This window comes from Spirochaeta dissipatitropha (assembly GCF_054657935.1).
Genome location: NZ_BAAHXT010000007.1, coordinates 173,014 through 216,331, shown reverse-complemented (window position 1 = coordinate 216,331; position 43,318 = coordinate 173,014). Strand labels below are relative to the sequence as shown.

Here is a 43,318-nt window from a genome sequence, read left to right as displayed (position 1 = left end):
TGAACCGGAAGCCCTTGATGAACCGGAAGCCCTTGATGAACCGGAAGCCCTTGATGAACCGGATGCCGATTATGCTTCTTCCTTTGATCCGAACGAGCTTGATATTGAAGTAGTAGAAGAACCCTATATTAACCCTCCAATTGAAGAAGCTGATGAAGATTATCTGAAGGAATCAGAGGAAGAAACAACCGGTGATAATCAAATGGTGTCAAAAGCTGCCTTTTCCGGAATCGAAAAAGAATTGCACAGCATCCGCGAGGAACTTGCTGCGCTGAAATTCGAACTCTCTCATTTGAGATCGCCACAACCGCAGATAGCGCTGCAGCAGGATCCGGATGAGTCGGAAAAAGAAAACGCCTCTGAAACCTCGATCGAGGACCCGATCGAAGAACAGCAACAGCAACAGATACAGATACAGATACAGGAAGATATAGATTACCCTGCAGAAGAAGAATCAGAGGATAGCCTTGAACAGGAAGAATCAGAATTTGTTTCGGAGCCTGTGCTTGATACCGAATCCATTGATACCGAATCCATTGATACCGAATCCATTGATACTGAAGAGAGTGAAGAAATTGCCAGAGGATTCTTTGAGGACGATGATGATGATACGATTGCTCTGACAGGAGATGAACTGGAAAACATCCTCAATACTGCAGAGTTTACAGAGCAAGCAGGTACCTCGGTTGATCCGGATTATGATCTGGAAGGCACAGAGATCATAGAAGATACCCCGGATGATGATGAGATAATTGAAATACCTACTGAGTCTGAACAGTTTAATACCGAAACTGAAGTCATAAATGATCAATCAGATAGTGAAACTATTCAGGAAGATGATGAAGAAGAAATCAGTGATTACGAAGATACTCTACCCGATGTTGAGGATGAAGATATTGTCGAAGGCATAGTACTTGAAGAGTTCACAGAAAGCCCTGAAGATAGTGAAGATAGTGAAGAAGCTCTGAATAATGCAGACGCAGAAATCGACGCATTATCTGATGAATCAGTAGACGACGATCTTTCAATGGCTAGTGCAGAAATGGATTTTTCTGATGAAGATGACTCGATACAGAGTATGGCAAGCCTGGATATCGACGATGAACTTGAAGATATCGACAACTATAAAGCAGAATATGAAGATGAGAGCATTACTGAAGAACTGGACGAACTTGAAATAGACAGTGACTTCGATATTGCCGAGCCTGAACAGGAAGGACCAGAGGTAGAAGCTCCTGTACAGGATACAGTATCAGATAGTCTTGAAGCAGAGATACCTGTTGAGGAGCTTGCTGATTCCGGTACGGCCCTCCCCGAATCCTCAATCACTGCAGAGGAGCAGGAAGAACATGAGATCTCTGAGCATTCTGATGATCTACCAAGTGGCCTCCGGGAAGAAATCAGATCAATTCTCAGTTATATGGATCAGTTGCTGGAAAGCCTGCCTGAGGAAAAAATTCAGGAGTTTGCACGAAGTGAACATTTTATCGTTTATAAAAAGCTCTTTGATGAATTAGGGCTTTGATTCCGTCAATACGGGCGAGCTTCTTATGGGATTAATGCAAAGAGTTCTCCAGGACAACGATCTTCTACCCCATCGCTCTATAGACAGCCCTTCGCTGATGCAGAGAGCAATGGGAGCAGCAGATCTCCATAGATCTGTCAGTGAACTTCTCCAGGAGAGTAGCACAGAGCTTGAGCCAGAACAGATTGTTCTGGCTATCAGCGAAGAAATAAATGCAGTTCCATCCGGTTTCTTTTCTGCAAATTATATCCTGAATATTTTATGTAGATGTCTTGAATGGAGAGTTGGTATTTTCCTGCTTGAAGATCCCTTTTCAAGTTCTTACAGTCCCGCTGCAGGTCAAAATATTGACCCTACTTCGCTCAGAAGACTGCATTTGACCGGTGATTTTCTTGAAGATACAGTCGGCAGGGATCTACTTCAAGGCAAAACCGTCAGAATTAGAGCTGATGAGCATGAGCCAAACAACCTGTGTGCTATGTTGAGTACAGGCCTCAGAGATGACACCAGCTGCCTTCTGATATTTCCCATCCAACGAAAAACTCAGACTAAATCAGTTTCTGATACTATTACCTCTCGATTATCTGGTTTAATAATGTTTGCACTTCCGTCAGCTGCAGAAACAGAACACCTGTTCGATACAAGGATTCTTATCTGCAATCTACTCCTGCCGATACTAAGCGATAAACTAATTCTTTCCAGGCCAATCAGTAGCAATGGCTTCAAGAAACCAGTACTCACCTTTCTTAGCAAAACTAAAATGAATAGCCGCAATGCTGTGAAATTCTCACTCAATGCAGTACTCGACTCTGCTGAATCAGTGATACCGTGTACGAACAGAAGCCTGCTCTTTCATCAATTTTCATACATAATCTCGGAAGCAGTAATTCAGTTTGCACTTTGTGCTATTGATTCAGAGACCGAAACAATTCAGATAAGCATACAACAAAAAGGGATTTCGCCCGATTGTGTGTCTGCAGGACTAAGAATCAAGCTTATGGAAATTCTGCCTGATGAGCTTGGATCGATCATAAATGACACAATTTCAGCGGATCATGGCTGACAGAAATTCGTTCAAAATCGACACAGTCAGTTTACACTCAGCATATAATCCCGAGATACAGGCTGAACGCTTTATTACTAACGAAATACATAACAGACCAGCATGTATACTTATAGTTGGAGAAGGCTATGGGTATATCAGCAGATCCGCTGAAAAACATTTTCCGGGGAGCAGAATCATATCAATACTGGCGTCTCCCAGGCTTCCAACGCTGGAGTCAGGTGAATACTGCCAACCTGATAATGATCTGGAACTATCGGTATATCTGACTCAGAAATTGAATTATAGAGATCTTGCTTCATTCTCAATTCTCTTCTGGCCACCAGGATGCAGGCTCCTGCAAACTATCTGTCCTGATTACATGCAGATTATCCATCAGGTAATAGAGAATGTTCAGATGGAATTGATTACTCTTGGATCTTATGGAAGAAAGTTCATTGGAAACAGCATAAGAAACCTCACAGCTATCAAGGAGCACCAGTTCGAGCTACCGGACAAACAGGCATTGGTAATTGCCCCGGGAAGCAGTCTGGATGAGCATATTGAGGAAATCCGCAGGTATTCCGATAACCTCTTTATACTAAGCTGTTCTTCATCTCTGCATCCAGTTTTATCAAGAGGAATTATTCCCGACGCTATAATTACAAGTGATGCTGGATTTCATGCCGGCGGATTGTTCCATTCATTAACAAGACGCGGCCATTCAAGCATCCCCGTATTTTCGACCATACAGGCTAATCTTCCTTCAAATCTGAATAATCCAGTATTTTTCTTCGGCACTGCTGGTAGTTTAGAAAATGATCTTTTTTCATCCTGTTCAGATTTCATTTCAGACATTTCTTCTACCGGTACTGTTACCGCCGCTGCTGTGCATTTATTACGGGCTTTGGGGTTCAGATCCATACTCTTTGCCGGTCTGGATTTATCTACATATCATGGCAAAACACATGCTGCGAATCACAGTTCGACCTTATATCTGTTGAAAACCTGTTCGAGAATACAACCAATTAGCAGCAGCATTTTCCATCGCTCAATTCAATCGTCCAGAGCTATGGCATATTACAAAGGCTGGTTTTGCGCGCAGTCAGAAAAAAACAATGATATATATGTTTTATCAGGATCCGCAACCTGTTTTCCCCGTAAGACAGTGAAGGAATACAGCAGTATAAGACCAGCAGGAGTCAGGAGGATGCCGGTTATACGTAGTAAACAGTTAATAGACCGGAATACCAGAGAGCAGATTCATAATTTTCTTCTTACTCTCGATTCAGAGGTAGAAGAATTTCTGGATCAGTGGATAAGTACTGATACTCTTCCAGTTTATATGCATAGGGCGACAGATGCCTTGATTTATACTGCACTACCGGCGCTGACTCAAGAATCGAACCAATCAGCAGATACGGCACGTCAGATGTGGAATGCTTCGCTTGATAGGTTCAAGGATCTGATTAATGCGTGACTTCCCGAATGAAATGCTTTCCAAAAACCTGTTGGCCCTTTCAGGTTTCAATGCTGCTTCAGCAACTTTTATTGGCGAAGCCTCAATCACTGATGAATGCTATGTGGAAAAGGCAAAATCAGGATTATCCGTTCCATATATCAGAATCGGAGGGAAGTTCCGCCCGCTACATTCACAATTTGATCCCGAAAAGGAAGGTACTCGCCTTGCTGCTACCGCAGAGACAGGTGGATTTATAATAGTACTGGGTTTCGGAGGTGGATATCATATCAGGGAACTACTAAAAAACCCAAAGGTAGAATCTGTAATCGTAATTGATTTCAACTTCACCTATTTCAGGACTGTGCTCTCTGAAATGGATGTTACAGATATTTTCCTGGACTCTCGTGTGCGACTATTTATCAATCCCTCAGATTCAGAACTTAAGACTTTCCTGCTTGAACGGTATATTCCAGCAATTATGGGTGATATCCGAAGCATTCCTCTGAGATCGCGAACTTCTATGCTTAATTTAGAATTCGAATCTGTCATGAACACAATACAGCAAACCATTGAGGCTGTATCTGATGACTATGCAGTACAAACCAGATTCGGTCGTAGATGGATGACAAACACTATGGCAAATCTTGCAATAGCAGGAGATGCAACAGGCACTCTGAGTCCACAGAAGAACTGTATGATAATTGCCGCGGGACCAAGTCTGGATATGTACCGTGAGGAGATTCGTGCGGCAGCCGAAAAGTCCTACTGCATTGCCACTGACACCGCAGTGCCATGGCTGGTAGCACACAATATCCGGCCGGATATAATTCTATCTATTGATTGCCAACTCGTGACCTACCACCATTTTTTTCAGGCTATCTTTGCAGACATTCCGGTAATGTTTGATCTGGCATCACCGCCTACACTCACTCGTCAGGTAAGGAACCCCCTTTTCTTCTCATCCGGGCATCCTTTTTCCCAATATGTAAACAGCCATTTCAAGTATTTCCCGAGCATAGATACATCTGGTGGAAATGTAACACATGCAGCTGTTTCACTTGCGGCCTCTATTGGTGCATACAAGATTACAATCTATGGAGCAGATTACGGATATCCAGATGGAAAAACATATGCCAAAGGAACTTATCTGTATAACTATTTTCAGTCACATGAAAATCGGTTAAATAATGCTGAATCACTGCTGAGCAAATTTATCTTCGATAGTCATAAGATAGAAAAACGAAAATGTGAAAAAGGAATATTTTACTCTACACCTACTTTAAGAAGTTATCAGCAGCGCCTGTATGGATTAATTGAGAGTATTCCAGCCGAAGTATGCGCTGTATCACCTTATTCTGCCCTGACAGGAAATACAGAAAGAGTTTCATCTATACATGAACTGCCGTTACTCAGGTGGCATAAGGGAAAACATAATTCATGGAGAAATTTTCTTGAGGCTTACTCAGCAGCGCTGCTGCGTCTGAATGTTCCCAAAAGAAATATAACACAATTTTTTACTGAACAAGATCAGGAGGATTTATACGTCTGGATGACTATTTTCCCTTCGGTATCCTATTTCCGTAATGTCGGAATGGCTGATGTAGAAAATCTACTAAAACACTCAATCGACTGGACACTCAAAGAAATTCGTAAAACACTGCAGGCACATCCGTAAATATTCTTTTTTTATTGGAAATACCCGCTGGAGCATATATACTTGGCCTATGAAGAATGCTTCGACCTTTATATTTTATACAATGACTGTATTGGCAGTGCTTGCATCTATTTCAGTAAGCGTTTACCTGTTGTATCAGGAACGGTCACTTCGCAGCAATCAGGGACAGGAAGTACTGCAGGAGTTTGTTCATACCTGGAATGGCCTTGCAAGGGAGATACAGTTGCCGGATGATGAAACCGGGTACCAGAACCTGTTTCCTCGCTGGATTCGGGATTTCATATCTTCATATCCTGCAATACATTCACTTGCCGTTGATGATGATGCAGGAAACGGTATGTTTATCTGGACTGTACATACAGACCGGGTGAATGAAATTACTTACGAGAATCTGGAATCAAGCATTCAATCACTGGATGATAGCCCATCGTGGAGAATTCAAATGACATATCGAGTCATAACTTCCGATGTCCTGCTGCAGATTTTCCGCTATATTGCATATATATGTATCATCTATACTTTGTATCTGCTTATTTCATTTCTTATCCAGTTATTCACAGCTGCGGGGACATCAGACTTATACGGTGAAACAGATCAGTACACGGAAACATTTACGGAAAACGAGCAAGTGCGGGAGACATCTACAGAACCTGCAGAAAACCTGAACGGAAGCCTGACGACAATCGACCGCTATTTGAGTGAATCAGCCATGCAGGAAACCGAACTGAGTCTGATGCTGCTGTTTTTATTTGATCAGGATGAAATGCCATCGGCTCAAAACTGGCTGATAAAGAGGTACACTGACTCCGATAGGGTTATCAGCATTGAGTCAGGAAACTATGCTATTCTTCTTCCGGGTATCAATGTCCATGCAGCAGTTCAGGAGGCAAGAACCGTACTGGAGTACTGGCCAGAACGTGGGTTTGCCGGCATAAGCGCGCGCAATGGACGCCTTCTGGATGGAAAGACACTGCTTAAGGAAGCCAGGGCGGCTCTGGACAGGGCGCGTCAAAATGATGAAACAGTTGTCGGATTTGAACCTGATCCACAGAAATACAGGAATTACATAGCATCACTTACAGAAAACAAGCCAAAATAGTCATAAAAGCACAGACCTTACTCAGCCTGTAGTATCCGCTGGTCCTGCCAGTAATCCAGCCCCTGGTGAAGATAAAAAGATATAGTAGTATCGATTGCCAGAATCTCCTCGGAATCCTCGAATCTGAAGTATTTCTCCCGGGAATTCGAGCTCACAAACCCGAACAGACCTGAAAGTAAAACGGAATCCTCGCGGCTGTAGACATCAAGTCTTATGGGCTGACCAAATCCGAGGCGGTCAGAGTCCGAGGATGATAGAGATACCTTCCGGCGTTTTCTCAATTCCTGCAGAACGTCAAGAAAAGCTTCCACCCTGTCATTACGAGCAGGTAGCCGGATTGAATCATCCTCGATAGAAATTAACCAGTCTCCATTATTCATGCTAAGTATTAAAGATGGCTGGTTATAATGTGTTAAATGTATTTCTTCTGCATTCAGTAGAAGTCCGTCATCAATAAGAGCAGAAAGTTTGGTGTTGTCGGAATCAACCGATCTGTTACCAAATATCACAATCAGCACCAACAGGAGAACACAAAAAGCATATGAGATATTTCTGACACCGAAATAATCTATATATCGGTTCACAAGAAATCTCCGGTAAATTTTTTCCGCCGGTACAGGAGAAACAGAAAACCGGCAACTGCGATACTAATAGGAATTAAAACGGTATGCAGCATAGTGACAAATCTGGCCCTCGCCTGAAAAAGTTTCTCATCCTGAATCAGATTTAATCGGAATGTTCGCTGACTTCTACTGCGTATCTCCATGAGATCAGAGTCATTTGTTATCCAGTCAGCGATCATGGAAATGAACTGTGTATTATGCCAGCTTTCAGCAAACTGTATGAGATCACTGGTGAAATCAGAGTCTGCGATTACCAGTAATCGTCCACCTTTATCGACAGGATTCTCCATAATATGCTGGTTTGATCCGAAAAAGGACAGAAAAGAGCCGGATATTTCACCTGCAACTATATAGTTGCCATCTCTTTCAACAGCTGTGTTGATTGAGGAATCCGCCTCATCGGGGTTTATATAAAAAGGATATCCGACAATCCAGGAATTACGACTGGCATGCATTAATACTTCAGTATTCCTGAATGGTCCGGGTACAAGTCTCAGTAAACCCGGCCAGAACAGGTCAAGGCCGATAAAATCAGCCGTGAGGATATGGTCAGGATTCACATTTGCAGAAGAGATGTCAATCCAATGAGGATAATCCTGATATAACTGATACTGGATACCGCCACTACTGTGCTCTACTGGAATCCTAAGATTCCTTTGGTCAAGAACCAGATTCTGTTCAAGCATAGCGCCATGATGTGAAAGCCATTCCAGAGCTATTGAGTCCCCCAAGGGAACAGGATGCATTCCTGCATCCAGGTCAATTTCAACTGGTGAAACTGCAGCGATAATTTTCCCTCCGTTCACAAGATATTCGTCAAGGTAACGAATTGAATCAGTGTCAAGATCAGCGGCCCCGATCAGGAAAACAGAAGATGTATCTGGTGGTATCTGCTGACCTCTTTCGAGTTCAAATAGATTATAATCCCGGATCAAGTGTTCATGAAAGAGCCTATGCGTTCCTTCAAGACTCAAGCCGTCTGTGCCAAAGAGCACAGCAATCCGGGGAACATTATTCAAAACCAGCCGTCGTAAGGCACTGCTTATCTGATACTCGATTATGTCTGCATTAAATACAGTAGGAAAGGTAAAAATCTCGTCACCGTAGGATAGAACCAGTCCTGAATACACTGTAGCAATACTCGACTGATTATCCTCAACGATCTGGATCTGTTGAGGCTGAACACCACTATTCTGAGCTTCACGTGCGACTTCAGATGAGGAAGGATCAATAATATGAAGTTCAATTCTGCCCTTTGAAAACTGAACATACTCCTGAAGTAAATCAATAATATCCTGTGGAACCGGGCTCAAGTTCTTCAGCTTCGGAGAAATATAGAAATCAATTCTGAGATAATCAGATATATCAGAGGCGATTCGACGAGAAACCGTACTGATCGAATTATGTTTACCTGAACTGGCATCAATCCGGAGTGGATAACGACCAACAATTACCGAGATAAACACAAAAATAAGGAAAATCAGAATGAATGAAATGAGTGAATACCGTTGACTCTTATACATGATTCACCGCCATTTTCTTAAAAATAAAATCTGCACATTCAGATACAGAAAAGCCGTAGTTGAAGTGAGAAAAAAAGCAACATCCCGACTGTCGATAACTCCTTTATTGAAGTCTGCAAATCGATGACTCAGTGAAACACTGCGTATTAATGAACGAAAAAAATCCGGCATATTACTAAATATCAATGCATGATCGATGAAATTCAGGCTAAGCAGAACAGCTGCTGAAATGAGGAAAGAGCTGACCTGGTTTTTGCTCAGGGAACTGACCAAACAAGCAAATGCTGTATACATGGCTGTAAAAAGGATAACCCCAAAATACGCAGTGCGGATCTGACCATGATCAAAATTACCAAAAGTAACGAGGCTGACAGGTACACTTACACTTATCAGTACAGCCAGTAGTATTACAGAATACGCTGCCAGGAATTTGCCGATGACAAGCTCAGACTCGTAAGCCGGAAAGGAAAAGAGGATTTCAGCGGTACCTAGTCTGAATTCTTCAGCCCAACAACGCATAGTGGCAGCAGGAATCAACACAGCAAACAGCACGGGAAATATATCGAAATAGATCCGCAATGAAGCTGTATCCCTCGCAAAAAAGTTCTGAAGAAAAAAAAGCCAAGCAGCTGAAAAAACCAGAAACGAGATCAGAACCAGATATGCAACAGGAGAATAGAGGCTGCTGGTGAAATCTTTCCTGAATACAAGCAAGATATTCCTGAGAGAAACTATCAGTCTCATTGCATATCCTCCTCAGCCATCAAGGCAGTAAATATTTCTTCCAGACCATACTGCACAGGAGTCAGCTCAGATAAAACATAGCCTTTTCCGGCTGCAAATCTGAATAGCGCAGCTCCAGCCTCGTCCTGATTATCAATCGAAAGAGATATTCTGATTCTATGTCTCTGTGCTGAAGTACTTCTGATCAGCTCTGCCCGGATACAGCTCTTGTCTGTTTCAAGTGAACGGAGGATGGTATTACTGTCAGCACCGCTTAGCGATACTTCATAAACCGTATCGGCTTTAAGTCTGGAAGCTATCTCATCACTCGTTCCTTCAGCAATAATCTTACCTAAGTGAAGAATGATTATTCGGGTACATACAGCCTCGACTTCCTGCATGATATGAGAAGAAAACAACACCGTTTTGTTTTTTCCTGATTCGATTATCAGCCGGCGTATTTCCTGCACTTGCAGAGGATCGAGACCACTCGTAGGTTCATCAAGTATGAGGATTGGAGGATCATGAATAATTGCTTGTGCGATCCCGACTCTCTGTCGGTAGCCCTTGGACAAGGTATCAATTCTCTGCCTGCTGACGCGTTGTATACCGCATTTCGATAAAGTCCGTGCCAGAGCATCATCAATCTCACCGCTCTTCATACCTCGCATACCTGCTGCAAAGCGAAGAAATTCGCTTACCTGTAGGTCTCCGTACAGCGGAGCGTTTTCCGGCAGATATCCTATAATTTTTTTTGCAGAATTTGCATGACTTGTAATGGGAAAACCACCAACATGGACCTCCCCTGAACAGGGGTAATGATATCCAGTCAGCATTTTCATTATGGTAGTCTTCCCGGCTCCATTCGGCCCGAGGATACCAAGCACCTCACCTGGCTTCGCTTCAAACGAAACCTTATTGACCGCTGCGATCTCCCCGAAATTCTTTGAGATTTCCGATACTGAAATCATATTCCGCTCCTCTAATCAAGGTACGGCATATCCAGTTGCATCCCGTCCCTGGCTGAAAAAGTATTTGGAAATACTTCCTGGGCTTCTTTTTCAATAGCCAGAATATCTTTTTTGGTATATCTGGCGCTAAAATGAACCAGTCCCATTCTGCCGATATCTCCTGCGGCTCGTGCGAGCTCGGCAGCCTGTACCCCGGTCATATGCTTTTTCTCAGCTGCTGCGGCCGCTTCTTCATTCAGATACATACCTTCACAGATTACAAGGTCAGAATTACGCATCTCTTCTGACAATCGCGGTACCGGCAAACTGTCTGTGATAAAAGTGAACTTTCTTCCTCGTCTGGTTTCACCCATAACATCACTGCTTTTTATAATCCGGCCATCCTCAAGTTCTACTTCCTGGCCGCTCTGAAGTCTTCCCCAAAGATGCCCAACAGGTACGCCTAGTTCAACAGCACGCTCAGGATGAAAAACTCCTGCTCTGGGATCCTCAATAAATGAATATCCATAGCATGTGCGTGAATGCTGCACAGGAAATGATCTGACTGAAAAACCGTCACCGCTGTAAACAACTTCAGGCAGCTCAGGTTTCATGATTTCCCTGATAACTATCTCATAGTTGATATACATATCCAGAGCTTTTCTGCTGCTCTCAATGTATTCACGTATTTTTGGCGGGCCATAAATATATAAAGGAGTATCACGATCCACCTGCGAGCTCAGCATCAGAATACCCGGCAAGCCGGTGACATGATCTGCATGAGTGTGAGAAATAAATATTGCACTGATCTTCTTCCAGCGTAATCCCAGACGTCGAAGTGCAACCTGGGTTCCTTCCCCGCAGTCAAATAAAAAAAGCTCACCCTCCCTGCGAAGCAGCACGGATGTGAGATGACGTCCAGGCAGCGGCATCGAACCACCGCTGCCTAGAACATAAGCTTCCATATTCATAAATTTACATCCTTGAATCTGCAGGGAAAATCAACTCAGTCAATGAACCCAAAGATCATCAAAACCTAGTTCAAATGGAACATCCTCGGAATAATCAAGTATATCATAACCAAAACCGTGAAGCTGAAGAAACTCGCGTTCATAAGCATCAAGGTCAGCACTTGTTTCCAGTGACTCAGGTGACAGGTTATGCCACAGTTCCATGACTTCTTTCTGAACATCTTCACGAAGTTCATAATCATCGAGTCTGATGCGCATTTCATTATCAAGCTCAGGTTCACCAGCTATTTTATCTGCAAACAATCTATACATCTGCTGTATGCAATTCTCATCAAGACCTCTTTTCTGAAGAACCGTTGTAAGAACTCCAATGTACAGCGGGACAACTGGAATAACAGCACTCGATCTGGTGATCAAGGCCTTATTAACTGATACAAATGCACGTCCCTTCACATCTTCCATGATTTTGTTCAATTCATGTGCGCTAGCCTCTAGATGTTTTTTTGCCTGACCGATGGTACCGTCACGATATACAGCCCGGGTAATCTCCGGTCCAATGTATGATAACGCAAGGGTCACACAGCCCTCTGCGAGGACAGATTTACTTCGCAGCACATTTATCCAATCCTGCCAGTCTTCTCCGCCCATAACCTTGACTGTTTCAAAAGCCTCTTCCTCTGTAGCCGGCTCAATACTGACTTTCGAGAGACTTCGTGTCTTCAAATCGATAGAAGTTGCTGTATACGTTTCATTAAGTGGTTTAAGCACTGACTTATAAAGATCACCTGTCTCCGGATTAGGTCGAACCGGACTTGCGATACTGTACAGAACAAGATCAACCTGACCTAAATCAGCTGCAATCCGCGCTGCTGTCGCAGTTTTCACCTCATTACTGAATGCATCACCATAGATTGATTCTGCATACAGGCCGTCTGATTTTGCTGCCTTTTCGAAGGCCTTTGTATTGTACAAACCGACACTGGCAGGCCGCTTCCCGCTTGACTCCTTCTCGAAGGATACATTCAAGGTGTCCGCCTTCCATCCATAGGCCAGAGAAATGCGCCCGGCCAAACCATATCCAGCGGATCCTCCGATAATCAGGACCCTGCGGAACCCATTTGTCTGCGCACCCTGACTTTTCACATATTCTATCTGCTGCCTCACCAGCTCCTCACAACCTTTCGGATGCGCGTTCAGGCAGACGTTATTTCTTATCATTGGTGTAATCACCATAGAAGTCCCTCCATATCTGTAAAAAAGAAAAAATAGTCGTCCTACATTAAAACAGTGCACCAAAAAAAACAAGGTGATTTTAAAGTGCTCGAAGCTAGCAGAACCGATTATATCAGGGCTTGCGATTTTCCTGATCCATGAATATAGTGCAATATCAAGGAGTAATTCAATGCAGATGCAGGTCCGTCGATGGAAAGATCTCGGCAAAGATGAAAAACAACGCTATCTATACCGTTCTGAGTTCGATATCAGTGAAATTCAATCCTCAATACGAGAAATTCTTGAAAAAGTTCATGCTGATGGCGATGCAGCACTTCGTGCCTATACTCATAAACTGGATAAAGTTGATTTGTCCTCAGTGTCCCTTATGATCTCCGAAGAAGAATACATTGAAGCAGAAAAAAAACTCCCCCGGAATATAAAAGAAGCTCTTGATCTCGCAATACATAACGTTAAAGTATTTCACGAATCACAGGTTCCATCTGCAGGGACTATGATGCAGATACAGCCGGGGGTTCTCATAGGAGAGCGGCATAACCCAATTGATGCCGTAGGACTCTATGTTCCTCACGGCAGGGGCAGTTTCCCTTCAATGGTTTACATGCAGAGCATTCCGGCAATGCTGGCTGGTGTCCCTCGAATAGTGATGGTGACACCTCCTGAGGCAGATGGAACAGTAGATCCGGCAGTATTATATGCGGCAAGGAAAACCGGGGTACATGAGGTGTATCGAGTCGGAGGGCCGCACGCAATTGCTGCTCTTGCATACGGCACTGAGACAATCCAGAAGGTTCACAAAATCCAGGGGCCAGGGAGTATGTATGTAAGTGCCGCAAAGCGCTTGCTCCATGGAACAGTTGATATAGGAATGCCTGCAGGCCCATCAGAGTCAATGATACTCGCTGACAGGACTGCAGATCCCTACACAGTTGCTCTTGACTTGATTATCGAAGCGGAGCATGGCTCTGATTCATCGGCAATCCTGATTTCGACAAGTGAGCCTGTTGCTGAAGCAGTAGCAGAAATTATTCCTGAATTGATCGAAGAGATCGAGGAACCTCGAAAAAGTTTCCTTCTTGATGTATTTGAGAACTATGGAGGAATTTTCCTGGCGAGTGATCTGAAAGAAGGAGCCGAGATAATCAATAGCTTTGCACCGGAACACCTGCAGATCAGAACCTCAGATCCCTGGGCAGTAAGTGCTCTGATCCGCAATGCCTCGGAAATCCTGATTGGTGAGCATATTCCTTTTTCTATAGCAAACTATATCACTGGTCCGAATGCAATACTTCCCACGGGAGGAAACGCCCGAACCTACTCACCATTGTCCGTACGGGATTTTCTCAAGTATTCATCGATAATTTATCTGGAAAAAAGCGGGTATGATGCACTCAGCAAACCTGTCGTAGCGCTTGCAGAATACGAGGGATTTCAAACCCATGCCAAAGCTATTGCCGACCGTGAAAGAAGTCTATAACAGTCTGTCCCGGGAGTCATCTGATTTCCGGGGCTTAAGCCTGGATGAAGGTTTTCTCTGGATTGAATCACTTACCAATTTCGAATCAAGAAAAATAGACAGCCGTGAATACCGCCTGGATAGAATGCGGCACATTCTTTCTGTTCTGGGCAACCCGGAAAATGATCTTCAGTTCATTCATATCGCGGGATCCAAGGGAAAAGGCTCTACAGCTGCAATGACCGCTTATATCCTTGATGCAGCTGGGTACAAAACCGCCTTATATACATCCCCTCATGTAGTCGATTACAGGGAACGCTTCAGGATTATCAACAATCCCTGCCCGGAGACAATACTTGAGGCTGCTGTGAACAGACTCTACCGAGAGACTGTGATTGAATCCGGCTCATTGTTTAACAGTAACCCGACTACCTTCGAGCTGCTGACAGCTGTTTTTCTCCTTATGTCGCGCGATACCGGCTGTGACTATGCTGTTCTGGAAACAGGGCTAGGTGGCAGACTGGATGCCACCAATGTAATACAGAGTCCGCAGGCTGCGATCTGTACAAGTATAGAACTCGAGCATACTGAAATACTGGGAAATACACTTGAACTGATTGCATCCGAGAAAGCGGGAATAGTGAAAAAATCCTGCCCGGTTTTTACGGGCAACCTACCACCACAGGCGGATGAAGTATTTGCAGCAAAAGCTATCGAAACTGGAAGCACACTGTATAGAATCAGAGATGAAGTCCGGATAACAGAGTCAACAGAAATAAACACAGCCGATCTGTGTTTTAAGGATGGATTTACGATTCATGTCCGGCTGCAGCTGCTCGGCTCTGTACAGTTCGAGAATGCAGCTCTGGCATGTCTGACTCTCCGAACTCTTTTTCCGGACATGAAGAGCACAATATACGAGAAAGGACTCGGATCTGCCCGTATACCAGGGAGAATGCAGCTTCTGGATTCATCACCACCAATAATTATTGACGGAGGACATACTCCAAGTTCGATAGAACGTAACCTCAGTGCAGTCAAGGCGGTTATGCCAGAAGGAGGTGCAGTAATTTTCGGAGCTGTTGAAGGTAAAAATATTGAAGCAATGGCTGAGCTGCTCTGCAGGCTCTTCAAAACTGCAATTATCTGCAGACCAGGCACCTTCCGACCAAGCGACCCTGAAAAGACAGCGGAAATATTTTCCCGCTTCCTGCCCCCTGAAAATATTGATATAATAGAAGATGGCTTCGAAGCTTTACAGAAAGCTCGAAAGATCGCATCCGGAATAAATCAAGGTGTTTGTGTAATCGGGTCGTTCTTTCTGGCCGGGAAAATTCTCAAAGCCTACAAGGAAAACAGTCACCATGTCTCTTAACTGGCAGGAAATTGACCTCATTCTCAAAGAATTACAACTACCCGGCTGCTTTATACAGAAGATAAAACAGCCTGATTTCAGGACCTTGGTACTGGATTTATATCGTCCTGGTGAAGCTTTTCCTCTGATTTTTTCACTGGCAGACAGAGCCATTCGCCTGCACCGCACGAGACATGTGCCGCCTAACGAAAAAGGCTCTCAAAGATTTGCGCAATTACTTCGATCACATATCCAGGGGGGCCGCATTACTGCTGCAGAGCAGATAAACTCTGACCGCCTTGTACGAATCTCCATATTACATGGGGAGCAGGATTATTCACTATTTTTCAGACTCTGGGGTGGCAATGCCAATATATTCCTGACCGACGAGCAGAACATTATTCTTGATGCTTTTATGCGCAGACCGCAGCATGAAGAAGCAAGCGGCAGTCAATTCAGTATTCCTGTCAAATTCAAGACGCCTGATCCTCATGCATTCCCGCTGAGGAATTTTCCGGAAAGCAGCGATTATAACGATGGAATTGATAAGCACTATCACGAACAATACATTAAAATTCGAACTGAACAGTTACAACGCGAACGACTCAAACAGCTTCAGCTGCAGCTGGCAAAGATGCAGAAACAGAGAAAAGATCTTGAGAAAGCAGTCCATGAAAAAGACCGGGCTGAAGACTACAGAACCTGGGGGAATCTACTACTCACACATGCACATGGTCTGACTATTTCCGGTGCAGACCATGTGCAGCTGAATGACTTCGATCAGAACATCATAAGCATAAAGATTCAGCCGGATATATCGGCAGCACAGAATGCCGACAGGTACTTTCAGAAGGCAAAGAAGGCTGAAGCTTCTGCCCTGCGGACACGGGAACTGCTGCAGCAGGTTGAGGACCAGATCAGCCATATTGAAAGTGAAATCCGCTCCGTTAATGAACATCCGGAAATTCTGCTTGAAGAAATCCGATCCGTGAAAAACGGCACGAAAAGTAAAATTCCTCTAAACACACCAGGGCTGCACTTCAGATCCGGAGATTGCAGTATAATTGTTGGAAGAACAGCCAAAGAGAATGACAGCCTGCTTCGTAGATATGTAAAAGGAAATGACTGGTGGCTTCATACACGCGACTACCCGGGAGCCTACGTTTTTATTAAGCCTCCTCCAGGCAAATCAGTTCCCCTCGATGTACTGCTGGATGCAGGAAACCTTGCGATCTGGTATTCTAAAGCAAAGAGCGGACGCAAGGCAGATCTATTTTATACACAGGCGAAGTATCTTAAACGTGTTGGAGGATCAAAAATCGGGCTGGTTATTCCTACCCAGGAAAAGAACCTGAATGTTGAGATAGATGATAACCGTATAAAAAGACTACTTGATCATAACAGACAATCGTAAACAGGAGTGGATAACCACATGAAATACTTTCAGAATATTAATCACAAATCCAGGGAATTTCTTGCGGTGCGTACAGGCATGCCTGCAGGAGCAAAAGGTGTTCAGACCTTATATCAGGACGGACTCCCCGAAGGTACAATCGTTAAAGGTGGAGAAATCCTTCAATGGAAAACAAACGGCTGGAAAACAATAGAAAATGAACTCTATCTTTATGGTGATAATTTTAAAGGCACAGAACTCTCGGAAATTGATAACATGTCTTCACGCAGTGTATTCACCTTTCTTCAAAGACTGCAGGCGGCATTATCTACAGTAGAAGAACACGGTGTGATACTTCCACCGATTTCGATGAGATCTGTACTGTTTCTGGAAGATGGAGGAGTTTTATTTATTCCCAGAAGACTGGCTGAAATAATGCATACCTACATGGATCCGGAACAAGCAAGCAGGGAGGTAGATATACTTTCACATCCCGCTGCAGATGAGAACTATATGCGTTACAGTTTCGCGATCTGCAGCCTGCTGTACAGGTTTTTATGCGGACGAGAACCTTTCCCGGTTCATGAATCTGTAGAGCGTACCAACGCACTCAGTTATACTCCATTAATTCCCATCAAGCTTTTCCAGCCCCAGATCTCCAGCAGTATTGACAGTAGTATTATACAGGCACTGAAAAAACCTCGGGAATTTTCAGTGAGACGAGAGCAACTTTCAGAACTAATGCAGGAAATCGGCAGGCAGATTACTGATTCCCAACTCCATTTCCCACCTGACACAAATGAAAAAATCGAGCGGCTGCAAAAACGAAACCTGGGGATTCAACGCAGCAGATCGTTTCTCTATGTACACAAAGCAAAATTTACAGTTGTCTCGGTTGCCCTCGCAATCATACTTCTGCTTTCCACCCTGGGAGACGGGGCTTCTGACGAACAACATGACTATTCACAATTGGAAGCTGTTGAGGTTGTTGAACTTTTTTATGATAGCTTCAACACACTTGATCACATGGCTATGGAAGAGATCACTGCCAGGAATGTTGGCCGGGCTGATATACGTGCGGTAATGTTTCTCTACATAACATCCAGAGTACAAACCGCATACTCACACTCGGAGAACATAATAAACCCGGCGCAGTACCAGCAGGGACTGATTCCTGATGCTTCACAGACTATCTATGGAATCTCAGACCTGAAAATCGAGATTATTGAGTCAAATCCTGACTCACATTTATATAGCGTCAGCTACATTCTGTGGGCTCCTCACACTGGATCTGATTTGGATGAAGATTTTGAAGCAAGCCTACTGTCGCCACCTGAAATTGAGAGGCTTGCCCGCAAGGACACCGTACGGCTCGAATTCAGCCAGGACCGATGGCTGATTACAGAAATTCTCAGAATCTCTGAGGAGGAGTTACCAATTCTCAAAATAGAACCTGCGGTGAGGCAATAATGCCAGAAGAATGCAAGCAGTCAGAATCCGATAAAATAAAGGCCGGTGCCTATACCCATGGTTATACCTCCGGCAATCAATAATCGGCTTCCCCATACATAGCGTTCTTCCTGGCTGATTACATCCGCAGCGTAAGCTTCACCGAACAGCATGAGTCCTACAGCTGCCAGTTCTACAATGGCTCCGGCAGTAAAAAAACCAACTCCGGTGTTCTGTAATGCTCTGTTGGGAGCAAAAAAACGCTGTCTGGGCTCAACTTCAATATTCGTTCTTTGTGCAGCCGGTAATGCCGCAATTGAAGCCATACCTGGATTATACTCCAGGCGATTAAGACGGCCTAACGGGACCGCTGCGGGATTGCTTTGAGCAAGGGGGTGATAATCCAGAAGCGAGTATGTTCCTATGGCTGTAGACATTGCAGCAATCGAGAACCCGTTTCCCTCTGCATGTACAGGCAGCCCCTCATGCGTGGTTTGATTTAGTATAGTCAGGTTTTCACCTGACACACTCAAAGTGTATGTATATGCATTCTCAAGCAGAATCGAATCACTGACCTCCTGAGGATCTGCATCTTCCAGAAGAGAAGCTTCAATAGATGCTGTACCGCTGAATACAGATATATCAGCCACCACATCTATACCGCCTCCTATATTCCTTGGTCCGTAAGAAAGCTGAACAAGAGCATCAGACAATACCAGTAGACTGCTTCCGATCAGGATCTCGAGCTTTTCTACCTCTTCTGATCGAAGCAGGAGACTTCCAAACGACAGGTGTATTAGCTGGCTGCCTGTTGCAGTCTTCTCCTGAAGCTCCATGGTGCTGTTATTATTAATTCGCAGTAAACCGGATGAATCATGATTCATCTGAATCTCTGCACTGGAATCACCATCAGTCTGAATAATATCCCCGATGTAAAGAGGATATCCCCTCAAATTCTGTGTCTGAGGCTGAAGGCGGTACTGAGCACCGTCACGGTAAACAATAATAATCCCGGCTCCGTCTGCGGAACGAATAAAAGCCGGTGGAACCGCAGCTGAGATGCCCGCGATCACCACAAAAAATAAAAAATATATAAGGGCAGTTCTTCTTGTTCTCATAATTCCTCAAACACTAGCATAACCTCTTTCCTGCGTGCTTGCAATTGCAGACAAGCAAAGTTTTTACAGATATATTAGTGGACATGGATGCATCTACAGGTATTTTGCCAATAGGAAACAGTCTGCTGTCAATTCAGACGCAGCTCCAGAATCTCTCGTCTGAATTACCTGATTTTACAGCACATTTTTCCCAGACAGAAGAATTTTTCATTCAGCTTGAAGATGAGATTCAGATCCCTCGCTTACCTATCCACCACGATGTACGGGAAATGCGCCCAGCTCCGGAAATGGACGATGCGCTATCGGACGCTATCGGAACAGCCATTTCTGCAGTTCCAGGCCTGTTCCGTGGAATGAACTGTTTTTTTCTACCGCAGGATCCAATTAAACCTGGCTTCTATTCGCTCTCGAGATTTCAGGGGAAGCTTTATATGACTCTGATCAGGCTTGATCTATCTTTCAGGCCGAACCAGTTCGCCGTTATCCGGCAGGGGACAAACGATATTTCATCGGCATATAGCTGCAGGAGATTGTACATTGAAGCAGATATACTTCCTGTCAACGAGTTAATTAAGGGTGATGACAGGTTCCATGATCAGGCTGTTATATCGCGCAGTATTTCTGACACATGGATAGGTGAATCCGGCAGGGGATATCTGATCCAGGGAATCTGGATTGACCGGGACATCACAAAATTTCTCAGTAAAGCGATCAGTCCTCCAGATACCCGTATGTATCCCTACTTCCCTCTGAATTGCAAATACCAGGCAATCTGCCATAATCTGGTACAGATTTTACCTGAAAGCAGAAAACAAATTGTTCCGAAACTTCATAATTTTCAGGGCCTTCTGCAGGACTACATTGGATCAATACAGAAAGTTCTGAAAACCGATACATTCAGAAGCGATTTGCCACTACTCAAGGAAATTCAGCAGAAAATTCCACGGTCCTGGAATGAATATCTTGAAAATGTTAGATTAGAGCCATATCTGAACGAGAACAGTCAAAAGGAGTTCCGAATCCATTATGAACCTCAAGAATAAACGCATTACCATTATGGGTCTCGGTCTCCATGGAGGTGGAATCGCCTCCGCCAGATTCTGTGCAGAAAAAGGAGCTGTAGTTACAGTTACCGATCTGCAGTCTGAAGAAAAATTGATGGATTCAATTGCCAGCCTCAATGATTTATCAATTCGATTTGTACTCGGGCGCCATGAAGAACAGGATTTTTCGGACGCTGATATCATTATCAAAAACCCGGCTGTACCCCGCAGCAGCCGCTACCTCAGGCTCGCAAAACGAATAGAAACAGACATAAGTCTCTTCCTGCATTATCTGAAAGGACCATTAATTGCAGTTACTGGCTCAAAGGGTAAATCAAGCACGGCCTCAGCCCTGCATTTTGGACTCCAGCATAATTATCCAGGAGCACGGCTTGGCGGTAACATCACCACCAGCCCACTCTGTTTCGTCGATGAACTTGGAAGTGACGATCCGGTAGTACTTGAGCTTTCATCATTTCAGCTTGGCGACCTACCTCTTACAGGCAGCTGGAAGGAAGGACTCAGGCTCAATCCAGATATATCTGTATTGACCAATATTATGCGTGATCACCAGGACTATTATGAAAACATGGATGATTATGTGAAAGACAAACTGTTAATCTGCTCCGGACAGCAGTCCAGTAAATTCTGCATTCTGCCGGCTGACGACGAGAGATGCCAGGATTTTTCTTCTGTTACCTCAGCTCGATGTTTCTATTTCTCAGCAGAAGATCATGAAGTACTTGGTGGATATTTATTTGATAACAGCGGCTACACTAACGTCACGGCAAAATGTGAACATATTATTCCGCATACAAGCCTGTACAAAGGACCGAGATTGAACTTGCTGGCAGCAGGAATCAGTCTACGTGTGTTCGGACTGCCTGCGTCAATCATAAGAAACCGCATGCAGCAGTTCCCGGGTATTGCACATCGCATGGAAATCGTCTCGGAAATCAATGGTCTACAGTATATTAATGATACAGCAGCAACCATACCCGCAGCTGTATTAAATACGGTCAGCAGCCTTAAAGAGAAGGTAATTCTGATTACAGGGGGAGCTGATAAAAATCTGGACATTTCACCATTTCATGAAATCCATACACACTGCGCAGCCGTAATTCTTCTTGCAGGAAGTGCTAGTGACAGAATAGCGGCAGACTACAATGAACGGGAACTTGCTTTCCAGGGGCCCTTCAACAGTCTCCAGGAAGCATTTTCAGCGGCAAATGATGTCGCGAAAAAAACGGCTGAAAAAACCGGCACAGGTGCAAGCCTGGTGTTATCACCTGGAGCGGCTTCATTCAATATGTTTGCCAACGAATTTGATAGAGGTGATCAATTCAGATCACTGGTACAGGGCTTACTTGCTGACCCCGGTATCAGTTCCTAAAAACGTTTTCTCAGACTGCTGAAATACCAGCTGCGCAATGATTCTGCCAGCCGAAAACAACGGTACAGAGGTTTTCTGCAGGCCTTATCAACAAGGCCGATCCGCCGGATATGCGTACCGCCGAATCCGGTTTTAAATCGATACAAACCGTGCATTGGATGATCAGGATGAGAGGTAGATGGAATACCAAGGAAGTCATAACTGTGACATCCTGCCTCCATAGCATTCTGGATTGCTCTTGCCTGAAGCAGATAAGCCGGCATGAGATTCCGCTTCAGATTGTTGCTTGCACCGTACATGTACGTAGCAACTCCATCATAACGAGCTACAAAAATACCTGCCAGTAAGTCATTTTCATGGTATGCAAGCAGGAAATCTACTGTCGGGCCCTGTGCATCTTCAGCAAGACGGAAAAATGCTTCATAATAATCCTGACTGTGGATAACAATTCCATCACGCTCAGCTGTTTCCTGATACATGGCATACCATGCCCCGAGATCACTGCTGTTTCCGTTGCAGATACGAACCGCTTTTTTTTCGGCCAGTCTAATATTATACCTTGTCTTCTTCTTCATTCCAGCCAACAGTTCTTCCCAGGACTTTCGGAGATCAAGAATAACGGTTGCCGGCACCTGGATTTCTACCGAGGGATGCCGTAACCCTGGAACTGAAGATATGCAGGATTCACGGCTGATTTCATCAAAAGTACAATCCTTGCTGCCGAAAGGGAGATCAAAGCGGAGCGCGATAGGAGGCTGAAAATCAAAATCTTTCTGCATAATAGCATCATATAGACTTTCAGCTACAAGCGCGGTAGAAGACGTAGCAGCTGATACGTCTTCTACAGACATCTCAGGCATGATTTTTTCGGTGGGTCTGGAATTACTGACCCATGCCGGTCCCCAGGGAATATACCAGATTTCACGGCCCAGCATTACCTCACGCCTTAATATCAGCAAGGGCATACCGTCAATCAGGGAATACAATGGTTTCCAGCCGAATAAAGCCTTGAAACGACCCCACCAGGGACTTTGAAGCAATGGCAGACTTATGGTGCTGCTCTGCATATATGAAGAAACCGCCTCTTGATAGGCGGCTTCTGAACAGAAATAAACGTGCATCTCAGCCAACGGAGCCGTTCCTTACAATTCTGGGGTGGATTTCCTTACCACCGCAGAGCAGATCGGAGTCTCCTACCATCAATTTTCCATCTTCAACACGAATCGGCATTTCAAAGAATTTATCTATTTTAAGCTGGGTTTCCGGAACACTAATATCTTCGAAACCCTTGACGAGAATGCGGTCACCAGGTTGTGCGTCCGGACACACAACAACATCTACGATCTCACTTCCATCTGCCTGCTTAGCGTCAGCAGCAAGAAGCATGCCATGACTTTTTACTCCACGCAGTTTGGCTGCCTTGAGATTGTTCACAAGAATTATATTTTGCCCGATTAGTTCCTCGGGTTTGTAATGAGGAACAAGACCGCTCACAATCGTTCTGGGCTCACCGCTTCCATCGTCCAACTCTTCAATGTACAGTTTGTCAGCTTCAGGATGCTGCTCAACCTTCGTAATCCGGGCTACACGCAGATCTACGCAGCGGGCAAATAGCTCAGCTACCGGGGTTTTATCCCCACTGTCTTTCTGTTCCTCACGTTCACGTGCTTCCTGAGCTGCTGCTCGTTCTTTCTGGCTTCCTGAAAAGCGTACACGTAGTTCTTCGATCACTTTTGCATCGAGGGTATGAAACAGAATTTCCGGTTGATTGATCTGCGAAATTTCTATTTCTGATCCGAGATCGTTCCAGCATGGTTTTTCCAGACCAAGCATTGAGAGAATTCGTTTTGAAGCCTCGGGTGTAAAAGGTTCAGCCAATATTGCAAGGTCGCGAACAAGCTGCACCAGATCCCTCATGAGGCGTTCTGCAGAAGCTGGATCTGTTTTTCTGGTCTTCCACGGCTCATTAGCCTGAAAGGTCTTGTTTCCAAGATCACAGAGCTGGAAAAACAAACGGTACGCAGAACGTATTTCTGCCCATTCAAGTTTTTCACTCATTTCACTCTGGATTCGTGCAGATTCATATCTGAAAGCAGCGCTTTTCTCTTTGGTGTATCCTTCAGGGTCGTTACTGTCTTCTTCGGCTGCTGGCACTTTTCCATCGTAATTCTTGTACAGAAAAGTCAGTGTCCGATTAACCAGGTTGGAAAAATTTCCGATCAGCTCACCATTTACCTTTCCGAGGAAATCATCCCAGGTAAACATATAGTCCGAACTTTCCGGTCTATTGTAGTAGAGATAGAAACGCCAGATATCTGCTGGAATTCCAGTGTCCTGTACATCGTTACCAAAGACACCAATGCCGAGGCTTTTGGAAAATTTACCATCCTCATAATTCAGATACTCTGAACTGCTCATATGATGCAGCATCGTCCAGTTATCACCACTGGCCAGCAAAGAGCTCGGGAAAATAACTGTATGAAAAGGAATGTTATCCTTGCCGATGAACTGGAACAGTTCCACCTCTTCAGGATTTTTCCACCACTTTTCCCATTCGTCAGTCAAAGTAGCAGTGATAGAAATATATCCGATTGGAGCGTCAAACCAGACATAGAAAACCTTGTTTTCAAAGCCCTTGAGGGGTACCGGAATTCCCCATTTCAGATCTCTGGTAATTGCACGTTCCTTGAGTCCGTCGCGTATCCAGGCTTGGGTCATTTTCATTGCGTTATGTGCCCATTTTCCCTGTACTGCTGCACTATCCATCCATGTCTGCAGTTTGGGTAGAATCCGGGGCAGATTCAGATACAGGTGCCTGGTGTCTTTCAGAACAGGCACGCTGTTGTCCAGCATAGATCTTGGGTTGATCAGATCGGTTGGTTCAAGCAGTTTTCCACAGTTCTCGCATTGATCCCCGCGGGCAGATTCATAGGAACAGTGAGGGCAGGTTCCAACCACATAGCGGTCAGCAAGGAACATATCACTTTTTTCACTGTAGAGCTGACTTATGGTATGCTCAGTAATATAGCCGTTAGTGTGAACTTTTTTGAAAATATCCTGGGTAATTTCAGCCTGTTTCGGATCAGAAGTCCGTCCGTATTTATCGAAAGAAATCTGAAACCATTCGTAGATGTCAGTATGGATCGCATGATAACGGTCACATAATTCTTTAGGACTGATTCCCTCTTCGCGGGCACGTGTTTCAGTAGCAGTACCGTTTTCATCACTCCCACAGACATACATGGTTTCATAGCCTCTTGAACGGCAGAAACGGGCAAAGACGTCAGCACTAAGGACCTGTACAAGGTTCCCTAGATGCGGAATATTGTTTACATACGGCAAAGCCGAGGTTATCAATCGTTTTTTCATAGATGCCTATCATAGAAATACTTCAACGGCCTGTCAACTAAGTTGATATTGGTGTCTCCGGATCGTTTCCCCATTCAAGCCAGGAACCTGCATAGTTCCTGACGTTTGTGAAACCGAGCATTTTCAGGGTAAAGAAGGTGTGCGTTGAGCGGGATCCGCTCCGGCAGTACACAATAACATGTTTTTCAGGAACAACGCCCCTTTGCCTGTACATTTCACGGAGTTCCTCATGACTTCGGAATCTCGGGTCAAAAAGGTCTCTTATGTTATTTTCCCAGTTAATGTGCACAGCGCCCGGGATATGGCCGTTTCTGTCGGCAGTTATCTGTTGACCGCTATACTCCAGCTCTGTTCGGGTATCAATAATTACAGTGTCCTGATCATCGATAGCTGCATAGACATCTGCTTGTTCAGCAAGCACTGATTTCACGGTCTCCGGATCGATTCTCATGCGCTCTGTTTCCGATAGTTCAGATTCATTGACGGAAGCCGATTCCTCGGGATGACTGGTGTCAAACTTTTTGCCGGACTGGATCCAGGATAATCCGCCTCCATCAAGCAGCAGCGCATCTGTTTTACCAAGCATGCCAAGCACCCAGAATAGACGGCTTGAGGGTACCAGACCACTGTCATCATATAACACCAATCTGGAATCTGCTCTGATTCCTGCTGATGCAATCTTTTCTGCTAATTCAGAGAGGGGCAATAATGCCCCTCTCTCCGAGTCAGGATCCTGCAGTTCATTGGCAGGTAGATTCACCGCGCCGGGAATTCTGCCGCGTTTAAAATCGGCCTTCCCTCTGCAATCAATCAAAAGAAATGCATCCACTTGTTCAGCGAGTTCTTCTACCTGAATCAATGCATGTCCATGTATCATCTGCAGCTCCTTCATAACATATAGGTGATTACGCTCGTTTGATACGAACTACCCAATGAGCCTTTTCAGGCTTCTCCACACTGATCACCTCATGACCTTCAAGATCAAGTGATCTCGGTACATTCGCAGCGGACTCGCTGTTGCCGAGATGAATCTCGATAACCTTACCGCTTTCAAGCTGCTCGAGAGCCAGCTTTGATTTAACGAATGTATATGGACACACCTCACCTTGCAGATCGATTACATCAGCAACTTCGATTTCAGACATTACGCCCTCCTCAGGCTTACAGGTCTACAGGAACAGTCGGGTCGTTACCCCACTCGGCCCACGAACCATCATAGACACGGACATTCTCATGTCCAAGAAGTCTCAAGGCCACATAGGTATGAGCCCCGCGGACTCCTGTCTGGCAGAGTGTAATTGCAGTCTGACCGGATTTCAAGGCATCAGCATATAACAGATCAAGCTCCGGAAGATCCCGAAAACTTCTACCTTCACCTACATTTTTGGTCCATTCAATGTTCAGTGAACCCGGGATATGCCCGCCACGCTCAGCCTGTACATTTACTCCGGTGTATTCAGCCTCACTTCTGGTATCAAAGATAGCTGTTTCCAGGCTTCCAAGATTATCCAGAACATACGCCTTGTCGGCTATCAGTTCAGGCTGTAGAGCTGCTGTAAAATCACCCCTCGCTGGAACCTGCGGATCTGTGGAAACATCAAGTCCAGCTGCTGTCCAGGCTGCGTAGCCGCCGTCGAGAATATGCACCTTGCTATGGCCAAGATATTCCAGTGCCCAGAATAGCCGAGATGCCCACAAGCCGTTTCCACCATCATAAATTACAACCGGGGTGTCATTTGAAACACCAGCATCGGCCAGCTCAGCCGCTACGACCTCATGATCCGGGAGCATACCGGAAATTCCGCCTACCGTGTCCCAGCTTACTTCCCGTACCACCCAGGCTGCGCCCGGTATATGACCTTCGAGAAATGCATCGAAAGACCTGGCAGAATCAAGTATTGTTACAGAGTCCTTGTTTTCCTGAAGCCATTCAGGTGTAACAAGAATCTGATCAGCAGGTGTCCGCTTCGGCGCTGACTCCCTGCTGCCCTGAGAAAATATGAGCACTGCAGTGCCGAGAAACAGCAGGCCAAGGCCTGCAACAAGAAATTTACGCAATGTAGACATAGTGTCCTCCTTTTATTTTTGCGCCACAGCAGCTTTCTGGCTGTGAATAATAAATGCCGTCATAATCCATCCTCCAGACATAATGCTGAAGGTTCCTAATATCGAACCAAGTCCCAGGCCAGCGATTCCAGTAACCGCGTGTCCTATGTTACAGCCTCCTGCAAGCGAGGCTCCGAGACCCATAACCAGGCCGCCTCCAGCCTGTCTGACCAGGCTGCGGGCATCGGGAATACGCCAGTCTGCTTCGCCCTGAATATAGGCAGAGAGATATGAGCCGAGCAGAACCCCGATAATGATATATACCGGCAGAGCAATTCCGGAACCGTCACCCGCTATCAGTAATCTCATGAAGGCAGAACTGGGCTGGGTAAATGACAGCCCAAAGTCCCTGCCGAAATACGCAGATACCAGCCACGTCGCCAGAGCCAGTATTCCCACCAGGCTTCCGGTTTTCTTCCAGCCCCAGCCAATGACAAACTTCTGCTTTGGTGCCCGCAGAACATATACAGCCAATGGAGCCATCAACAGAATTACCAGAATCCAGCGGCCAATTGTGCTTTCAAGTCCTGTCAGATTGAACAGGGTCGCCTCTCGGCCCTGAATGTCAATTACCGGAGCGCGCAGAAATCTCTGGACAGGAAATAAAACTCCACCATCCATAACCGCAGTCCCGATCATAAAAGACACCAGTGCTGCCCAGGATCCCAGCATGCCTCTGCCAGCCCGGTAATATGTACCGCTGGCACAACCGCCTGCCATCACCATACCGAGGCCAAAGGTTAACCCGCCTACAATCAGTGCCGGCCAGAATAAAGGAGCGGTCTGCGGATACAGAATGCCGAGATCCTGCAGCAAAGTCACAGCTGGAATATTAATCAAAAGAACGATTATCCAGGCCCGCAGCAAACTTTTATCCTTCTCGAACAGAATGCTTCTGAAGGCGGTATTCATGCAGAACCCACCCCTTTGCAGAACCCAGCCAAGCAGAACACCCAGTACAAGTCCGATTATTACTTCAAACATATTCCCTCCGAATTATCTTCTTCATTCCCAACATAAGCTCTTTAAAAACAGGCGAAGCTGCCGTCTCTTCGTATAACTGCTGTTGCCACAAGGCTAATTTCCTGGAGCAAGCCATGATTCTCCGGCCTGTGCACGCTGCTGACTCTGCCGTTATCAACCGTAATGATTTCGCCATCGCTGCTTATAGCCCAGACTGATTGCCCGGGGCCTCTGGTAATATGCTGTATTTCATGTTCCAGATCGATTTCCTGAACATTCGCTGAGCGAGGCACATACTGCAGCAAAGAAGACCTATTCTCATCCAGATAGCTGATGCGGTTACTCACCACTGGCACTCCAGGGCTTACTCCTTGAGTTCCATGCACCCTGACATTTCCCGTTCGTTCATCTACAGAAAACGCAACCAAAGTATTCTGTTCTGCTTTAACACCCCATATTTCACTGTATCCTGGCTCGAAAACCGGATACAGAACGGGAGTATCTATCAACTCGATTTCCTGCAGGGTCTGTGCAAACAGAACCGAGATTCCGCGCTCACCCCCGCGGTACAACCTGGTTCCCCTGCGATTCAGGATCGGAGCACCCTGCCCAGACCCAAGTTCAGAAGAACGGGGATCACTAAGTTCAAGCATGCTGTGCCGGTATTCAATCAGATTATCACCGCTGTCAATATAAACCCTATCTCCATTCGGGCTGAAGGATAATGCCCCGATAGAATCAGCTGAGGTCTGTATGACCGTCTGCAGTTCGAAGGTTTCCGCACTGTAAACCTGGATTTTGCCGCTATTCTCAAAAAAGACAAAAACCGACACCCCACCAGGTGTAGATACAATACCCCTTGCTGCAGCCGGAAGCTCAATAACAGCAGCTATCTCCGAGCTTGCAATGTCGATTGCAATGAGTTCGGTGCTGTTCTGCCGCGCCAGAAAAACAGCTCCTTCAGATGCAAACGCGGCTTCCTCTAGTTCCTGGGCAGCCGCAGCCATTGGTGCGTTTGCAGATCCAGAAGCGCTTGATTGGAATCCTGCACTGTTAACAAATGCAAGCAGACTTATTCCGAAGGCTGCTACAACTGCAATTAACGGCTTTATAACGGGCTTTAACGACATATTTTCCCCTTGAAATTCATAGTCAATTGCTAATCTATACAAGGCAATTGATATAGTCAAGTAACTTGACTGACTTACTTTGGTAAAAAAGTAATTTTTTTCTGAATATTACGCCCCTTGACCGGTATAGACAGGGAGAGTACCCTTACAGGGAATTAACAGGAGGTGTTATGTCAGAACGAAACGTCTCCCAGCCGAATACGCCATTTTATCTGAAACCCGGAATAATCGTCCTGATTATTGTGGTTCTTATAGGAGCAGTCGGACTGGGCACAAGTTTTTTTGTTGTTGACCAGACAGAGGAAGCAGTAATTACAAGGTTCGGGAAATACCATCGTATGGTAGGTCCAGGACTACAGACAAAACTGCCCTTTGGAATTGAACAGAATCATAATGTACAGACCCAGGTAATCCAGAATATGTCATTTGGATTCAGAACTGAGGCAGCAGGAGTCCAGACCCGCTACGATTCCCGGGATTATACCCATGAATCGATAATGTTGACCGGAGATCTGAATATTGTGGATGTAGAATGGATTATCCAGTACCGCATCAGCGATGCATTCAACTGGCTGTTCAAGGTAGAGAACAGAGAAACAACAATCCGGGATATCAGTCAGTCGGTAATGAATGAGCTGGTAGGCGACCGTGCGATACTCGACGTAATCAGTACCGCCCGGAGAGACATCGAATTTCAGTCAGAAGAAATGCTCAACAATATTTTCAATGAATATGACCTTGGCATACGCGTTACCAGCGTCCGCCTGCAGAACATTGTTCCCCCGAGGGGACGGGTTCAGGATTCGTTTGAAGACGTAAACCGCGCAATCCAGGACATGAACCGGACGATCAACGAGGGTCGGCGGGCGTTCAACGAAGAAATACCGAGAGCTCGGGGTGAGGCTGACCGTATGCTGCAGACAGCAGAAGGTTATGCGGCTCGTCGCGTGAACACAGCCATTGGTGATGTCGCACGCTTCAGCGCAATACTACAGGAATACCGCGTTCAACCGCAAATTACACGGACACGACTGTACAATGAGCTCATGGAAGGTATTTTTACCGATGTGGACAACCTGAATATGATTGACCGGAACTTTACCAATCTACTGCCATTGCTGAATCTTGACGGCGGTACAGTCCAGGGAGGCCAGTAATGAAAAATAATAAATTAGCTGCTGTACTGATAGTAATTGCAGTACTTATCGTAGGATTCATAGCACTCGGCCCTATCTACATTCTCAATGAAGGAGAACAGGCTGCCCTGATCCGCTTCGGACAAATTGTCAGTGTAGAGTCAGATGCCGGCCTCAAGTTCAAGACTCCAGTTATTGATAATGTTCACCGCTATCCCAAGAAGATCCTCTCATGGGACGGTGAAGCCCAACGCATACCAACCGCCGAGAATCAGTTTATCTGGGTTGATACCACAGCCCGCTGGAGAATCTCCGATCCATCACTCTTCTATGAGCGTGTAACCACCCTGAATGGTGCCTTTGCCAGACTGGATGATGTGATTGATTCAGCCGTACGAGCGGTAATTGCAGAAAACAGCATCGCCGAGGCAGTACGCTCCACCAACAGAATCAATGAACGAGCTGCAGAAGATATAATCGGGGCCGATACCAGTCAGATCGAGAGTGAAATGGAAGAAGACAGCTTCCGTGAGCTCCTGAATATGATTGCATTTGATGTCCGTCACGACCGTATAAACAAGGGCAGAAGGCAATTGAGTCAGGAAGTTCTGAACAACTCCAAAGAAGATATGTCACGATTGGGTATTGAACTGATTGACATCGTTATCCGCCAGATCCGTTATTCGGACGACCTGACCGAGGCAGTGTTCAACCGCATGATTTCAGAACGGAATCAGATTGCGGAGGCATACCGATCCTATGGTGAAGGCCGCAGAGAAGAACTGCTCGGACAGCTGGAACGCGAACGTGAAACAATCCTTTCTTCAGCTGAAGCACGCGCTCAGCAAATCAGGGCGACCGCTGACGGTGAAGCGGCAAGAATCTACAATGAGGCTTATGGCCAGGATGAGAATTTCTTCGAGTTCTGGAGAGCACTGGAATCCTACCGGACAACCATGCCGAACATGAGAAAAACCCTGTCGACTGACATGGACTATTTCAGATTCCTCTATAATCCAGAGGGCTGATTGCCGAAACGCTTAAAAATTACGATCGTATCAACAAGGCAACCGGGCATTTTGTCTGGTTGCCTTTTTTCAGTACCTTGTACAGAAGGACAATCAGCCAGCAAAGCGCAGAGCGGCTATCTCACGGATGTGAGCTACCTCTTTATCCAGAAGAGAAAACTCGTACCCGGTATTACAGAGCAGCTGAACTCGCTCAACCGCCTGCATATACTGATGGTAATACTTTCTGTGAGTGAATTTCTTCAGGGCTTTGATTACTTCGCGCTCAAGCAATTTGCGCTCTGTGCCTGCAAGCCCGTTAACAGAGACCGGTCCACCGGTCGATTCCAGGATGTCCAGTGCAATAGTAAAACGCTCAAACTGATCCTGACAAAGAGATTTTTCCAGACGCTCAATTATGTTCTCGACAATATCCAGGCTCAGGCTATTCTCTTCAATATGCCAGGTAACCGGCATAAAACCACCGATCAGGCTGCACTCAAACAGTTTACAGTCATCTTTTCTGAAAAAGAATGTTCCTGACTCTTCTTCAAGGTTTTCAGATAGAATTCCAGGATTATAGCGCTGAGATACGAGGCTTTGCAGATACTGCAGCCTACGCTGCCGTTCGATTCTCATATAATCAGCTGATTTCATCTTCCGACTGCTGTCTATCATAAGCACATATTCAGTGGTCGCAGTTCGCCGTGTCATACTCTGCCTACCTCCTCTGAAGGAGGTGTATTCGGTTGCGAAATATTTCACCTTGCCACGCCGGGAAAAAATTTCCAGTTGCTCATCAAAACCCAGGACACCGTCGGTATTATAACTCATTAGCAGATATCTGCTGTCAACCTCATCCAAAAGCTTCGTGAGGGCATCTGCCGCTCCGTTTTTAGAGCAGTATGGTGACCTGGTATCCTTCCAGTCATCCCTGATTCCTGCTTTCCGTGTTAAGGTACCGTCAGAGCTGAATGAGTCATCGACGGCCGGACGATCCCAGCGTGCTATGGTATTCAGCATAAAATAGTTGCTGCCGTACTGATGACAGTTGTACGGTGGATCAAGATAAGCCAGATCATAACTGCCACATGCAGCGGCTGCAGCATCCTGACAAGTGACAAGATGTTGTATTCTGCTCTCAGGACGATTAATGAGATGAGGAAGCTCAAGGACCATCGGTGACATGATCCGACTCAATGCATCGCCACCATGTCCTCCAAATCCTTTGTGAAAAGCCTTGAAAACACCTGAGGTATTGGCATGGGTAGCAGCCTCCAGAAGCAAGGCAGAAACAAGTATATTTTTAGCCTGCTGCTGTCTGTAATCGATTTTCCCCTCAGGATACCACTGCTCGATTTTGTCACGAACAACATCGACAAATTCAGCGTTCTCTCTCGTATAAAAGAGACGTTCACGCCGGTAATCAGCTGTTGCTGTCCGCTTCGGGGCATAGTGTCTGGATATATATGGATTCTCAGGCATACCTCGCTCACCAGCAGACTGAAGTTCAGCGAACACCTCTTCTGCACGGCCGAAGGGAGAAAACAGATCATCAATTCCAACTGCATCCTGAAGGATATAAGTGGAGTTGATTACTGCGGAATATGACTCCCAGTCATTGGAATGCACACTGAAACCCAGGTATTTAGCAAGTCTGGATACAGCCCCTGCCCCGGCAAATGGATCATAGAAGCGAGGAAGCCCGGAACCGGTAAATAAATCCAGTTGGCCTATTATACGTTCAAGAAATGGAAGAAGACTCCGCTTGTTCCCTATATATGCAATAAACTGATCCTGAAGATAACTCATATCAATTCTATCGGCTGCAGTGGACGAAGCCTGAAGGAATCGATAGGATATGCCTCATGCTGAAGATTCATGATATCAGAAACATCAGTCCCGGAACCGAAGTTCTGAACACTGCCGGGCCGGAAAGTACAGAATTCCATACAATTACGCAGGATTCCCGTCTCTGTTCAAGCAGCAGCTGTTTTGTCGCCATCGAAGGACTGCATTCTGACGGCCATAGTTTTATTACCGATGCCTGCGCGGCAGGAGCGACTTTAATTGTACATGAAAAACCACTGCCGGGTGAACTAAGCGACAGCTTTCCTGCTGTCTGCTTTATACAGGTTGCTGACAGCCGAAGAGCCTTTTCATGGTTTTCAGCCAGCCTCTACAAACATCCAAGCAGGGATCTGCCCGTAATCGGTATAACCGGTACAGACGGAAAGAGCACTACGGTAAGCCTTCTGCACCAGTTACTGAATCTCAGTAAATGCCGTACCGGATATATCTCTACGGTCTCCATGCACGACGGAATTCAGGAAGGGAAAAACCACCTGCGTCAATCGACGCCGGAAGCCGATGAGATCCACAGTCGGCTGATGCAGATGAAACAGAATGCCTGCTCCTATGCAATCATCGAATCCACTTCACACGGACTGTCTCCAAAGACTTCACGTCTTGCAGACATCCATTTTGATACCGCTATATATACCAATATCACCCATGAACACCTGGAATTCCACGGCAGTTTCGAACAATACCGCAGCGATAAAGCAGAGCTCTTCCGCAGAGTAAACAGAATTGCAATCCTGAATTCAGACGATCCGAGCTGTGAATATCTCGCATCACAAATATCTGAAAAAGTATCCGTTTACCGCTATTCCTGCTCAACTCCTGACTCCATATCAAATACAGCGCATCCGCTGCCTGACTTCTGGGCAGACGAAATCAAGAGTAGTTCCGAGGGAAGCAGCTTCAATCTCTGCAGCAGAAATGAATCATTTCCCACCAGCACAGCGCTCGCCGGAGAGGTCAATATAGCCAATATTCTGGCTGCTGCAGCATGCGCACATACCAGCTGCGGTCTGAGCCTGAAAGAAATTGCTGCTCTAATACCACAGCTCAGGGGTCCGGAAGGACGCATGACCAGAATTTCTGCAGGGCAGAATTACAGCTATTTTGTAGATTACGCCCATACACCGGGCTCGTTTGAAAAGCTGTTTCCTATGCTCAGAGAACTTAGCAGAAAAAAACTAATTTGCGTGTTTGGATCAGCAGGAATGCGTGATACAGCCAAACGGAAAATGCAGGGATCAATTGCAGACCGCTATGCCGATATAATAATCCTGACAGATGAGGATCCAAGAGAAGAAGATTCAATGAAAATTCTAGAGGAAATTGCTGACGGTATACACAACAAGAAAGTAGGCGAAGACCTGTTTCTTATTCCTGATCGATACAAGGCTATTGAGAAGGCCTGCTCACTGGCAAGTTCAGGTGATCTGGTAATCAGTCTTGGCAAAGGTCATGAAGGAAACATCCAGTATGCGGATCATAGTCTTGACTGGAATGAAACACAGACAGCATTTGAGATTATTAAAGCCCAATCAGGGCAAAAAGGACTTGATAAATGAGAATTGCAATCCTCTTTGGTGGGAAAAGCGGCGAGCACGAAGTTTCATGCATCTCGGCAGCCAGTATTCTGAAAGCTATTGACAGACAGCTTCATGAGCCGGTGCTTATCGGAATAGATCATAGCGGCATCTGGCACCTTCAGGATACCCCCGGGCAGAAAGCAGTTTTACAGAGGGACTTTTCTCTTAAAGTCGAAAAGCAGGAAAGCTTCCGGCAGATACAGTTCCAGCCCGGACCAGGCCTGATTTCGGAAAACCGCAGTCTGGAAATCGATATGTGTTTTCCGGTTCTTCACGGAACCTTCGGTGAAGATGGCACAGTCCAGGGTCTGCTCGAGCTGCTGGATATTCCTTATGTCGGATCAGGGGTACCCGGAAGTTCAATCAGCATGGATAAGGAGCTCTCAAAGCTGCTCTGGCAGGAAAAGGGACTGCCTGTGGTTCCCTGGCTCACCTTGCACAAGCACACATATATCAACAATCCGGATGAAGTAATGGATGAAATTGTGGAGACAATCGGCCTGCCGGCTTTCATCAAGCCAGCTCGGGGCGGGTCTTCCGTAGGCGTATACAAGGCTCACAACAGGGAAGAACTTGCATCCTGCATTTTGGAAGCATTTTCTTACGACATCAAACTTCTGGCTGAAATGCATATTGATGCAATCGAAATCGAGTGTTCTGTTTTAGGAAACTCACGTGTTGAGACCTTTCCACCAGCCTCAATTCAACCAACCCATGAATACTATGATTACGAAGCTAAGTACCAGGATCCTGATGGTGCACGTTTTACAATTCCCGCCAATGTTCCCGAATCGGTATGCAACAGGATACGCGATTACGCTGCAACAGCCTTCAAGGCAGTAGAGGCTAGAGGACTTGCTCGAGTAGATTTCTTCTATCACCAGGCAGACAACAAGTTCTACATCAATGAAATAAACACAATGCCTGGTTTTACTGAAATCAGCCTCTTCCCGAGAATGTGTGCACATGGCGGATTGTCTTATGGCGAGCTTATCCAGAAATTGCTTGTACTGGCAGAAGAGGAACACAATATCCGATCCGGACTCAGGTATGACCGCTGAAATACAGAGGTATAATTGACCAAGCCCTGACCATAAGCTACCCTACATACATGCTGCATAAAGCATTCGTGTATTCAGTCTTCATTCTCACCTGTATCCTGGCTTCAATTGGACTGCCTGAACATATATTAGCGCAGTCAGCAGCCCGTCCACAATCAATCACAGAAATTGAGCTACCGAAGCTCCGCAGCGCCGGATCAAACACCGAGCGCGATACAGCTGACCGCATAGCAGAATTGCTGATAAGCAGTGGAACAAGCTATCAAATCCTTGGATATGACTCTGTAGAGGGTTTTGATCAGGACATTCCGTTTTCTGACTCAAGAGTTATTTATATCCCTCCCGCAGTCTCGGCACATGCTGATATAGTACTGGCAGTCCCTCTGGATCAACCCGCTGATACGTACTACCCGGGCCTGGATACTGGAATTTTAACTGCTCTGAGATGGGCAACAGAACTTCCTGACAGAAGATTCGCAATAGCCCTGCTTGGCGGTGAGTTCAATCCTGATCTCCAATGGGGAAGCGCAATCCTATCCGCGAGCGGACTTGTCGACAGTAGTTCTATCCTGTATCTGGCAGCATTTGATGCCAACAGCCCTCCAGAAATTATTACCGGTTCCCGCGGTCGCATGAGTCCTCGCCTGCTTGTAACAACACTTGTAGACAGTCTTGATCATGAGCAGATACTCAGTAAATTCCCCGGGCTGAAAACCACCAGTTATAGACTGAACCGCAATACATCCGCCAACCTTCTTGGACAGTTTATGTACAGCGGTATTCCCTCCATAGGCCTGGAACTTGGTACTCCGGATACTGCGCGGAGCGGTCAGGCAAGCATCCCGGCAGCAGTCGGAGAACGGGGCTATGCAATCCAGCCGGTGCCCTGGGCTGAGAAACAGGATTTCAGCATTGAATTCGAATCAGTGGTTCTCGCCTTCCTTAACTCTGTTACGGAATTACAGGACTGGGAGGAACTCTACGGGGTGATACCTCTGCCCGGTGGTGCCACTGTAATCATTCCGGAAGGAGTCTACATTCGCAGCATTCTTGCTGTCATGCTACTAGGATTTCTTCTTGTGGGAAGCCGCCGTAAGGTCCTGAGGAGGTACACACGCACCGTACTACGACACTTCTGGATATTTCTGTTCGTATTGCTCTTACTCTTTACCGCTTTGACACTTTCCAGTTTGATTATCAACATGATTCTGAGAGTCAGGAGCTTTTCCGGACTTTGGGAACACTACACAAGTTTGTTCATGATCACTAAAGCTCTGAGTGCCATGCTGTTCGGACTGCTCTTTATGAGATTATTCCACAAAATAATCACTATACCGCATGGACGTTTTTTTTCTGCAGCAGCAGTAGTCAGCAGTTTCCTTTGCTTGCTGATTTTCTCGAGCATAACCCTTGCATATACCTACTCATTCCTCCTGATCTTTTTTACAAGCATCGCATTCTCTATCGGAAGAAAGGCAGGTACAAAAGGAATCTTCCTGCTCCTGACTCCCATCGGACTGATTTTGCCGATCGCTGGAGCTGTTCAGGCGCAGGATCTCCAATTGATCGACCTCGCATTATTTTCGCCCATAAGTGGTAACCTGCTACTTGCTATCCTGTTTTTGCCATTCTTTCTGATGGGAATCAGGATGCATGTACTGCTACATAGACATCGTGAACATACAAATCTGATCCTCAGATTTTCTGCTTTGCTGCTGGCCTTTACAAATGCCGCTCTAATCATAATTCTATTCCAGGTATGGCCCTTCAGTGCAGATAATCCACAAATGGTATCTGTCAATATTTCAGTAGAAAGAGATTTCCTCACCGAACAAGACGAGTATTCTGCTATTATCGAAATTCTTTCAGACGCACCGGTACAAAATACAGATTTATATGTGTTTGGCCGTCAGCTCGAAGATGAAACCGGGCTGGTAATCAGACCGATTGCGGCATCTTCATTACCTCGAATTTACGCCGAGATTCAATCTACAAGGATTCTTCAGCGGCAGGAGTTCATCCTGATGATAGATGGGGATATTTCAGGGGATACTTCAATTGAAAGAATGAATCAGTCAATTATTTCGCAGAATCCTCTGTTCATCTATTACAGTGATATTCCTGTCCAGCTTTCGATGGGAAGAACACGAGCTGACTATGAAACACGCTATAATATAGAACTACCTGATGAGCAGATACAGGTTCTTTCCGGCAACCGGAATGCGAAACTGGAAATCGAAATCTATATGAACCCCGGAAGCCGCGAGTTGTTTAGTTTTGACCCAGCTGTCCATTTACATGGAAATCTCCGCTATTATGGAAGCATTCCGCTGGAAGACCTCAGATGAGCAGTGTTTTTTTTCATCTTGATTTCGATGCTTTTTTTGCATCGGTTGAACAGACTGATAAACCTGAACTCAAAGGTAAACCAGTAATTGTAGGTGCCGCTCCCGGTGGACGCGGTGTTGTCGCAGCTTGTTCCTATGAAGCCAGGGAGTATGGTATTCATTCTGCTATGCCAATCAGTATTGCCGCAAGAAAATGTCCGCACGGTGTATTTTTACCCATAAGAATGGAGCGCTATCAGGAAATCTCGCATGAAGTTATGAATTATCTTCGTAAAACTGCGCCGTCTATGCATCAGATTTCTATTGATGAAGCTTTCCTGGATTATTCAGGAACAGAACGGCTATTAGGTCAGCCTCAGGATCTTGCCGGTAGTCTGAAAGATTATATTCTGGATAATTGGCAGCTCCCCGTTTCGATAGGGATAGGTACAAATCCTTATATTGCCAAACTGGCATCGGGTAGATCAAAGCCAAACGGCATCCTGCATGTTCAAGCGATTGAGGAATTGAATTTTATTGACAGTTTTCAGCTGAATAAACTTTGGGGAATCGGCCCGAAGATCTGCGAACAACTGGAAACCTTCAATATTCGGGATACGAAACAGATTCGTGACCTGGACATGAGTGAACTCTGCGCGGTCGCCGGGAAATCAACGGGACAAAACCTGTGGAACATTTCAAGAGGCCTGGATCCCGGCATAATCAATGAACAACCCATGTCTAAATCCATCAGCACTGAACATACATTCCCGGTTGATATCTCTGCCAATAATCCAGCAATAGAAGAAAAAGTACTGGAACTCTGTCATTCATTGATGTTCAGATTACTGCAGGAGTCTCTACGCTCTGCGACCGTCATGGTAAGGGTTAGATCAGAACAATTTGAAACACATTCCTGCCAAAAAACGCTCATGAACAGCATACAGTCCAGTACTGAGCTCTACGAAGAATCCTTGAAGATAATGCGGCCCCTGCTTAAACAGGCAGGAATGGTGCGACTCATAGGTGTCGGTCTCTCGAATGTCAGCAGCAGCGACAGTCATAGCCAGAACGAATTCTTCCTGACAGGGAATAAAAAGCAATATACTGTTGAATCTGCGATCTCACAAATGCAGAAAAAATATGGAAGAAAAATGATAACAAGAGCTAGTTTTCTGAAAAAACCTGAAGATGATGAGCTATAACAGATACTGATATCTGCAGGAAATTATTCCTCAGCCGATCCGAGTAGTTCGCGGGCCCTTTGGGTATAAAATGCATGTAATTCATGATCTGTCGGAATTCTTTGAAGCAGCCCCAGCACATCAGTGAGTATCATTACTTTCTCAGCTTCGTCAGACATTAAAGGAATACCATATACAGATTCAAAGCCTTTGCTTCGATCAAGCTGGGACTGAGTATCAGAGCTTTGCTCAAGCCTCTTCTCTGCAGCCGCCAGCCTTTTATCCCTGGACCAGTTCCTGCTCTGCAGACTTTCTGCAAGAAGCAGAACAAAATCCACGGGATACATATCAAGCTCTCCCCTGCGAAACGCCTGTTCAGCATAATGGAGCCCCATGCGTGCAGAATTAACAGCGAACTCGGCACTGCCGAAAGATAGAAAAGTCGGCTGTCCAAGATACATTCTGGCAATCTCATAATAAGCGGGAACAAATGAATTATCAGTTTCTATGGCGGCTGCGAGCAGCTGCAGTCTTTCAGATGCATGCCGGAATCTGAACAGGCTTCCTCTCAGATCAATCAAGCCACCAAGATTCATTGCCTGCCAGTAAAAATTTTCAGCCAGAAGTGATTCTTCTGAAATTCCACTATCTGCATGGTCAAAACCTTTCTGAAACTCTTCAACAGCATCAACTCTGGTTACGTCATTGCCGGATAGTTTCACTCCTGAATGATACAGTACTCTGGAGATACGCCAGGCTACTGACGACAGTTGTTCTACCGGGAGCTCATCAGAATACAGAAGCTCGAGCTCGGAAAGTGCCTCTCCATAATTACCGTCTAAAAAAAGTATATCGGATCTGGTCAAAATTTCTGCGAGTTCACCGCCGACAGCCACTCCAGTTTGCAGAAAGAGTACAGCAATTATCAATGACAATATTCTCTGAAGCTTCATATACCTCCCTTCCTGCACGCATAATAGCATAAGCTGCACGGAAACGGTCTGACATAACAACGAAGTTGAAAAAAAAGCTGCCAGCGAGACGGGCTCTTTGGCAGCTTTCGATGAAGATAATTTACAGTGTTGTATTACTTTGCGTAGTACTCAACCACCAGCTGTTCATCAGCGATAGTCGGTATAGCATCGCGTGAAGGCAGTATATTAACCTTCGCAACCATCTGATCTTTATCTATTGCAAGCCATGCAGGAACCGGGCGACTGTTGTTTTCAGCAAGCAGACCGCGAATAAAATCCTGGGTTGACTTCTTGTCTTTAACAGAAATGGTATCACCTTCACTAACAAGAGCTGAAGCAATGGTCACTTTTCTTCCATTCTGATGAATATGACCATGACTTACAAGCTGACGTGCCTGTGAACGACTTGTAGCCATACCGAGACGGTATACCACATTATCCAGACGGCGCTCGAGAAGAATGAGCATATTTGCACCGGTAACACCCTTCATACGCTTTGCAGACTCAAACAGGTTTCGGAACTGTCGCTCACTCAAACCATATGCAAACTTAAGCTTCTGCTTTTCCACCAGCTGCTTGCCGTATTCAGTCTGACGAATACGTCCACGCTTAGGATTACCAGGTCCAGCCGGTTTGCGCTTCAGAAGTCTATCATACTTCTGGTTTCCATAAATATTGATTCCGAGTCTGCGAACAATCTTTCCTTTGGCTTTTGTATTTCGCGCCATTAACGTAACTCCTTATCAGCTTAGGCCCCGCATACTACCGAATAGATGCTCCGATTGTCAAGAGGCCAGTAATCTGTTGTATACAACTGTCAGCGTTTTCCCTTAAACAGGTTTTTCAACGCTTTCAGCAAACCGCGGGTCTCATTCTGAACATCCTCAGTCTGTTCAGTTTTTCCTCCCTGTTTCCCCCTGTCGGAATGCTTTGCAGCATTGACAGTTTCCTTCAAGACAAAATCCTCACCATATTTCCGACGGTAATAGTCAAGCCGTTCTTCACGTGTATTATCTGTTCCAGGAACAGATTCCCGTGATTTCTTCTGCCTGGCCGGAACAGGTCGACGCGAGTCGGTCTGACTGCCTCTTCCCGTTTTGGCGGCGGCAGCCCTACCAGCTGCCGGCTTCGCTCCACTCCGTTTGTCAGGACTTGCTGCAGGTCCGCCAGTACGGGATTTCCCGCTGCCGCTTTTACCGATCCTGCTGCTCGATTCCTGTGTTCTGGGTCCCCGGCTGTCACGATGCGAGCCGCGTACGCTATCATGCCGCGGCCGGGTGTCGGAAGCAATATTTTTCGCAAACATTTCTTCAGTTACCGGTTCAACCGGCAATTTCTGCTGAATATAGTCTTCCACAGCAGGAAGACCGAATACAAAACGCTCGCAGGCCAGTGTATAAGCGCGACCGCTCTTGCCTGCCCTGGCCGTACGTCCAATTCTATGTACATAGTTTTCCGGATCTTCCGGAACATCGTAATTAATAACCATCTCAAGATCATCAACGTGAAGCCCACGGGCAGCAACATCTGTTGCTACAAGTATAGGTAACTCACCGTTTTTTACACGCTTGATAATTGCAGATCTTTTACTCTGAGGCAAGTCACCCATAATAAACTCGGATAAGTAGCCATGCTTTCGCAAGCGTCGTGAAAGATCTTCTGCTGCTCTTTTGGTATTGGTAAAAATAATACAGCTTTTCGGCTTCTCAAGTTCCAGCAAACCAAAAAGAAGTGGTACTTTTTCTGTCTTGCTGACATGAAATACCTTCTGCTGAATGGTATCTACCGTGACCTGTTCTGCGTCCACAGTAATTTCTACGGGCTCTCTCATATAGTCCCATGCAAGATTCATAACCTTAACACTCAAAGTAGCGCTGAACAGCATAGTCTGCCGTGTTTCCGAAGAAGGCATGCGCTGAGTCATCCAGCGGATATCCGGGTAAAAGCCCATATCAAACATTCTGTCAGCTTCATCAATTACAAGTATGCCAATAGAACTGAAATCAAGCCTGTTCTGTTTGGCATGATCCATCAGTCGACCAGGCGTGCCAATTATAATATGCGGATCTGAAGATAGATCCTGTTCCTGCTGATTGTAGCCAACCCCTCCATAGCACAAGGCAAAGCGGAGCTCGCTATGAGAAGCCAGTAGCATGGCTTCCTGATGTATCTGATCTGCAAGCTCCCTGGTCGGAGCAATAACAAGTGTCTTTTTTTCAGGAGATATACTTCCGGAAATATATCTGTGCAATGCAGGCAAAATGAATGCAGCCGTCTTTCCCGAACCCGTCTGGCTCTGCACCTTAAGATCACGCCCCATCATTGCAGGCGGTATAGCACGTTCCTGTACTTCTGTACAAATCTCAAATCCAGCGGATTCAACTCCGCGAAGTACCTCCTCATGGAGGTCTAATTCTTTAAATAACATATTCATGGTAATACTACCTGATTTTTCAATGCCCGCCAAGTCGGAAAACAGACAACTGACAATTCGTTTTGATCTAATTCCGATAATCGTATAATATGCTCGTATGTTTACCTACGCACAACCTGTTTTCCATGCCATGCTCCAGATTTTTACCT

General features: G+C 45.6%; 36 protein-coding genes (1 of these 36 cut by a window edge). 18 read left to right on the top strand and 18 right to left on the bottom strand.

The annotated features are described in order from the left end of the window. The 5 genes from ACYQ2L_RS10655 to ACYQ2L_RS10635 form a co-directional block, all read left to right on the top strand. Positions 1-1,525, top strand: a 1,525-nt coding sequence (locus ACYQ2L_RS10655; protein ID WP_487247727.1) for a hypothetical protein, incomplete at its 5' end; no start/stop codon positions are given. Between the two features lie 25 nt (positions 1,526-1,550). Then, positions 1,551-2,588: a hypothetical protein gene (locus ACYQ2L_RS10650; RefSeq protein WP_460055216.1), complete on the top strand. Its 1,038-nt coding sequence runs from the start codon at positions 1,551-1,553 to the stop codon at positions 2,586-2,588. After that, positions 2,581-4,047 carry a 6-hydroxymethylpterin diphosphokinase MptE-like protein gene (locus ACYQ2L_RS10645; protein WP_460055213.1) on the top strand — a complete coding sequence of 489 codons (1,467 nt, stop codon included), beginning with the start codon at positions 2,581-2,583 and terminating at the stop codon, positions 4,045-4,047. The genes ACYQ2L_RS10650 and ACYQ2L_RS10645 overlap by 8 nt, the downstream gene beginning before the upstream one ends. Beyond that, entirely contained in the window at positions 4,040-5,704 is a 1,665-nt protein-coding gene (locus tag ACYQ2L_RS10640) for a motility associated factor glycosyltransferase family protein (RefSeq protein WP_460055210.1), read from the top strand. The genes ACYQ2L_RS10645 and ACYQ2L_RS10640 overlap by 8 nt, the downstream gene beginning before the upstream one ends. Positions 5,705-5,753: 49 nt before the next feature. Next, the gene (locus ACYQ2L_RS10635; RefSeq protein WP_460055208.1) at positions 5,754-6,803 is read left to right on the top strand and encodes a hypothetical protein; all 1,050 of its coding nucleotides are present in this window, start codon (positions 5,754-5,756) and stop codon (positions 6,801-6,803) included. A gap of 17 nt (positions 6,804-6,820) precedes the next feature. Here ACYQ2L_RS10635 and ACYQ2L_RS10630 read toward each other — a convergent pair whose 3' ends face one another. Genes ACYQ2L_RS10630 through fabV form a run of 6 tightly spaced genes read right to left on the bottom strand, consistent with a single transcriptional unit; the run spans position 6,821 to position 12,826 of the window. Beyond that, positions 6,821-7,387: a DUF4340 domain-containing protein gene (locus ACYQ2L_RS10630; RefSeq protein WP_460055205.1), complete on the bottom strand. Its 567-nt coding sequence runs from the start codon at positions 7,385-7,387 to the stop codon at positions 6,821-6,823. Beyond that, positions 7,384-8,949: a Gldg family protein gene (locus ACYQ2L_RS10625; protein ID WP_460055202.1), complete on the bottom strand. Its 1,566-nt coding sequence runs from the start codon at positions 8,947-8,949 to the stop codon at positions 7,384-7,386. Before ACYQ2L_RS10625 ends, ACYQ2L_RS10630 begins: the two co-directional genes overlap by 4 nt. A gap of 3 nt (positions 8,950-8,952) precedes the next feature. Continuing rightward, complete coding sequence (locus ACYQ2L_RS10620; RefSeq protein WP_460055200.1) at positions 8,953-9,693, bottom strand: ABC transporter permease subunit; 741 nt, start codon at positions 9,691-9,693, stop codon at positions 8,953-8,955. Continuing rightward, positions 9,690-10,643 carry an ABC transporter ATP-binding protein gene (locus ACYQ2L_RS10615; RefSeq protein WP_460055198.1) on the bottom strand — a complete coding sequence of 318 codons (954 nt, stop codon included), beginning with the start codon at positions 10,641-10,643 and terminating at the stop codon, positions 9,690-9,692. The genes ACYQ2L_RS10620 and ACYQ2L_RS10615 overlap by 4 nt, the downstream gene beginning before the upstream one ends. An 11-nt stretch (positions 10,644-10,654) precedes the next feature. Next, on the bottom strand, positions 10,655-11,593 hold the full coding sequence (locus tag ACYQ2L_RS10610; RefSeq protein WP_460055195.1) for a ribonuclease Z: 939 nt from the start codon (positions 11,591-11,593) through the stop codon (positions 10,655-10,657). Between the two features lie 39 nt (positions 11,594-11,632). Then, positions 11,633-12,826 (bottom strand): enoyl-ACP reductase FabV, encoded by a 1,194-nt coding sequence (gene fabV / locus ACYQ2L_RS10605; RefSeq protein ID WP_460055193.1) that lies wholly within the window; start codon positions 12,824-12,826, stop codon positions 11,633-11,635. Between the two features lie 169 nt (positions 12,827-12,995). On the opposite strand from fabV, the gene hisD reads away from it, so the two are divergent. The 4 genes from hisD to ACYQ2L_RS10585 are packed head-to-tail and all read left to right on the top strand — an operon-like array spanning position 12,996 to position 18,499. Further along, entirely contained in the window at positions 12,996-14,303 is a 1,308-nt protein-coding gene (gene hisD, locus ACYQ2L_RS10600; protein WP_460055190.1) for a histidinol dehydrogenase, read from the top strand. After that, positions 14,266-15,657 carry a bifunctional folylpolyglutamate synthase/dihydrofolate synthase gene (locus tag ACYQ2L_RS10595; protein WP_460055188.1) on the top strand — a complete coding sequence of 464 codons (1,392 nt, stop codon included), beginning with the start codon at positions 14,266-14,268 and terminating at the stop codon, positions 15,655-15,657. Before hisD ends, ACYQ2L_RS10595 begins: the two co-directional genes overlap by 38 nt. Next, positions 15,647-17,050, top strand: a complete 1,404-nt coding sequence (locus tag ACYQ2L_RS10590; RefSeq protein ID WP_460055185.1) for an NFACT RNA binding domain-containing protein — start codon at positions 15,647-15,649, stop codon at positions 17,048-17,050. The genes ACYQ2L_RS10595 and ACYQ2L_RS10590 overlap by 11 nt, the downstream gene beginning before the upstream one ends. Before the next feature lie 18 nt (positions 17,051-17,068). After that, positions 17,069-18,499: a methylenetetrahydrofolate reductase gene (locus ACYQ2L_RS10585; protein ID WP_460055183.1), complete on the top strand. Its 1,431-nt coding sequence runs from the start codon at positions 17,069-17,071 to the stop codon at positions 18,497-18,499. A 20-nt stretch (positions 18,500-18,519) separates the two neighbouring features. On the opposite strand, the gene ACYQ2L_RS10580 is transcribed toward ACYQ2L_RS10585, so the two are convergent. Beyond that, on the bottom strand, positions 18,520-19,596 hold the full coding sequence (locus tag ACYQ2L_RS10580; protein ID WP_460055181.1) for a FecR family protein: 1,077 nt from the start codon (positions 19,594-19,596) through the stop codon (positions 18,520-18,522). An 83-nt stretch (positions 19,597-19,679) separates the two neighbouring features. On the opposite strand from ACYQ2L_RS10580, the gene ACYQ2L_RS10575 reads away from it, so the two are divergent. After that, a complete protein-coding gene (locus tag ACYQ2L_RS10575) occupies positions 19,680-20,639 on the top strand; it encodes a hypothetical protein (RefSeq protein WP_460055179.1) in 960 nt (319 codons plus the stop codon). After that, on the top strand, positions 20,623-22,032 hold the full coding sequence (gene murD / locus ACYQ2L_RS10570; protein WP_460055176.1) for a UDP-N-acetylmuramoyl-L-alanine--D-glutamate ligase: 1,410 nt from the start codon (positions 20,623-20,625) through the stop codon (positions 22,030-22,032). Before ACYQ2L_RS10575 ends, murD begins: the two co-directional genes overlap by 17 nt. Here murD and ACYQ2L_RS10565 read toward each other — a convergent pair. From ACYQ2L_RS10565 to ACYQ2L_RS10535, 7 genes are read right to left on the bottom strand one after another with little or no spacing between them, the layout of a single operon-like run. Further along, on the bottom strand, positions 22,029-23,099 hold the full coding sequence (locus ACYQ2L_RS10565; protein ID WP_460055173.1) for a lipid II:glycine glycyltransferase FemX: 1,071 nt from the start codon (positions 23,097-23,099) through the stop codon (positions 22,029-22,031). The two genes, murD and ACYQ2L_RS10565, sit on opposite strands and share 4 nt — an antisense overlap. Positions 23,100-23,154: 55 nt before the next feature. Then, positions 23,155-25,401 carry a methionine--tRNA ligase gene (gene metG, locus ACYQ2L_RS10560; protein ID WP_460055170.1) on the bottom strand — a complete coding sequence of 749 codons (2,247 nt, stop codon included), beginning with the start codon at positions 25,399-25,401 and terminating at the stop codon, positions 23,155-23,157. Positions 25,402-25,438: 37 nt separating this feature from the next. Next, positions 25,439-26,278, bottom strand: a complete 840-nt coding sequence (locus ACYQ2L_RS10555; RefSeq protein WP_460055167.1) for a sulfurtransferase — start codon at positions 26,276-26,278, stop codon at positions 25,439-25,441. Between the two features lie 28 nt (positions 26,279-26,306). Further along, positions 26,307-26,546 (bottom strand): sulfurtransferase TusA family protein, encoded by a 240-nt coding sequence (locus ACYQ2L_RS10550; protein ID WP_460055164.1) that lies wholly within the window; start codon positions 26,544-26,546, stop codon positions 26,307-26,309. Positions 26,547-26,562: 16 nt separating this feature from the next. Continuing rightward, entirely contained in the window at positions 26,563-27,468 is a 906-nt protein-coding gene (locus ACYQ2L_RS10545) for a sulfurtransferase (RefSeq protein ID WP_460055161.1), read from the bottom strand. 12 nt (positions 27,469-27,480) lie between these two features. After that, positions 27,481-28,491 carry a YeeE/YedE family protein gene (locus tag ACYQ2L_RS10540; protein ID WP_460055159.1) on the bottom strand — a complete coding sequence of 337 codons (1,011 nt, stop codon included), beginning with the start codon at positions 28,489-28,491 and terminating at the stop codon, positions 27,481-27,483. Positions 28,492-28,532: 41 nt separating this feature from the next. Next, complete coding sequence (locus ACYQ2L_RS10535; RefSeq protein WP_460055157.1) at positions 28,533-29,600, bottom strand: YncE family protein; 1,068 nt, start codon at positions 29,598-29,600, stop codon at positions 28,533-28,535. A gap of 170 nt (positions 29,601-29,770) precedes the next feature. On the opposite strand from ACYQ2L_RS10535, the gene hflK reads away from it, so the two are divergent. Both hflK and hflC read left to right on the top strand, forming a co-directional pair. Continuing rightward, positions 29,771-30,757, top strand: coding sequence for an FtsH protease activity modulator HflK (hflK, locus tag ACYQ2L_RS10530; protein WP_460055155.1), 987 nt, complete (start codon positions 29,771-29,773; stop codon positions 30,755-30,757). Beyond that, positions 30,757-31,764: a protease modulator HflC gene (gene hflC, locus ACYQ2L_RS10525; RefSeq protein ID WP_460055153.1), complete on the top strand. Its 1,008-nt coding sequence runs from the start codon at positions 30,757-30,759 to the stop codon at positions 31,762-31,764. The genes hflK and hflC overlap by 1 nt, the downstream gene beginning before the upstream one ends. Before the next feature lie 93 nt (positions 31,765-31,857). On the opposite strand, the gene ACYQ2L_RS10520 is transcribed toward hflC, so the two are convergent. Then, on the bottom strand, positions 31,858-33,555 hold the full coding sequence (locus ACYQ2L_RS10520; protein ID WP_460055150.1) for a DNA adenine methylase: 1,698 nt from the start codon (positions 33,553-33,555) through the stop codon (positions 31,858-31,860). 56 nt (positions 33,556-33,611) lie between these two features. On the opposite strand from ACYQ2L_RS10520, the gene ACYQ2L_RS10515 reads away from it, so the two are divergent. From ACYQ2L_RS10515 to dinB, 4 genes are read left to right on the top strand one after another with little or no spacing between them, the layout of a single operon-like run. Continuing rightward, the gene (locus tag ACYQ2L_RS10515; protein WP_460055148.1) at positions 33,612-35,168 is read left to right on the top strand and encodes a UDP-N-acetylmuramoyl-L-alanyl-D-glutamate--2,6-diaminopimelate ligase; all 1,557 of its coding nucleotides are present in this window, start codon (positions 33,612-33,614) and stop codon (positions 35,166-35,168) included. Beyond that, positions 35,165-36,250, top strand: coding sequence for a D-alanine--D-alanine ligase family protein (locus ACYQ2L_RS10510; RefSeq protein WP_460055145.1), 1,086 nt, complete (start codon positions 35,165-35,167; stop codon positions 36,248-36,250). Before ACYQ2L_RS10515 ends, ACYQ2L_RS10510 begins: the two co-directional genes overlap by 4 nt. Positions 36,251-36,300: 50 nt before the next feature. After that, positions 36,301-38,598, top strand: a complete 2,298-nt coding sequence (locus ACYQ2L_RS10505; RefSeq protein ID WP_460055142.1) for a hypothetical protein — start codon at positions 36,301-36,303, stop codon at positions 38,596-38,598. Beyond that, positions 38,595-39,782, top strand: coding sequence for a DNA polymerase IV (gene dinB / locus ACYQ2L_RS10500; RefSeq protein WP_460055139.1), 1,188 nt, complete (start codon positions 38,595-38,597; stop codon positions 39,780-39,782). Before ACYQ2L_RS10505 ends, dinB begins: the two co-directional genes overlap by 4 nt. Positions 39,783-39,805: 23 nt before the next feature. On the opposite strand, the gene ACYQ2L_RS10495 is transcribed toward dinB, so the two are convergent. The 3 genes from ACYQ2L_RS10495 to ACYQ2L_RS10485 form a co-directional block, all read right to left on the bottom strand. Then, positions 39,806-40,714, bottom strand: a complete 909-nt coding sequence (locus ACYQ2L_RS10495; protein ID WP_460055136.1) for a hypothetical protein — start codon at positions 40,712-40,714, stop codon at positions 39,806-39,808. 134 nt (positions 40,715-40,848) lie between these two features. Beyond that, positions 40,849-41,463 (bottom strand): 30S ribosomal protein S4, encoded by a 615-nt coding sequence (rpsD, locus tag ACYQ2L_RS10490; protein WP_460055133.1) that lies wholly within the window; start codon positions 41,461-41,463, stop codon positions 40,849-40,851. Between the two features lie 89 nt (positions 41,464-41,552). Then, the gene (locus ACYQ2L_RS10485; protein ID WP_460055131.1) at positions 41,553-43,169 is read right to left on the bottom strand and encodes a DEAD/DEAH box helicase; all 1,617 of its coding nucleotides are present in this window, start codon (positions 43,167-43,169) and stop codon (positions 41,553-41,555) included. Positions 43,170-43,266: 97 nt separating this feature from the next. Here ACYQ2L_RS10485 and ACYQ2L_RS10480 point away from each other — a divergent pair, with 97 nt between their 5' ends. Next, positions 43,267-43,318, top strand: partial view of an AEC family transporter gene (locus ACYQ2L_RS10480; RefSeq protein ID WP_460055128.1) — the beginning only. 962 nt of this gene lie beyond the right edge of the window; the window shows 52 of its 1,014 coding nt (coding positions 1-52); its start codon is at positions 43,267-43,269; the stop codon falls past the right edge of the window.

What these genes read in the sequence shown, in the direction of transcription:
- ACYQ2L_RS10650 (WP_460055216.1), top strand. Translation starts at nt 1,551, where the DNA reads ATGGGATTAATGCAAAGAGTTCTCCAGGACAACGATCTTCTACCCCAT.
- ACYQ2L_RS10645 (WP_460055213.1), top strand. Translation starts at nt 2,581, where the DNA reads ATGGCTGACAGAAATTCGTTCAAAATCGACACAGTCAGTTTACACTCA.
- ACYQ2L_RS10640 (WP_460055210.1), top strand. Translation starts at nt 4,040, where the DNA reads ATGCGTGACTTCCCGAATGAAATGCTTTCCAAAAACCTGTTGGCCCTT.
- ACYQ2L_RS10635 (WP_460055208.1), top strand. Translation starts at nt 5,754, where the DNA reads ATGAAGAATGCTTCGACCTTTATATTTTATACAATGACTGTATTGGCA.
- ACYQ2L_RS10625 (WP_460055202.1), bottom strand. Translation starts at nt 8,949, where the DNA reads ATGTATAAGAGTCAACGGTATTCACTCATTTCATTCATTCTGATTTTC.
- ACYQ2L_RS10620 (WP_460055200.1), bottom strand. Translation starts at nt 9,693, where the DNA reads ATGAGACTGATAGTTTCTCTCAGGAATATCTTGCTTGTATTCAGGAAA.
- ACYQ2L_RS10615 (WP_460055198.1), bottom strand. Translation starts at nt 10,643, where the DNA reads ATGATTTCAGTATCGGAAATCTCAAAGAATTTCGGGGAGATCGCAGCG.
- ACYQ2L_RS10610 (WP_460055195.1), bottom strand. Translation starts at nt 11,593, where the DNA reads ATGAATATGGAAGCTTATGTTCTAGGCAGCGGTGGTTCGATGCCGCTG.
- fabV (WP_460055193.1), bottom strand. Translation starts at nt 12,826, where the DNA reads ATGGTGATTACACCAATGATAAGAAATAACGTCTGCCTGAACGCGCAT.
- hisD (WP_460055190.1), top strand. Translation starts at nt 12,996, where the DNA reads ATGCAGATGCAGGTCCGTCGATGGAAAGATCTCGGCAAAGATGAAAAA.
- ACYQ2L_RS10595 (WP_460055188.1), top strand. Translation starts at nt 14,266, where the DNA reads ATGCCAAAGCTATTGCCGACCGTGAAAGAAGTCTATAACAGTCTGTCC.
- ACYQ2L_RS10590 (WP_460055185.1), top strand. Translation starts at nt 15,647, where the DNA reads ATGTCTCTTAACTGGCAGGAAATTGACCTCATTCTCAAAGAATTACAA.
- ACYQ2L_RS10585 (WP_460055183.1), top strand. Translation starts at nt 17,069, where the DNA reads ATGAAATACTTTCAGAATATTAATCACAAATCCAGGGAATTTCTTGCG.
- ACYQ2L_RS10580 (WP_460055181.1), bottom strand. Translation starts at nt 19,596, where the DNA reads ATGAGAACAAGAAGAACTGCCCTTATATATTTTTTATTTTTTGTGGTG.
- ACYQ2L_RS10575 (WP_460055179.1), top strand. Translation starts at nt 19,680, where the DNA reads ATGGATGCATCTACAGGTATTTTGCCAATAGGAAACAGTCTGCTGTCA.
- murD (WP_460055176.1), top strand. Translation starts at nt 20,623, where the DNA reads ATGAACCTCAAGAATAAACGCATTACCATTATGGGTCTCGGTCTCCAT.
- ACYQ2L_RS10565 (WP_460055173.1), bottom strand. Translation starts at nt 23,099, where the DNA reads ATGCAGAGCAGCACCATAAGTCTGCCATTGCTTCAAAGTCCCTGGTGG.
- metG (WP_460055170.1), bottom strand. Translation starts at nt 25,401, where the DNA reads ATGAAAAAACGATTGATAACCTCGGCTTTGCCGTATGTAAACAATATT.
- ACYQ2L_RS10555 (WP_460055167.1), bottom strand. Translation starts at nt 26,278, where the DNA reads ATGATACATGGACATGCATTGATTCAGGTAGAAGAACTCGCTGAACAA.
- ACYQ2L_RS10550 (WP_460055164.1), bottom strand. Translation starts at nt 26,546, where the DNA reads ATGTCTGAAATCGAAGTTGCTGATGTAATCGATCTGCAAGGTGAGGTG.
- ACYQ2L_RS10545 (WP_460055161.1), bottom strand. Translation starts at nt 27,468, where the DNA reads ATGTCTACATTGCGTAAATTTCTTGTTGCAGGCCTTGGCCTGCTGTTT.
- ACYQ2L_RS10540 (WP_460055159.1), bottom strand. Translation starts at nt 28,491, where the DNA reads ATGTTTGAAGTAATAATCGGACTTGTACTGGGTGTTCTGCTTGGCTGG.
- ACYQ2L_RS10535 (WP_460055157.1), bottom strand. Translation starts at nt 29,600, where the DNA reads ATGTCGTTAAAGCCCGTTATAAAGCCGTTAATTGCAGTTGTAGCAGCC.
- hflK (WP_460055155.1), top strand. Translation starts at nt 29,771, where the DNA reads ATGTCAGAACGAAACGTCTCCCAGCCGAATACGCCATTTTATCTGAAA.
- hflC (WP_460055153.1), top strand. Translation starts at nt 30,757, where the DNA reads ATGAAAAATAATAAATTAGCTGCTGTACTGATAGTAATTGCAGTACTT.
- ACYQ2L_RS10520 (WP_460055150.1), bottom strand. Translation starts at nt 33,555, where the DNA reads ATGAGTTATCTTCAGGATCAGTTTATTGCATATATAGGGAACAAGCGG.
- ACYQ2L_RS10515 (WP_460055148.1), top strand. Translation starts at nt 33,612, where the DNA reads ATGCTGAAGATTCATGATATCAGAAACATCAGTCCCGGAACCGAAGTT.
- ACYQ2L_RS10510 (WP_460055145.1), top strand. Translation starts at nt 35,165, where the DNA reads ATGAGAATTGCAATCCTCTTTGGTGGGAAAAGCGGCGAGCACGAAGTT.
- ACYQ2L_RS10505 (WP_460055142.1), top strand. Translation starts at nt 36,301, where the DNA reads ATGCTGCATAAAGCATTCGTGTATTCAGTCTTCATTCTCACCTGTATC.
- dinB (WP_460055139.1), top strand. Translation starts at nt 38,595, where the DNA reads ATGAGCAGTGTTTTTTTTCATCTTGATTTCGATGCTTTTTTTGCATCG.
- ACYQ2L_RS10495 (WP_460055136.1), bottom strand. Translation starts at nt 40,714, where the DNA reads ATGAAGCTTCAGAGAATATTGTCATTGATAATTGCTGTACTCTTTCTG.
- rpsD (WP_460055133.1), bottom strand. Translation starts at nt 41,463, where the DNA reads ATGGCGCGAAATACAAAAGCCAAAGGAAAGATTGTTCGCAGACTCGGA.
- ACYQ2L_RS10485 (WP_460055131.1), bottom strand. Translation starts at nt 43,169, where the DNA reads ATGAATATGTTATTTAAAGAATTAGACCTCCATGAGGAGGTACTTCGC.